This is a genomic window from Ligilactobacillus sp. LYQ139 (assembly GCF_045033025.1).
Lineage (GTDB): Bacteria > Bacillota > Bacilli > Lactobacillales > Lactobacillaceae > Ligilactobacillus.
The window spans coordinates 1-44,784 of the sequence record NZ_JBJFZW010000007.1 but is presented as its reverse complement, the minus strand read 5'-3'; the positions used below and the strand labels follow the sequence as shown (position 1 = coordinate 44,784).

Sequence of the window (44,784 nt, the reverse complement as noted above, 5' to 3'; positions counted from 1 at the left end):
AAGGAAAGAGTGCGGTGATGATGGCCTGAAGGATACACCTGTTCCCATGCCGAACACAGTAGTTAAGCTTCAGCGCGCCGAGAGTAGTTGGGGGACCGCCCCCTGTGAGGGTAGGACGTCGCCGTGCTTTTTATTCCGGCATAGCTCAGTTGGTAGAGCACCTGACTGTTAATCAGGTTGTCGACGGTTCGAGCCCGCCTGCCGGAGTGACATGTTAATGACCCGTTGGTCAAGTGGTTAAGACACCGCCCTTTCACGGCGGTAACATGGGTTCAAATCCCGTACGGGTCATGATGGAGGATTAGCTCAGCTGGGAGAGCATCTGCCCTACAAGCAGGAGGTCACAGGTTCGAGCCCTGTATCCTCCATTTGAACGGGAAGTCGTTCAATGGTATATTTAGTAACAGTATAACTTTTCTATTGTGGCTCGGTAGCTCAGTCGGTAGAGCAACGGATTGAAGCTCCGTGTGTCGGCAGTTCGATTCTGTCCCGCGCCACCATGGAGGGGTAGCGAAGTCTGGCTAAACGCGGCGGACCGTAAATCCGCTCCTTCGGGTTCGGAGGTTCGAATCCTCTCCCCTCCATATATAGGGATATAGTTTAAAGGTAGAACTACGGTCTCCAAAACCGTCGGTGTGGGTTCAATTCCTACTATCCCTGTTATATTGTTATGGCGGTAGTGGCGAAGTGGTTAACGCACCTGGTTGTGGCCCAGGCACGCGTGGGTTCGATTCCCACCTACCGCCCTTGTCACTGGGGTATGGCCAAGTGGTAAGGCAAAGGACTTTGACTCCTTCATGCACTGGTTCGAATCCAGTTACCCCAATTGTGGGGATTGGCCTGGTGACCTGTTCTTAATGGCGGTATAGCCAAGTGGTAAGGCAGAGGTCTGCAAAACCTTTATCACCGGTTCAAATCCGGTTACCGCCTTTAGTTCCTAAAGGTGCTAACTGTATCATATTTATCATGCCGGTGTGGCGGAATTGGCAGACGCGTTGGACTCAAAATCCAATGTCCGTTAGGACGTATCGGTTCGACCCCGATCACCGGTATAAATGAGGTTTTTATATCTCTCTGAAACGCTGTTAAGTCAGCGTTTTTCTTTTTATTCGTTTATATTTCAAACACATAAAACACACAGTAAACACACGGTAAACACACAGCAAACAGAAAATATGATTTCTTTGCCGAATAAAGGAGCAGTTTAGTAAATTATCATTAAGCTGCTCCGTAGTAGTCTTTATAGTGAGTGGGACACGAAAAAAGAACCTAATTGTTAATCGGTAGTTAGGATTCTACGTTGTCTTTTGTCACGTGTCTGGTATATCACATTATTATATGTGGGTTACTCTGAATGGTTAAAAATCAATGTGTATGCACAAAACGTGAACATAAACCGAAATTCTGTGTGCAGGATGTGCACGAAAAATAAAAAAAAACGGAATGAATCCATCCAACTGTTCAGAAACATTTTTGTTCATTCTAAGTGATTAAGTAAAAGAAAACGTAATAGATATCGCTTTTGGAATACGGATGGAGCGCGAAAAATTAACGGTTTTGTAAGATGATAAGTAACAATCAAGGCAATAAGTTCATATACTTGGAAAGTTGGTGATCATTTCATCAACTTTTTTATTGCCTAAATGTTTTCGATGAGTGAAATATTAAGCGAGTAAAACAGCGTTTGATTGTTAATTAGTAATTGATATTTATATTATTTGTTATTACGTATGAATTTCAAAGGCAAGAAAAGAATTCAAAAAAAGTGTTTCTCCATATATTGTATATCCAATCATTGAATGATACTATATGTTGTATAAGGAGTGATGAGAGTGAAGCGCACGATAAAATTATCGCAAGACTTTATTATGAACATTAAAGAAAATGTGCATCCTCATTGGGGTGAATTAGGATGGGTAACTTATAAGCGAACTTATGCTCGTTGGCTACCTCAAAAGCACCGAACTGAGGAATGGATCGAAACGGTGCAACGGGTAGTTGAGGGGAATATTAATTTAGATCCGCGTCTTACTAATCATCCTAGTAAACAAGTGATTAACGAGTTGACTGATGAAGCTAAACAGCTTTTTCGACTTATTTATGGACTATCCGCTACGCCATCAGGACGTAATTTGTGGATATCGGGAACGGATTATCAACAACGGACAGCGGATTCATTAAACAATTGTTGGTTTATTGCTATTCGTCCACAGAAGTATGGTGATAGTCATATCGTACCGTCATATTTACAGAAGGATCAGAGTGCAGTGTCGATGCCGTATTCGTTTATGTTCGATCAATTAATGAAGGGTGGGGGAGTTGGCTTTTCTGTAACTCATGAAAATGTTAAGCAAATTCCGGCTGTTGATTATCCCGTTCAAGTAGAATTTGTTATTGATAAAACAAGTCGTTCTTATGATGATGCGCTTGCCTGCGGTGCACGCGATCGAGATGAATGGGAGCAGCATGACCATGACGGTGATGCTTTAATCTATAAGGTCCCTGATACTCGCGAAGGCTGGGTTTTGGCAAACGCGCAGATGATTGATTTGCATTTTGTTGATACAAATCCAACCAAGCAGCAGCGGTTAATTTTAGATGTAACTGATATTCGAGCTAAAGGAACACGAATTCACGGCTTTGGAGGAACAGCCGCGGGCCCGATGCCACTAATCACAATGATTCATGACATTAATGAATTAATTAATCAACGCGTTGGGCAGCACTTAACGGCCGTTGATTGCACGGATATTGGTAATCTGATTGGAAAAGCGGTTGTTGCTGGTAACGTACGTCGTTCTGCCGAACTAGCATTGGGCTCAAATGATGATCATGATTTTATTACCATGAAACAAGATGCTGAAAAACTGAACCATCATCGCTGGGCTTCCAATAACAGTGTGGCGGTGGATTCGCATTTTATGCAATATCAAACGATTGCCGATTCAATTTTACATAACGGTGAACCGGGAGTTGTTAATTTAGAATTATCACGAAACTATGGCCGAATTGTGGATGGAAATCAATTAGGCATTGATGGGGACGTTGAAGGAACTAATCCTTGCGGTGAAGTTTCATTGGCAAACGGCGAACCATGTAATTTATTTGAGGTTTTTCCAGCAATTGCTGAAGAACAAGGATGGGAGCTCAGTGATGTTTTCCGTCTTGCAATGCGGTATACAAAGCGAATTACGTTTAGTAATTATGATTGGGAAGTTTCCCGGAAAATTATTTCAAAAAATCGGCGTGTGGGGGTATCGATGTCTGGAATTCAAGATTGGATTTTAAAACGCTTTGGGCATCGGATTGTTACGGGGTTCGAGAAGATTACCGATTCTCAAACTGGTATGAAAATTCAAAAACCGATTTATGACCCCAAAATTTGTGCAACCTTTAATCAACTTTATCAAGCGGTTGTTTCAGCAGATCAAGAGTATTCAGCCGTGTTGGGGTGTCAAGAATCGGTTAAACACACAACGGTCAAGCCTTCTGGAACAGTGGCTAAACTGGCAGGGGCTTCTGAGGGAATGCATTTCCATTATGCTGGGTATTTAATCCAGCGAATTCGGTTTCAAGATTCTGATCCGCTTTTACCAGCATTTCGGGCATGTGGTTACCGGATGGAACCAGATGTTTACACGGAGCATACGATTTGTGTCGAGTTCCCAGTGCGTGCTGCTCATGCGGATGCTCCTGAATTTGTATCTTCAGGCAATGTAACAGCGGCTGAACAATTTGCAACGCAGGCTTTTCTCCAAACTTACTGGTCGGATAATGCGGTCAGTTGTACAATTACGTTCCAGCCGAATGAAGCTGATCAGTTAGCGGGACTTTTGACGCAATATCGAAACACGATTAAGTCAACGTCATTGTTACCATACCTTGGTGGCGAATTTAAACAGGCTCCAAAACAGCCAATCACTAAGGACGTTTTTGAACAGCGAAAAGCAATGCTTCATGGTGATGTTCAAGAAGTTTTCCAAAAGCAAAACAAGCAAGATATTAAAGATTTAGAAATTGTTGGACAAAGCGACTGTGAAAGTGGCGCATGTCCGATTAAATAATTTAATTATGTAAGGGGTAATAGATTATGAATCAACTAAAAAAGTGGGTAGTATCGGTTTTAACAGTATTGATGTTGGAATTACCGATTGGTGGTTTGACAACGATAAATGCGCAAAAGACAACAGGAAAAACAGTTACAGTGACCTATGTTTTACAGCGAAATAATAAACAATTTGCACGAAAGAAAGTTCATGTTAAACAAGGAGCAGACGTTCTTACAGGGTTAAAACACGCTTGGCACGTTCGGGTGAAAAAGGGAATGGTAACAGCGATTGATGGTCGAAGTCAGAATACCGCTAAAAAGACGTATTGGATGTATAAAGTTGATGGTAAGGAAGCAACTAAGGGTGTGACCCAAGAGAAGGTTCGAAACCACGATACGGTGACCTTTAATCTTAAACGGGTTAATGAATAATGGACCATCTTAGCACGCATGAAAAGGTTTTACGAATAGCTTTAATTGGGTTGCTAAGTGCACTGTGCGTTATTTTTCGGATTATTCATCTTCCAATCCCTAATGTTCAGCCCGACACAGATTTAATTATGATGATTACATTGATGTTGGGGAATGTAACGGGAATTAGTGTTGCTGCAATTACAATAGTGCTTTCCAATGTCATTTTAGGATTTGGTATTTGGACGTTACCACAAATTGGCGCGTATATTATCTGTGTATTACTGGTTAGTGGAAGTGCTCAGATAATTCCGTTGCGCCGACATGTCGGTTGGCAAATAATTTTAGCGACATTTTTAGGGTTTGTGTATGGTTTCTTTGTGAGTTTAGGAATGATGCTAGTTGGTGGGTTTGGAATAACAGCCTTTTGGGCATATTACTTAAATGGTTTGGTATTTGATTGTTATCATGCAGGTGGTAATCTTATTCTTTATCCGTTATTGTATCGTCCTGTAGTGAACGTTTTAAAAAAGTATCGTTTTATTGAAAAAAAGGAGGAGGAATAACAATCAAGATTTATACACGCGTTGGAGACACGGGGCAAACTAAGCAAATTACAGGACAAATGATAGCGAAGGATGCACCGCAAATTGAACTTCTTGGCGCATTAGATGAATTAGAGTCGTGGTTGGGGTTATGCTGTGCAGTTTGTTCACCAGCTTGCGTAAAAATTCGCACCGAAGTTCTTCAAATTCAAAAACAGTTATACCAACTACAGGCTGATATAACAGTTAACCGGCATCATGAAATTACTGATATAACGGTAACAAAGATGGAGCATAGAATCGATCAGTTACAAACATTAGTTCCGTCAATTAAGGCGTTTATTTTACCTGGAGGTGATCAAACAGGAGCATCTCTTCAATATGCCCGAACATTAGCCCGGCGAGCAGAACGACGATTGGTGACATTGATTCGATTAACAGGACTATCTTTACCGGATGGACAACGATATCTTAATCGCCTCTCAGATTATTTATTTGTATTAGCGCGATATGCGAATGTTTTAGATGATTATCAGGATATCCGGAGCGATGATGAAATCCTAGAGCCAACCACTCATGAGTAATTATGGTTGTAGTGATAACCACAACAATGGGAGGAAAGGCATTTAATTATAATACGTGTCTTAGAAACCATTGCAGACCTTGAAAGAATAAAAAACTACCTGACATAGTCAGGTAGTTAAATTACCGCTAGCTGATTTGCTCTAAATCATATGGATCTACAAAATAGTCATGGTCCGGATGACGGTCAGCTGGGAAGCCGAGGACTTCTGGTTGGTGCTGATCAAGGTGTTTGATATTAACTAGATTAGTTTCGCACTGTGAACAAATGACGTGTAATATGTTGGTTGGCGTCACTAAGAACCAGCTGCGAGGATGAGAAATTATCCGCCGGCATAAATAACACCGTACTGGTGGACGCTCAAAGTCCTTATGGTAGTGATGGTAATCCACGTGCGCCGGGTGATCAGGATGTTCCTTTTCAGTTAATACGTGGTTATCTGGCATTGGAGCTTCGATCCTATGAGGTGGTTGCTGATTAATAGCACTGTTAATAAAAAGCATTAATGTCATTCCTTCCGTCGTATTAATTGTTGTAATTAGTATATCGAAATTGAAGGCGGTTGTGATTGATTAAATGATTTGTTAACAAAAATACTATGGAAGCTTAAAAAAGCCCCGCAATAGCGGGACTTTTCGTTAGGCTTTAAGCCAAATGTTCAAAAGAACCTTGATTTCCTCTAATGATGTGTGAGCTTCGTCAAAACGATGGAGTGTCATAGTAAATTCCTCCTTTAAGTTGATTGATTAACTTTAAAGTAACATGTTGTTGGTGAAAAATGCCGATTATGAGCAAAGTTTTAGGTGGCTGTTAGGGATTGCTTAGGGGTGTCTCACCACGAATGAATCAAAAAGAAAGAAGTGTTCATATGGATACATTACAGCACTTAAAAAACTAATTTGATAAGTTTTCCAATTTGTGTTTACAGCATTGAGGGTTAAGTGCGTACATCTCTTAATATTATTGGTGGATGTGTGTCTTATTATGCAAATCTTGTATACGTGTATAGTTCTTTCGATTAATTTATTTTACTGGTACGTTTTTGGGATGGATGGCGGTTAAAAATCAAATAATTTGTACAATATAATAATTAAATAGAGATTATAAAGTTTATAAGAAGTATGCTTATTTATTAAATTCACGGGGGTTGTAGTTTTTTAGTAGCTTTATTGGGGCAAGCATGGTATCTTACTATCACAGTCAGTTACTCATAGGTTTGAATAAGGAGGATGCCATGACAAATCAGGCGACAACCACTGCGTTGAACCAAATTATTGCCGACATCAGCCAACTAAAGGTTAACGTGCAGCAGTACCACTGGTACATGCGCGGCACCGAGTTTTTCAAACTTCATCCGCTGATGGATGATTATGCCGCTCAATTGGGGAACCAGCTTGATGAGGTGGCGGAACGGCTCATTATCATTGGTGGGGCACCATTATCAACAACTCATGAATTTACGGCGCAAACTAAGTTACCTGATAATAAAATAACGTGGGACCAAGAAACATTGTCCCAGATGATTACCGGGTTAGTCGCCCAGTTTAAGGTCTTACGGGATGATTACAAAGCGGCGATTATCGTAACAGATGATACGAACGATTTGACTACCCAGGACATGTTGAGTGAGTTTAAGGGCGAATGCGAAAAGAATATTTGGATGCTCAATGCGTACTTGGATAAGGATGTTACGGCATAAGTCATTGTTAAAATAAACGGGTGGGGTGGAAGTCCGACTGCCGTTGAATCAACATATGATTCAGGGCCAGCTTCCATCCCGCCCGTTTTTTTTGGTTTGTGTCTTACTCTTTCGGCACAGAATCAGCTTAAAGCTGAATTATTTAAATTCTAAGACATCCTGAACGGCGTACCGTTCCGAGGTGATTTCATGGGCAGCTGGATCAGGTTTTCCAACTGCAATTCCCAGTGCAGGAACGTACCGGTTGGGGTCTAGTCCAAGTGCGGCGGCTGCCTTCTTAGCATCGTAACCGCCGAGTGGATTGGCTTCATATCCGTGGGCCCGAATAGCTAAGAGCAGTTGCATGGCAGCGAGGCTACTGTCGATTAAGGCATCGGCGGTTAAAAATTGCTTGTCTGCGTGCTCGTATAATGGTAAGAATGTTTGAAGAATTTCGTTGAGCCGTTCCTTCGTAATTTGGTGTTCCGTGTACATCCTTTGCCACAGGGCCCGGTATTTCTTGAACGCATCGGTGTCCCCGAAAACCATAATCATTGCGGAACAGGAATCTAACTGGGGAAGGTTAAACTTCATGAAGAAGGACCGCAACTTGTCCTTTCCTTCAGGAGTATCAACGACCACAAAGTGCCAGGCCTGAAGATTGCAAGACGAGGGTGCGGTGATCGCTTCTTGGACCATTTGCTGAAGTTCGTCCCGGGGAATCGTCACTGACGGATCAAAGTGCCGAACAGAGTGTCGGTGGAGCATAATATCTTGAAAATCATTGTTAGTAAATTGCATGAGATAACCTCCTTAAACGTTAACCAATAAGTAACCGTTTCCGCTGATATTATAACATTTTCGCAATAACTTAATCGCAAAATATTTTTATTCCCTTTTGTTTTCTGCTCAAACTAAGTATAATAAGGGAGGCATCAGGGAGATGGAATGACCTATTAATAGGGGATGATAAAGTTGACGAGTTACTTAGCTAGTCAGGATGCCGTTAAGGGATTCCTAGATAATCCGGATATGCGGGAACAAGAAGGCGTTATGTTTGCTTATGCGATGGACGAAGCAACGTTACAACGGTTGGTGCCAGCACCATTACAAGTGATAGCGCCTGTAGTAGCCGGTTACGTTACGCATATGGGGAACCCGTCGTTTGCGCGTTCGTATGATGAAGCGGTGCTGTACACGATGGTAGCTTACCGGGATAAAATGGTTGGGGCGTACCCGTTTGGGTTATTCCTGGCCGGCCCGGGCGCAGAAATGGCGTTAGTTGCTGGACGTGAGGGGGCAAGCATTCCTAAGAAGCTTGCTGATCAGATTCAGATTAAGCACGACGATGCGGAAACTCAGGCCCAGGTCATTCGGCACGGTACTACGTTAATGGACGTTCGCATAACGCCGGGGACACCCAATGATCCCGCTCAGGCCCAGCAATTATTGGGCCCGCAGTTACAGTTAAATCATCCAAATGAAACGGTTAACTTTTTTGTGGACTATCAGTTAGAGCAGCAGAATGACGGAACGAACCGGTTCACGAATACTAGGTTGTTGGCAACCCAGACAACGAACATTACAACTGCTTTTACTCCGGGAAAATTGGCGCTAACGTTGACATCAAGTGCGGATGATCCGGTTGGGGAGCTGGCGGTGCAGCATCTAATTGGTGGGGGAACATATAAGATGGCTTCTGCTAAGATGCATAAAACAATGGTGTTAACTAAGTTGGCTGCTGATAAGGTAGCGCCGTACCTAATTACCGGGCGCTATGATCAAAGTACTTTAAGTAATAATTAGGAGGAACGAGTAATGACTATTGAAAACGTAACGATTGCTGGGGCAGGAACCTTAGGCAGCCAGATTGCATTTCAGTCTGCGCTTTGCGGACACCAGGTGCGAATTTGGAATCCGCACCCGGAGCGAGCAGAACGGCGGCTGGAAGCATTGCGGCCGTTTTATAAACGGGATGTTCACCTTACTGATGAACAGTTTGATGAAGCATTAGCCCGGATTATTTCCATCACGAACGACTGGAAACAGTCGTTTCAGGATTCTGACCTGGTAATTGAAGCCGTTCCGGAAAGTTTGAAGGTGAAGGAGGAATTTTACCATCATTTGGCGGAGGTTCTGCCACCAGCAGCGTTGATTGCTAGCAATTCATCGACGTTTGTTCCAAGTCAGTTAGTTAAGTTTGTTGACCGGCCGGAGAAGTTTTTACACTTGCACTTTGCCAACCATATCTGGCAGTTTAATACCGCTGAAATTGTTGGTAATGCGCAGACAAAACCAGAAGTGATTGATACTGCGGTGGCGTTTGCTAAGAGCATTAAGATGCTCCCAATTGTTTTGCAAAAAGAGCAGCCCGGCTACATTATGAATTCGTTATCGGTTCCGTTTTTAAACGCAGCGCTTGGCCTTTGGGTTAAGGGGGTTGCGGACCCGATTACGATTGATAAGGACTGGATGAACTCAACGGGATCGCCGATGGGACCGTTTATGGCAATGGATATGATCGGTCTCCGGACAGTGTGGGCAATTTATAATGCGCATCCGGATGATCCTGCATCTCAAACAATTGCTGCAAAGATTAAGAAAATGATCGATCAAGGGCATTATGGCATTGAGGCCGGCCAGGGTTTTTACACGTACCCGCATCCGGCGTTTGAGGACCCGAACTTTTTGAAGGGATAAAGAGCAATATGTGAATTACGGGCAGCACCTGATAAGAGGAGTTGCTCGTTTTGACTCTTTAGCGTGAACGTTATGGGTTGGTTAAGGATGAGCAAACTGTTAGTCAAAGTTTAGGGAAGGGTTACCAATAATTGGGGTTAGCAACGCGTTGGTTTATAAAGTGTTATTTATAGGCCACGGTGGATTATTATAAAATGAAGTACTTAAAAAACCTGTTGGCTTTAGTCGAGTTAACTATTACCAGCAGGATTTATTTTACGCTAATTGCTCCCAAATGTAGGGTTAATTAACGTGATAATGACTTTGTGATAAACTACGAAATTCGCGGATAAGAGGGATTAAATCAGTTGATAACTTATCTAAATCGGGTGGATTAATATCTTTTAAAAGTTGAATTAGCGTTAGGGTTGATTTTGGGAAACCCGTAAGTGCCTGGGTAGGTTCATCATTGACTAATTCAGAAATGGAAATATTCATGGCATTACATATTTTGATGATGTTTGTAATGCTAATATTATCCATTTGGCCACGCTCTAGCTTTGAGATAAAGTTAACTGATAAATTACTTAATTCTGCAAATTTTTCCTGTGTTAGTCCTTTTGTAGTACGTAGTCGTCGAATTTGCGTTCCAATATTAAAATGCTCGTACATAAATTTGCTCCTAAGTGTACTTTAATGACTTAAGAGTAAGAAAATGTTAATTATAGTAACACTTAATAAAGTAATTACCTTTCATTTTTCTGTGATTATAATCACAAATATAACGCTTAAAGCGTATTTATTTATGAAATTAACCGAATAAACGCTTAATGAGAGATCACCTTGCCGTAACCATTAAACGTTTATATGGATTATTGGGATTTTGGATACTAACTAATTGACGAAAGGTGACGTTGTCCCGAAGAGAGGCAGTGCGACATTACATATCTTTTGTTCTGTTACGTTTGAGGTGGCTGGTGGTTGTTGCTAATCACTTTAGTTCATTGACATTTGTTGGAATTATTTATTGGTTATCTGCTAGGGGCAGATCATCATCAGTGCTTCTCGTGAAGGGTTAATTCCGGTTAAGTAGCATTCCCAATAAAAATGGGTACAGGAGTTGTATGTATTAATTTGTGTCCTATTTATCTTAAATGTTGGCATCATGCTTGCTATCATCAGATATACTATTGATTATTCCAACCATTATTGATAGAATTGGGGACAATCAGTAGCTAATGGATGCACGGGCGGATTTAAAAATAATAAATAGTTGTCAGCTTTATGCGCGAAATTAGGCTGGTTAGTTGGTTTAATTTTGCGTTTTTATTTTGATGAGTGAGGTGCTTTAAATGAGTAATGGTGTGAATTCAAAGAAAGCAGATCCTCAAATCGGGGTTGCTGAGGCACTTATAATTTTATTAGTTGCATTCGGCGTTTTAGGATATCTAATTATTGGGCTCCACCTTTCACCACAGGTGCCAATTCTAGTAGCCTTAACCCTATTAATGTTTTACGGTTGGATCCGTGGCTTTTCGTGGAATACGATTATGGATGGGATTGAGACAGGAATAAAGCCGGGGATTATCCCATTAATGATTTTTTTGATGATTGGGGCGTTGATCGCATGTTGGATCTTTTCCGGAACAATTCCGACAATTATGTATTTTGGGTTTAATATTATTTCCGCTAAGTTTTTTCTGCCAACGGTTTTTATTGTTTGCTCGTTAGTGGCAATAACCTGCGGCAGCTCGTTTACTACTGTATCAACGATGGGAATTGCGTTCATTGGAATTGGAACGGTGTTAAAGATTAACCCGGGATTAACGGTTGGTGCAATCGTATCGGGGGCCTTTTTTGGTTCCAATATTTCTCCCTTGTCAGGAACGACCAACCTGGCAGCGGGAATTGGAGAGATTGACTTATATAAGCATATAAGGTCGCTGTTAGTGACTGATGGGTTAGCGTTTGTTATTACTGCATGGATCTACTTCATGTGTGGCCTGGGGACTAAGAATATTCGCTTAACCGCTGTAACACTAATAATGCACCAGATTAAAGCTCATTTTTGGGTGTCGCCATGGACGTTAATTCCAGTTGGCTTGTTACTGATTCTTGCGTGGTTAAAAGTCCCCGCAGTTCCATCATTGATTGCCGGTTCTGCAACGGGGTTAATTATTGGGTTTATTCATAATCCCAAAATATCAATCGCAACCCTTGCTAATTACGTGATGAATGGTTATGTTGCACATACCGGTGATAAAATGCTCAATGTGTTATTTTCAAAGGGCGGCATTTCTAGCATGTTATCGTCCGCCGCGTTGATTATTCTTGCACTGGCCCTGGGGGGAACGTTCATCAAGTTTAAGGTGATTGATGCGTTGATAAATGGAATTGCGCGCTTTACTGATTCAGTAGGGAAATTAGTGTTGATGACAGCGATTGGAAGTTTGATTGTGAATTACTTGATTGGGGAGCAGTACCTTTCGGTGATTTTGCCTGGGCAGGCCTTTGAAAAGTCCTACGACCGGTTGGGAATTGATCACAAATACATGACGCGGACCCTGAATGACGCGGGAGCGGCGGTCAATTCGATTGTTCCGTGGGGCGTTAGCGGGACATTTATTGTCGGGACGCTTCAGATAAGTGCACTGAAGTATATTCCGTTTGCTTTTTTCCCAATTTTAGTCCCAATTTTAGCGGTTCTTGCGGGATTCTTTACAAAGCAAAAGAAAATTTCAACAAAATAATATGGACTACTTGACAAGTTACTTGAAATATAGTTGACTATAGTCACACATACAATTAGCACGTGAAGGATGAAGTAGGGAACACTGAACGGCTCAGAGAGCTAATGGCTGCTGCGAATTAGTGCGAAGTGCGACGTGAAATTACGTTCTTTGAGAATGCGTGTTTCGTAAGCTTGCGTTAAAAGTGTGAGAGGCATAGTTATAACTATGTGAATATGGGTGGTACCACGAGAAGTTCGTCCCTGAATGATTAATATCATTCAGGGACTTTTTGTTTTAGTTGAACATGGAGGTGTTTATATGGATATTATTGAAGATTTGAAATGGCGGGGGGCCATTAACCAACAGACTGATGAAGAAGGCTTACGTCAACTTTTAAAGGATAAGAAGATATCGCTGTACTGTGGAACCGATCCGACGGGTGATAGTCTTCATATCGGGCACTTGATTCCGTTTATTGTGTTAAAGCGCTTTGAGCTTGCCGGATACCATCCATACATTTTAATTGGTGGGGGAACCGGGTCCATTGGTGACCCAAGCGGCCGGAAGACTGAACGCCAGCTGCAGACGATGGATAAAGTTCGGCATAATGTTCAGGCTCTAACCGAACAAGTTACCCGGTTGTTTGGTGGTTCGGGACATATTTCATTTGTTAACAACTACGACTGGCTATCCAAGTTAGGCCTATTAGATTTCCTACGGGATTACGGGAAAGAGTTTGGGGTTAACACGATGATTAAAAAGGATGTTGTGGCTAGCCGGCTAGAAAACGGGATTTCGTTTACCGAATTTACGTACCAGATTTTACAATCCGTTGACTTCTTGCATTTGTACAAGAATAACGACATTCAACTGCAGGTTGGTGGCGCCGACCAGTGGGGGAATATCACTGCGGGGGTTGATTTAATCCATAAAAAAGTGGGCCAAGATGCTAAGGTATTCGGATTAACGATTCCGCTGATGTTAAAGGCTGATGGAACTAAGTTTGGGAAAACCGCTGGTGGGGCTGTTTGGCTGGATGCTAAGAAGACGTCGCCGTACGAATTTTACCAGTTTTGGTTGAATCAGGATGACCGGGACGTAGTGAAATACTTGAAGTACTTTACGTTCCTCAGTCATGCTGAAATCGAAGAACTGGCCGCAAAAGTTGCGACGCACCCTGAACGGCGGGAAGCACAGCGGGCTCTTGCACGGGAAGTGACAACCTTTGTTCACGGAAAAACAGCAATGGAAGAGGCAGAAAAAATTTCGCAAATTTTCTTTGGTGGTGATATTAAGCAGCTGACTCCGGGTGAAATCGAGCAGGTCTTTGGCAAAATGCCGTCCGTTAAGGTGAGCGCTGTTAAGGCCAACATTGTGGACTGGTTAGTGCAAACGAAGATTGAACCGTCGAAGCGTCAGGCTCGAGAGGACGTTGCTAACGGTGCCATTACAATCAATGGTGACAAGGTGCGTGACGTTGACTTTGTCCTTGATCCAACGGCTGCCTTTGAGGGAAGGTGCGTCGTTGTCCGGAAGGGAAAGAAGCATTACACGTTGGCACACGTTGAATAAAGAAGTAAATTAATTTAGAATATTGCTATCAGGGACACCCGGAATGTTGGCTAGAAAGCTGTTATTCTGGGTGCTTTCTTGCCTTGATATTAAACATTACTATGAGTTTGAAATTTATGCTAAATAAGGTATAGTAGGGAGGAATAGAAATAGTTAGCCATTTCCACAATAAGGAGGAATTATTGATGAACGGATACTCGGTTGAAAACCAACAACGGGGCTTAAATAAGTTCCTGTCTAAGGTTTACTGGTACATGGCAGGAGCGGTTTTAGTTTCAGCCATTACGGCTCTCGGGACGGTAGTTTTGTTTGGTAATATGGTTGATGAATTACTTGGGCAGCACCCGGTAGTTTACTTTATTTTACTGGCGGTTCAGTTGATTATGGTAGCCAAGATGTCGTTTAGTAAGTCGCGGTCGGCGGTAATGAGTAACGCCATGTTGTTTGGTTTTGCGGCGCTGGAAGGGGTCATCTTTAGTTCGATTCTCCTTGAATTTACGACGGCAGATATTACGTTAGCCTTTGTGGCGGCAGCGGTTGACTTTGCGGTTCTGGCCCTGTATGGAACCCGGACGAAAAAGGATCTTAGTAGCTGGGGACGGCAGGCCCTTGCAGCGTTAATTGCGATTTTGATTATTTCCGTGGTGAACATCTTTCTACGGAGCTCGTTGGTTGAATTCGTAATTTCGATTGCTGGTGTTTTGATTTTTAGCATTCTTTCAATGTGGGACGCTCACCGGATTAAGCAGATTTACCTGCAGATGGGGGAAGCGGCAAATGCGGCCCCAATTGTTGTGAGTGCGGCGTTACAGCTGTACCTGGACTTCATTAATCTGTTTTTGGAATTACTGGAGATCTTTGGTTCAAGTGAGCGCAACTAATAATGGACTTAAAATAAACAGGGAGGTTGGGACATTTGGCCCAACCTCCTTTGTGCTATAAATTATTATTTTTGGCTAACTCAGCTTCAATGGCTTTGCCTACCCCGTCCTGATCGTTTGGAGCAGCAATGTGCTGTGCGAGGTGTTTAACCTCTGCGGATCCATTTTGCATGGCGTAGCTAATACCAGCCACCTTTAGCATAGAAACGTCGTTATTGTTATCGCCGATTGCCATGACGTTATCTAGCGGGATGTTGAGCATATCCGCGTACTTGCTGACGGCAATTCCCTTTTGGGCGTTAATGTGGTTCACCTCAATGTTAGAGGCAGCTGAAGAGGTAATGGCAATGTTATCGTGGGCTTCTAATAGCTCCTGTTTGAGGGGAGCGAGGACGGTTGGCCCCGCTGCAGAAAACGCTACAACCTTGAAGAACGTGGTGTGCGGGTCATCCAGGAGCTCCTGGTAATCGTCGATGTAGTTGATGTTTAATAGTTCAAGACGGGCGGAGGAGCGGATGACTGCTTCTTTAAACGGTAGCCCCGGGTGGATTCTAGTCAGCAGTTCAGCGAAGTTTTGGATTCGTTGGGTTTTATCGTCTGAAAAAACGCCTTTTTCTGTAATAACTTCAATGTATAGCCCCGCCCGGTGGAACCGCGTGATAAGCTGGTCGGCTAGCATACGTGGTAGGGGCGCAGCAAAGATTTCCCGGCCATCCTTATCAAACATGCGCCCCCCATTCATTGTGATCATCGGGCAGTTAATTTGAGCGGCCTCAAGCAGGGGTTTAATTTCAGAATATGCCCTGCCTGATGAAACAATGAAGGGAACGCCCTCACGTTGTGCCTTTTTAATTGCGGCGGCGTTGCGGGGAGAAATTACCATGTTATTGTTAAGCAGTGTTCCGTCCATATCTGAAGCAATCAATTGCACCATTATAAAAACCTCACTCATATGATAGATTCCGCTTACATTTTAGCATGAAAATGGGCGAGGTTCGGACAAAACTATGATAAACTGAAAGTGAGGTGGACGGAATGAAGACGTTAATTCACAATGACTGGCAGGACGTATTGGCGCCTGAATTTGAAAAGGACTATTACCAGCAGCTTCATGCGTTTTTGAAGGATGAGTACCAGCATCACCGGATTTATCCGGATATGTACCATATTTTTCAGGCCTTTGAGTGGACTCCGTTTTCCCAGGTAAAGGTGGTTATCCTGGGCCAGGACCCGTATCACGGTCCGCACCAAGCCCATGGGTTGAGCTTCTCGGTTCAACCCGGAGTGCCTGTTCCACCGTCCCTGCAGAATATTTATAAGGAATTGCAGGATGATCTGGGAATCACGCCGGTGAACCACGGCTACCTGAAGAAGTGGGCGGATCAGGGAGTGCTGCTGCTAAACTCAGTGCTCACCGTTCGTGATGGTCAGGCCTTTTCGCACCAGGGTCACGGCTGGGAGCAACTAACGGACGTTGCTATTCATCAGCTCTCTGAACGGCCGAAACCGGTGGTCTTTATTCTGTGGGGGCGAGCTGCCCAGAATAAAATGACGTTGATTGATCAAACCAGAAATATTGTGATTAAGTCAGCCCATCCCAGCCCGTTGTCAGCCAGCCGAGGTTTTTTCGGTTCGCGACCGTTTTCAAAGACCAACGCTGCACTGACCGCAATGGGGGAGGAGCCGATTGACTGGCAGTTGCCGGCCGATCCGACTGCAGAATAAACATAGGGGGAAATGTAAATGGATATTTTTGCAAGTTTAACCGCGAAGATTAAGGGAAAAGAACCAACGATTGTATTTCCTGAGGGGACCGAACCCCGAATCTTAACAGCAGCATTGCGTTTAGCAAACGAACAACTCGTGCGACCACTTTTGCTGGGAGATGAGCAGGCGGTGAAGACTGCTGCCGCAACGGCAGACTTGGAATGGAACGATGCGGTAACGGTGATTGATCCGCAGACGTATCCGGGAGAAAAGTACGCTGCCATGGTGCAGGCCTTCGTTGACCGGCGGAAGGGAAAGAACACGGCAGAGGAAGCCGAGAAGATGCTGCGGGATGAAAACTACTTTGGCACGATGCTGGTATATATGGGATTGGCTGACGGGCTAGTTTCCGGGGCGGTTCATCCAACCGGTGATACGGTGCGACCGGCTCTCCAGATTATTAAAACTAAGCCGGGGGTTCACCGGACAAGCGGGGCCTTTATTATGGTTCGGAATGGTGGTGAAGAACGCTATGTCTTTGCCGATTGCGCAATTAATATTAATCCAGATGCGCCGACTTTGGCTGAAATTGCCCAGGAAAGTATTAAGACAGCCCGGCTGTTTGATATCGAGCCCCGAGTAGCAATGTTGAGCTTCTCAACAAAGGGTTCAGCCAAAGCGGACGAGGTTACTAAGGTGGCGGAAGCAACCCAGTTAGCGCAAAAGCAAGCGCCTGATGAACAGATTGACGGCGAACTTCAGTTTGATGCTGCATTTGTGCCAACAGTAGCGGCGCAAAAATCACCACAATCATCAGTTGCGGGACGGGCAACAGTTTTTGTCTTTCCGGAACTTGAAGCGGGGAATATTGGTTATAAGATTGCCCAGCGATTAGGTGGTTTTGAGGCGGTTGGTCCGGTTTTACAGGGGCTGAACAAACCGGTGTCTGATTTGTCCCGGGGGTGCAATGCTGAGGATGTCTACAAGGTTACAATCATTACCGCCGCACAGGCCGTTGCGGTAGACTAGGGGGAAAAAGGACGGATGAAAATAACGGTAACAGACGCACGGCAGACAATTCGAGTAGGGGAGCAGTTAGCGCCGCTTCTTAAGCCGCAGGATGTTTTACTGCTTGATGGGGAGCTCGGCGCGGGGAAGACTACCTTTACTAAGGGCGTAGCCCAAGGATTAGGCATTCACCGGCGGGTGAAGAGCCCAACGTTTACCCTTGTACACGAATACCATGGTGGGCGGTTACCGTTATATCATATGGACGTGTACCGCTTGGAGGATGCCGCTCCAGGTGACTTAGGAATTGCGGAATACTTTGATGGTGATGGGGTTAGTGTGGTGGAATGGTCCCAGTTTATTAAGGATGAACTCCCCCCGACTTACCTGATTGTTCACTTTATTAAGGACGAGCGCAATGATTGTTTACGGAGCTTGCAATTTGAACCTCACGGTAAACGTGCAGAGGAACTTATGAATCAGTTAGCTTCACGGTTAAATAATTAAAGAAGGTTGAGACGTATGTCTCAACCTTCTTTAATTTTATCGTTCATTATTATTTATTTTGCCGGCTGGTGAGCGTTTTGCGGAAATAACGGATGGGGGGCGTAATGATGGTGATGCGTCGATGTTGTTGCAAATTGCTGCTCGTAACGCTTATGGGTTGCCATGATTGCGTCAGTCGGGATATGACCGTTAATAATGTCAAGGATAATCGTGTATGATTCACAGGCATTCAGGGCAACGCCATAGTTAAACCCCGTTACGTTTTCAAGGACAACCGTTGGGTGCCGTTGAGCGTTCATGCTAATTGCTAACTGCTGGTCCCGTTGAAACGACTTGTGAGCCAGCTTAGAATTACGATCATCCTTAAAGAACTCCCAATCAAGCCCCGCTTGCTCAGCTGCCTGATGAACAATGGCCAACGAATATGGTTGGTGGCTGATTAAGAGAAGCTGTTGAAGTGCAAAGAGAAATTTTCGCCCCCGCCGCTTCCCCTGAAAGCGGGCTGCTTCGTAATCGAGTGAAACCTGATAAACCTCGTTGGTCACTGCATGGCGAATCTGCATGTTGTCCGTTTGAAGGTGTCGCCGGCTGATAATCCCTGACACGGTATCCAATGTTACAAGGGGGTTAATCTGGAAATTAACCTTTTCAGTGGTCTGATGGATCACGGAGAGGATGTTTTGCTCAGCATCAAAGCACTGGTTCCCAAGCGGATTGATAAATAAGTAGACGTCAAGCACAGTGCACACCTCCGTTGTTAGTTAGTTGCTAGTTTCATTCTACAAGAAATGGACGGGAATTCAATGAATCTGCTTTTAGCGGTTCCTGTAATTTTAGGGTGGGTATGGTAAACTTGAGGTGGATTTTAGTGCGAAAAGGGGCGAGCGGATTGGATCCGGATGAATGGGAATCGTTTTTAACGCCGTATCACCAGGCAGTGGGGGAGTTAAAGCTTAAGTTCCGGGAACTGCGGAATCAGATGCTTGCAACGGCCAAGCACGTGCCAATTGAGTTCGTTACCGGTCGGGTAAAACCAATAGAAAGTATCAAGGAAAAAATGGTGCGCCGGCACGTAACGGTGGATCGGTTAGCAGAGGGCATGGAAGACATCGCCGGATTGCGGATTATGTGCCAGTTTGTTGAGGATATTTATCAGGTGGTTGCTCTTATTAAGCAGCGGCATGATCTAACGGTGGTCCAGGAACGGGACTATATTCAAAGCGCTAAAGCGAGCGGGTACCGTTCGTATCATGTGATTTGTATGTACCCGTTACAGTGTTATGACGGGGAGAAAAACGTACAGGTCGAAATCCAGGTGCGCACGTTAGCGATGAATTTCTGGGCAACGATTGAGCATTCGTTAAAGTATAAGTACCGGGGAAACCTCCCGGTTGAAATTAAGCAGCGACTGCAACGGGCGGCCGAAGCGGCGTTTTTACTTGATAATGAAATGTCGAGTATTCGGGAGGATATTCAAGAAGCCCAGCATGTGTTTGAACACCGGCAAGACAGGAGGTAAGTCGTGAAGATTGGAATTTATGCAAATTCGGGGCGGGCGTCCCGCACAGTTGCGGCGGAACTCCGGCAAAAGTTTGCTGAACGGCGCTTTGAATTAGACGACAAGCATCCCGACGTCGTGATTAGCATTGGGGGCGACGGAACGTTGCTGTCTGCATTTCATCATTATGATAACCAGTTGGCGACTGTTCGGTTTATCGGGGTGCATACCGGCCACCTGGGTTTTTATACCGACTGGCGGAGTGATGAGCTCGATGACTTGGTGATTAGTTTGCAAAACGAAAACCAGCAAGCGGTGAGTTACCCGTTACTAGATATGCGGGTGAAATTTGTCGGCGACTCGCATCCGCATGACTACTTGGCGTTAAATGAAGCGACGATCCGTCGTTTAACTGCCACGATGATGACGGACGTGTATGTCGGAGGTGAATTTTTTGAGCGCTTCCGAGGAGATGGATTATGTGTGTCGACGCCAACTGGCTCTACGGGATATAATAAATCGCTAGGTGGTGCCATTGTCCACCCTAATCTGGATGTTTTACAGATGTCCGAAATTAGCTCGATTAATAACCGCGTTTTCCGGACGCTCAGTGCGCCAATGATCATTGCTCCCAATGATTGGATTACGCTGATTCCTTCAAAGGAAGGGGCGGTTATTATGACCGTTGATTCGGATTATTATCACGATCAGCAGATTGAACGGATGCGGTTCCGAATTGCTAAGCAGCGAATTTACTTTGCTAAATCCCGGCATACGCGCTTCTGGCAGCGAGTTCAGGATTCATTTATTGGGTCAGACTATGAAGATTAAGTGGCAAGTTGATGCGCCGGAGCGGAAGTTACGCACGTTTTTGCGCCAACAAGGAGTTTCCCGACGGCTACTAGCCCATGTCCGCAATGCGGGCGGGGCTTTGGTGGTTAACGGGGATAATGGGCGGCTGATTGATCGCGTTGTGCCGGGGGATCAGGTTACATTGGTATTACCGCCAGAAGAAAACCGGAAGACGCCGGTAATTCCGTCGTATGTGCCGGTGGACGTTCTTTATGAGGATGATGATTTTCTGGTGGTAAATAAACCACCGTTTGTGGCTGCGATTCCGTCGCCGTTGCACCGGGATGATTCCCTAGTTAGCCGGGTGACGGGGTACTACCGGATTCGTCACTACGATGATATTATCCCACACCTCGTAACCCGGTTGGATCGCGATACATCAGGTGCAGTTTTATTTGCTAAGCACCGTTATGCCCACGCATTAATTGACCAGGAATTACAAGCCGGGCGGATTCATAAGGAATACTGCGCGGTTATTGGAACGCCAATCTGGTGGCACCACCGGATAATTACCGCACCGATTGGTCGGCAACCCGGAAGTACAATGAAGCGGATGGTTCGGAACGATGGTAAGCGGGCGGTGACTGAAGTACAAGTTGAGCACCGGTTTATCCGGGCAACTCAGTTGAAGGTTCGGTTATGGACGGGCCGGACGCATCAAATCAGGGTGCACTGTGCTACGCTTGGTTATCCGTTAATTGGTGATGAAATGTACGGCGGGACAATGCTTGACGGAATGGAGCGGCAGGCCCTGCATTGTCGGCGGTTGCGTTTTTGGCAAGTGAGGACGCGCCGGTGGGTTACTGTTACGGCGCCGGTTCCGGAGGATATGCGCCGGCTATTACGATTGAAATGAAAAAGTAGTGTCGTGTAGGTAATTATTAATGGCAGATGCGGGAGAAAAGCCCGCGCATCAATCCCCAGGGGTTATTACCTTACTTTTCAGTGATAAACGGGATAATTTGTTGGGTACCGTACTGTTTAATTTGTGCTAAAAGAATTTGGGCGCACGCTACGCAGTCGTCCAGGGCATTGTGGTGGTGTTCTAGGGGAACGTGGAGTGCCGCACTAACCGTGTTGAGTTTGTGATTGGTGAGGGTGGGCATTAGTTGCCGGCTCGTTTTAACCGTATCAATTGCGAGAAAGTGTGGGGAAGTAATCCCGTAGTGTGCGAGGGTGTGTTGCAAAACGCTGCAGTCAAACGGGGCGTTATGGGCAACAATAATTTGTTCGGGGCCAAATAAAGCAGCAATGTGGGGCCAAAGCTCGGCAAAGGTGGGTGCATCGGCAACATCGGCGGCTGTAAGTCCGTGGATTTGGGTATTACGGACAGCAAACGACATCTGGGGATTAATTAATGAATAGAACCGGTCAGTAATAACGTTGTTTCTAACAACCGTTAGGGCTAACGAACATGCGCTTGCCCGTTTAGCGTTGGCTGTTTCAAAGTCGATGGCGGTAAAGTCCATGAAAAGTCCCTCCTTTAAGCTGTTTTTTATTTTACCTCAATTAAACTTCGAGTGCGCGGTTTCGGTGAAAAATGGTAGAATGGAGTCATGAATTTTGACAGAGGAGGCGGACGACGATGCTTGATCAAGTAGCGGTAACGGCCATTGTAACTAACCAGTTACGGGGAATCGAGGCACATCAAGACGAGCCACTTTCCCATTTTACTAATACCCGGACTGGGGGGCCGGCCGACTGGATTCTTTTTCCAAAGACGCCGTCAGAGGCCCGCAAGGTTGTGATGACAGCACACGAAAGTGATATTCCGCTCACTGTTTTGGGGAATGCCAGCAACCTTATTGTCAGTGATAATGGAATTCGGGGAATTGTATTAATTCTAACGAAGATGAATGAAGTGGTTGTCCGGGGAAATCGGGTGATTGCGCAGGCTGGGGCAACCATGATTGCGACAACGGAAGCGGCGTACCATGCTGGGCTAACGGGATTGGAGTTTGCTTCGGGAATTCCGGGGAGTGTCGGCGGCGCCGTCTTTATGAATGCTGGCGCATACGGCGGTGAAATGAAGATGGTTGTGGAACAGGTAACAGCTCTTACCCGGACTGGTGCACTCCGGGTGTATTCGAATCGACGGATGGATTTCGGGTACCGGCATAGTCGGGTTCAGGATGCAGATGAGATTGTCTTAGATGCTACCTTTACGTTAACGAGTGGTGAATCAGAGGAAATTCGGGCCAAACGAGATCACCTTAACTTTTTGCGGGCAGCTAAGCAGCCCTTGGAGTACCCGTCGTGTGGGAGTGTTTTTAAGCGTCCGGAAGGCCATTATACCGGGAAGTTAGTGCACGATGCCGGGTTGCAGGGCTACCGTGTGGGGGGCGCTGAGGTCTCAACCAAACACGCGGGATTTATCGTGAACGTTGGTAATGCAACGGCTGCTGATTACGTGGCAGTGATTCGCCATGTTCAGCAGGTAGTTAAGGAAAAGTTTGACGTGGAGCTTGAGACGGAAGTTAGAATTATCGGGGATTAAAGAAAAGTGCGGAGTTGCCGCATATAAAATAAGCAGGTCTCTTATAGGGGACCTGCTTATTTGTATGAATTATTCTGAAGGTGTTGTAAGGGCCATCTTAGTAATCATAATTGCGCCCCAGATGATTAATTGCAGAATGGTCATTAAAAGCACAAAGGTAACCATCCGAAGATTCCACATTGTTATTAGTTCACTAACAACCCACCCGGGGCTCACAAAGAGGTAGGCAGTGTGCAGCCGGATGAACCGTCCTACAAACACGCCAATCGAGGTAAGAAGGGTCAGGCCAACAATTATTACGCTATGGGCAATGGCCCCGCGCCAGCACCACCGTCGTTGAAAGGCGGTGGCCATGAATTCTAGGCTCCACGTTCCAATGATGGCGAACCCGATAACCCCAGAAACGAGGGTGAAAAATGCAAGCCACAGGTGAAGGTCAAAGCGCATTAGCATGGTAACGCTGTTGTATGGATTAAACTTCGCGAGGTGAAACAGGTCGGTTAGTAAGTATGGTGTGTTAGGATAAAAAATCAACCATAAAAACGCTAACGGGTAAAACTGCCATGCCCGTTGACGGGTAGGGTGAATGTGAAATGCACATTCAATTGGAATATATGCGAGGAAACTATTTAATGTTAGAAAGGCTAGCGCGGTGGAATGAATGCCCGTCTTTAAGTAGACGTATCCAAGATACAGTAGTACTGCGCTTCGAATTAGCCAACGAAGTTTTTGGGGCATAGTGTTTCCTCCTAATAGTGATAATTGTTACCCTTAGTTTCCCACAGAAGGCGAAGTAGTGTAAAGGTTCGTGATATAATCATTACCGAGAATTTAATAAAGGAGGGTTGGCCATGACTTTTGCGTGGAGCGACATCATCACCTGGCAGCATTTTATTAATTTGCTGGACATCGTGGTGGTGTGGTACGCAATCTATAAGCTGATGATGCTGATTCGCGGGACCAAAGCGGTGCAACTGCTAAAGGGAATCGTGGTCATTGTCGCAATTAAGCTGGTTAGTTGGTATCTGGGATTGGAAACCATCTCGTGGATTATGGACCAGGTCATTAACTGGGGAATAATCGCCATCATCATCATCTTCCAGCCGGAAATCCGGCGTGGCCTTGAACATCTTGGGCGTGGCCTTGTTTATAAACGACAGGATGAGGATCGCGAAAAGATGATTCATGAGCTTGATAAGGCAATTCAGTACATGTCCAAACGGCGCATTGGGGCGCTGATTTCGATTGAGATGAACACCGGACTTGAAGATTATATCGAAACCGGAATTAAAATGGACGCAGACATTACGGGGGAGTTGTTGATTAACACTTTCATTCCAAATACGCCGTTACATGATGGTGCGGTTATCATCAAGGATAACCGGATTGCTGTCGCTGCTGCGTACCTTCCCTTATCCGATAGTAACTTAATCCCCAAGTCACTTGGAACCCGCCACCGGGCAGCGGTTGGAATTAGTGAGGTGACCGATGCCTTGACGGTTGTTATTTCCGAGGAGACCGGGGGTGTTACGATTACGCAGAATAATGAATTAATGCGGGACCTAACACGGGAAGATTACTTAAAAATTCTGCGGAATGAGCTTCTTCCTCAGGCGGATTCCAAGTACCGGTTATTTGGGCGGAGCGGAATCAAACATCGGGCATGTATTGTTCACCGGCGGAAAGGAGGGCGGCACGTTAAATGAAGCTTTCAAAGTTCTTTAATAGTAAGACGTTCTACCGGTTAATTTCATTGGTTTTTGCCCTCATGCTGTTCTTGTACGTTAATTCAATGAAACTTAATACGACCAGGTTTGTCCAGAACGGTGACGTGGGCGTGGGTTTTATGAATAAGTCAACGACACTGCGGGTTCCGGTTCGGATTTTAGCGAGCCAAAACGGATATTTCGTAACGGGGTATCCTAACATGGTTAAGGTACGGGTTACCGGGCCAAGTTCGCTGGTGACTGCCGTCCGTAATACGCATAGTTTGCAGGTTACTGCTGACTGTACGCACCTTGGGCTGGGTAACCATACCGTTAAACTGCAGCCCCGTGGGTTTAACCATGATCTTAACGTTCAAGTTGAACCTAGCCGGGTGAACCTAACTGTTAGTCGACGCGAAACGGCTGATTTCCCTGTTCAGGTTCGGTTTAATAGCCGCCAGATTGCTAAGGGGTACGCTGCTGGGCGCCCAACAGTAAACGTTAACGTGGTATCGGCAACGGGACCAACTAAGGATATTAACCGGATTGATTGCATTGTTGCTCGAGTAAGGCTAAATAAGAATACCCAAGAAACGGTTCACCAGCAGGTTGCCTTACAGGCGGTTGATGCAAACGGGCAACCATTAAGTGATGTTATTTTGTCGTATAAGATGGCGCGGGTTACCGTTCCGATCTTTTCGGCGAAATCAACCAAAAGTGTCAACGTTCAACTCGTAAAGTCTGGTAAGGGTGTTGCAGGTAATCACTATAGTTTTACGACGGATACTAAAAACGTGACGGTCCATGGTGCCAAACAGGCGCTGGATAAACTGACAACTTTAAAGGTTCCGGTTGCCGTTGCGGGAATTGATGGTACAATGGACAAGATAATTGCCCTGAGTCCTAACCAGTATGGGATTACGGGGATTGACCCGGCAACCATCAAGGTGCACATTACGGTCACAAAAAATTAGAAATTAATGATTGCGAACGAAAGGATTGAACAAAGAATGAAGTATTTCGGAACGGACGGTGTGCGGGGAATTGCGAACCAGACCTTAACACCAGAATTGGCTTTTAAGCTTGGTCGGTGTGGGGGATATATCCTCACTAAGCACGCTGAGAACAACCATACACCACGGGTATTGGTTGCCCGTGATACTCGGATTTCAGGGCAGATGCTTGCTGAGGCCATTACGGCCGGGTTGCTTTCAGTTGGAATCGAGGTGTTCTCGCTGGGCGTAATGACGACGCCTGGGGTGGCCTACCTCGTGCGGTTACAGGGGGCTGATGCGGGAATTCAAATTTCGGCATCCCATAATCCGGTTCAGGATAACGGCATTAAGTTCTTTGGCGGGGATGGTTATAAGTTATCAGACGAAAAAGAAGAGGAAATTGAAGCACTCTTAGAACAAGAAAAAGATAGCCTTCCCCGGCCAAGTGCTGCGGGCCTAGGGACTTTAAGTGATTACCGCGAAGGGGTTCAAAAGTACACTCAGTTTTTAGAGCAAACAATTCCGGACAACCTCGAAGGGCTTCACATTGCCGTTGACGGGGCTAACGGGGCAACGAGTGACATTGTATCACGTCTTTTTGCTGACCTAGGAGTGGAATTTGATACCATGGCAACCACGCCAAACGGATTAAACATTAACGATGGAGTCGGTTCAACGCACCCGGAAGCTCTCAGTAAGTTTGTGGTGGAAAAAGGCGCGCAGGCAGGAGTGGCCTTTGATGGCGATGGTGACCGGTGCATTGCGGTAGATGAAGACGGCCAGATTGTTGACGGAGATAAGATCATGTATATCTGCGGAAAGTACATGAGTGACCGGGGAAGGCTAAAGAAGGATACGATTGTCACGACTGTGATGAGTAACCTTGGATTATATAAGGCGATGGCAGCAGACGGCCTCCACTCGGTCAAGACGCAAGTGGGCGACCGGTACGTCGTTGAAGAAATGCTGAAGAGTGGGTATAACCTTGGAGGTGAGCAGTCCGGCCATATTGTGTTCTTAGATTTTAACACGACGGGTGATGGGATGCTAACAGCCCTGCAGCTTCTGAATATTATGAAACAGACGGGGAAAAAGCTTTCCGAATTAGCGGCAGAAGTAACGACTTATCCGCAAGAGTTAGTTAATGTTAAGGTTCAAGATAAGAAGAAGGCTCTTGAAAACCAGGCGATCAAGGATGTAATTGCTAAGGTTGAAGAAAAAATGGCTGGCGAAGGCCGGGTTCTGGTTCGACCAAGTGGGACCGAAGACCTTCTTCGGGTTATGGCGGAAGCAAAAACGCCAGAGCTGGTTCACCAGTACGTAATGGAAATCGTTGAGGTTGTGAAAGACCAGGTTGGCGTTGAGGATTAAGGATAAAAGATAACCCCGGATGGTTGAATAACCACCCGGGGTTATTTGTATGGGAAATTAGCGCCGTACGATATAGGAAATAATGCGAAAGATTAAGTATACTGCTCCTGTGTACATCAAAAGAAGCATTAGTAAGAAAAGACCACCCTGCAACCACATTTTGTACGAGAAGAGAAGGGCGACCACGTTAAAAAAGTCGCCGTGGCGGACGTACGAGTACCCAAGGGTGAAAAAGATAATTAATAGCCCGCAGATAAAACTAGTCTTCATTTGACGTTTATTAATCACGGTTTTTCCTCCAATAAGTTTATGATAAGTCATCCTCATTATAGTAAACCTGGCGAGAAAAAGATACGAAAAAACCGCTAAAACGCGAATGAAAGGGTTGACATTAATTAATGTAACCGTTATCCTAAAAACGTAAGGTATTTGAAAATTACCTTTTAATCAATTCTCTTTCTCTCTTATGCCAACCACTGCGAATTGCTGTTGCAGTGGTTTTCGTTTACCATAAGCTTGGATGGAGGAACTAATAATGAAGAGTCATGAAACGTTAACCTTGATTGAACAAATTACCCGCAACGATGGTTCATCGTACTATGAAATTGCGAATATGGTACAGAATGGACGGGCGGAAAAGGCGGTAATGAAGGGGTTAATTAAAGACGTGCGAATTATTCAACTGAATATTCCGCGATCGTCGAGTGTTATTAAGTACGAACAATACGTTAATGAGCATTTTACGATGCCTGGTGAAGATTTTGATGAATTTCCGGAATGGACTAAGCCTTCGGAGATTCAAAAAGTTGTTGACCAAATTTTACACGAAAATCACGTTGCGTAGTGAAGTGAGTGGTCGCTAAAATTAGGAAAATCCGCCTAGCACTGATGAAAAAGTGTGGTAGAATGAACACGTACTCACAAGAGAGTAACTTTTTTTAGGAGGCTGTTTTAATGTCAGTATTTGTAAATGGTAACGCAATTTACAACGCCGCCCGGGAAGGCCACTATGCTGTTGGTGCATTCAACACGAACAACCTTGAATGGACGCGTTCAATCCTGCGGGCTGCCCAGGAAACCAAGACCCCTGTTTTGATCCAGGTTTCAATGGGTGCTGCTAAATACATGGGGGACTACCGGCTGGTTAAGAACCTCGTGGAAAACGAAATGCGGGTAATGAACATCACTGTTCCGGTTATTATGCACCTTGACCACGGGAACTACGAAGCTGCTAAGGAATGCATCAAGGAAGGCTACTCATCAGTTATGTTTGATGGCCACGACCTTCCATTTGAAGAAAACCTTGAAAAAACAAAGGAAATCGTTCGGCTTGCTCACGAACGGGGCATTTCCGTTGAAGCTGAAGTTGGCTCAATTGGTGGAACGGAAGACGGTATTACCGGTGAAGGTGAACTGGCAAGCGTTGAAGAAGCTAAGACAATGGCTGCTACCGGGGTTGACTACTTGGCTTGTGGAATTGGTAACATTCACGGCAAGTACCCTGAAAACTGGAAGGGGTTAAACTTCGACCGGCTTCAGGAAATCGCTGATGCTGTTGACACGCCACTTGTACTTCATGGTGGTTCAGGAATTCCGCAGGAACAGATTGAAAAGGCAATCTCAATGGGAATTTCGAAGGTTAACATCAACACCGAAAATCAGCTGGCATTTGCAGCCGCAACACGGAAGTACATTGAGGCCGGTAAGGACCAAGAAGGTAAGGGTTATGACCCACGGAAGTTGCTGGCACCAGGAACTGAAGCAATCGTTGATACCGTTAAGGAAATCATCGGTTGGTTAGGAACGCCATCGGTTAATGACTAATTGATCTGAATTTTCCATTAAAGGAACCGCCCAGTGCGGTTCCTTTTTTATAGTTTTAGGAATCGCTAAATTTGCAGCCCCTCCTTGTTATAAAAACGCTTTCATGATAGATTAAGTTTTGAAAGCTGATTTGGAGGGGGATAACAACAATGGTTAATAAAAAGAATTGTCAGGAGATTTTACCCGCTTTGCGGCGTGAAGGAAAAGTGTTAAACGCCTTAGCCGATCAGAAACGGCAGTACATCTTAACGTTACTTTGTCATCACCGGCAGGGAATGACTGTTAGTGCGATTACAAAACAGATGGCGATTACTCAACCGGCAGTTTCACATCATTTGCGGATTTTACGTGATGCCCAGCTGGTAGCGTACCGGAAACAGGGACTCGAAAGTGAGTATTACCTTACGTGGAACGTCTCGTTTCGGACTTTAGTTAGCGATTTACAGGAGTTGGAAAGTCTTAGGTAGGAGTTTCTTTTTAGCAGCGTTCGCGGTAAAATCAAGCGGTGACTATGCAAGGGGGCGAGTGTCATCGCAAAGAAGGTTTATGCGGTTTTACGTGGAAAGGTTCCAGGAATTTATGGAACCTGGGAGGAATGTGCTTGGCAGGTAAAGGGGTATAAGGGGGCCCAGTATAAGAGTTTTTCGTCAGTTCAAGCGGCCCAAGCATGGCTTCGGGCCGAAATGACCGGGAGAAGTACGAGTCATCCGCAGCATTCCGGTTACTGTCCTAAACAGGAAATGACGCCAAATTCGGTAACAGGGGTGGTTTTTTATTCTGACGGGGGAACCCGGAATCACGGTAACTACCGGGGCGGACACGTTCGGACAACGGATGTAGCAGCGTGGGCGTACCTGGTTACAGCGCCGGATTACCAAAATAGTGCGAGTGCCGGTGAATTTGGAAGCACTAATAATCGGATGGAACTATTAGGGATGATTAACGCGTTGGAGGACCTTAAGAACCAAGGATTAAACCGGCAACCAGTTACGGGCGTTCTTGATTCACAGTATGTGCTAAACGGAATCAACAAGCACTGGTTACAGGGATGGCAACGGCGGGGATGGAGAACAGCAAGTGGAACGGTGGTAGCCAACAAAGAGCTATGGCAGCGGATTGCTCACTTGTTGCCAGCATTTCCCAAGTTAACTTTAACGTGGACGAAAGGGCACGCTAAAAATGCGGGGAATAATTTCGTGGATCGCTTGTTGAACAAAACCATGGACCGAATGCAGGGGAAGTAAAACGCTGTTGGAGCGGGGGAAACCATGATATAATGAAAGTAGTTGAACGGGGATGTTTAGGATTCGACAGGTGTAGGTCGAGCTTAGGCTGCGCTTGGTAGGTTGCGGCTACCATAAAACGCTCAGTTAAATTATAACTGCAAAAAATAATAACAATTCATACGCTCTGGCTGCCTAATCGCACCATTGCGTGATCCACACGGCATCGTCCACGTGGCGCTGTTGGGTCTTACCAATTAGTGGACTTACGCTTTATGCCGCCACCTGAGGGGTAAAGAAGAGATTATCAGGTTAGCTATTAGTGGGGGCCAAGTTATTCGGCGGAGCTGATAGTGAAGATTAAATAGAATAACTATGAACGTAGACGCTTGAGTGGCGATACGCTTGGACGCGGGTTCGACTCCCGCCATCTCCATTTGAATGAATCATATGTTATCACGAAGTCCTGTAAAACGTTAATTTTACGGGATTTCGTTTTTTAATGAATCATATGTTTTCGTATGTTTTTGAAATTTTGTTGCACATTGGTTGCATAAAGTGCATCAAGACATCCTTCGACCATCAGTTCGAATTTTGTATTCGTCGGTTAAGGCGGTTGAAAGCAGAATGGAATTGATTGGCAAATCCCATATCGTGTTCACTCAGTTCAAAAGTACAGTGATTAGCTGGTGGTTATCACGGATAAATTGCTTGATACTTTCGTTTTTGGCGTTTTTGACTGTTAAGCTAAGTCATACTACGCTTTGTTAATACTTATGGTTTTCGGGTTAATATGTCTTAGGTTAATATTTGTAATCACCCTAATGCGTGCTAGTTATAGTGATTAGAATATAAGGCCAATACGAATTATGAGTAAGGCAAAATATTTGGGAGTATAGACATTAATTATGAAAAAATAGTGAAGTAATTTATAAAGAATGTTTAAGAACGATGGGAAAAGGGAGACAATACTTGGTTCTTAGTCGTACCCTAAGAAGGTTAATGAAGAAAGCTATGTGCAAGGGAGAGTAATTTTATGAACCATTTTTCTAAAATTGCGCGGATTGCCAGTGCAACGTTATTGTTGTTGGGAACAATGACGATGGCGAGCGGGGCAATTCAAGCGCAGACGGTCTCATCTTCTTCCCAGCCAGCGAACGTAAGTTCGTCCCGGGGGGGGGGGTACAGTCCAGTACTGACAAATTCAGCGCGGTAGCAAGTGTAGCGTCGTCGTCAAGTTCAATGGTGGCTTCTTCATCGTCAAGTTCAATGACAGCTCCAACGCGAGCTGCGCGAGCGGTAGATGATAATATTAATACTGATGGTCTCATTGGAAAGTATCAGGTAACGACGCATACACAGTATGGTAATGATGTTGCAAGTTTACCAGAAGGAACTGGAATTTATCCGCATTTTGATGTGAATGATGATATTGGAAAGTGTTATTGTTACGACTGGGACATGAAAGCCCCTGATCAGCCTGGTCAAAATTATAACGGGTACCAGTTCTATGATGGAATGAAGGTGGCTGCTAATAAGCAAAAGGCTGATGAAGTAGCGGCCGCATTGATGGGCGGATACCATTTAAACAAAGATACAAACCAGTGGGAAATGTCACCGGCTTTTCAGGCAGAAGCGCAAAAGGGGTATGACACCTTAATGCAGCAGTATAAAAATGGTGATTACGAGGCGGATCCGGGAAATTCTGGAGATCTTAATGGCGCTGAATTAGAGCTAAGCCCTAATTACACGTTAGCAGATTATGAGCAAGATGTTACTCAATCCGTCATTTGGAAGATTGGTGGTGCTACGGATGGTAGTGCTGACTTAGCTAATAAGACACCATTAGGGCGTGACTTATATAATTATGCGATGAGCCATCCGTTGGACGATACAACGGCGCAGGCGAACAACGTGGCTGTAACTAAAGGAAGTACAGCCAGCGATCCCCTGACAATTGATCCGACGACGCTTAAAAGTCAAACGTTTCAAGTAACCGGTTATCACGGTGATGTAAGTGTCGCCAACCTTGACCCGAATATTGAGGTTATTGATGCACAAACTGGTAAGGTGGTAACGGCACTTGAAGGCGGCCATTCCTATTACTTACAGGCTAAGAAATTGAGTGATGCAACGATAAAGGGGCAATTTAACGTTAACTATGAGAAGGTTGCTGATTCACATTACTTCTCGGTTGAAGATTTAAACGCATCCTCAACGGAAGCTAATAATAAGTACCAAAACATGGTTAACCTTGCGACGAAAACGACTAATTTATCAATTAATTACGTTTTCCTTCAGCAAACATCAAGTTCGAGCTCTTCAAGTAGTAGTTCATCAAGTTCTAGTTCATCTAGTAGCTCAGTTAAGAGCTCAAGCTCATCTAGCAGCAGCTCATCCAGTAGCGCCGTTAAGAGTTCAAGCTCATCTAGCAGTAGCTCATCCAGTAGCGCCGTTAAGAGCTCAAGTTCATCCAGCAGCGCTGCTAAGAGCTCAAGCTCATCTAGCAGCAGCTCATCCAGTAGCGCCGTTAAGAGTTCAAGCTCATCTAGCAGTAGCTCATCCAGTAGCGCCGTTAAGAGCTCAAGTTCATCCAGCAGCGCTGCTAAGAGCTCGAGCTCATCTAGTGCGGTTAGCTCAACGGTGACGTCATCAACTGTCAACGCTAGTCAACAAGCAGCCGTTAAGTCTGGTGCTGGTCGCGGACATGGTCACGGATTACCGGACACAGGAAATGCCAATGCGGCTGCGTTGGTTGTTGCTGGTCTTACAATGCTTGGCATTGGGGCAGCACTTGGTAGTGTGAACTTTTTTAAGCAGAATTAAACGATAACAATAGCTTTTCTTTGTTAATGTGTGTAAATGATATTAGACGGTTTAGGAGTAAAGTCCTGGGCCGTTTTGTTTTGGGTGAAATAAAGGGCGTTGCGTTAGTACGGAAAAAGTATGGTAAAATGAGAACCGTAAAGAGGACGAAAATTATATATAAAAGTATCTTGATTAGTGGCGCGATTGGGTTGTTAGCACCAATGTTATTAACGACATCCGCAAATACAGCGGCATCTGTTCAAGGGGGGAGTACAACGAGCATCTTCTTCACAAGTTACTGCTAATAGTACTCAATCCAGTCAGGTCGTTTATGTCGGTAAGAGCACGAGCAAGGTAGCAGGGAATGCGAGTATTGTCAATGTAAGTAACGGAAAAGCAGAACGCGCGCAAGATGTTGCTAATACGTTTGATCCCCTCTATGCAAATGATAATGGGGCGGGGACTAGCGCAGCCGGCCAGGTGCCATACCCTGTTTATCAAGATCAAGAAGATCTGGTAACTGCATTAACTCATCGTGGTCTTCCATTAGCACAAATTAATTCCGTAGTTGCAGCAATGTTACTTGCAGATAATGGAACGTACAGGGGAGATTTCACCTTGATTCCAGGGGCTTCAAGTGATAAACAAGCAAACATTTACAACGCCCAGGTTCAAATCAGCAAATTACTAAGCTGCAACTTAATTTGCAAAACAATGAAACACCGCGGTTTGAGTTAAATCCTCATTACTTAGGTGCGCCGGTAAATGTTAATCAGGTAGTGCCGTCTGGTTATCAGGTAATTGACAATGCCACTGGGCAGCCGGCGTCTGAATTGCAGCCGGGACATGTTTACTATGTTAAGGCAACTCATCCTACTAACCAAGCGACGGTTGCGCTGGATTATGATAAAGATTCATTTAATTACTTTTCTACGAACAGTAAACTACCGTTGGTTTTTGATGAAGCAATTGGAGATGGCCCGATTGGTGCTGGCTCAGTTGGTGGTGTAAGTCCAAGTTTAAATTCAAGTTCAAACTCAAATACGAATCAGAAAACCGTCCAGGTTTACTACGATGATAATGGTAATTACGTAGGCCCTCTTCAAAGTACTAATGGGAGGCCAATAATTCATATTCTCGATGATGCGGGATTAAATAATATTGTTGCTGCACAACACATGTATGATCAAAATAATGCAATCAGGGTGCCTAATGGTTACTATGAGGGGTTAATGTCGAGTACCCCGATGCTGCAAGATTTAACTTTATTGGTGTTTGCAAATATGGAACCGGTGCAGTCTAGTTCTAGTAATATCGCCGTTTAACCGCAACGGGTCTCTTCTGTTTTAGGAAAGAAAGTTCCTTTAATTCTTAGCGGAATGGCATCAGGAAGGAGCGGGGCTGTAACCTTTACCAGTAAAAAAGAAATAATTAATGGTAGTAATTTGGTAAGGATTGGTGGTATGGCTGCATCGAAAAATGACGGTACCACATTTAGCAGATTAAGTCCACGGCATAATAGTCAATTGTCGGATACTGGTGATGGTAATGGGGTTGTATTAGTGTTTGGTGGCTTGATTATATTAACGGTTGCGGTAGCAGTTGGAATTTAATCTAAGCCTGATTAATGATAAAAAATAACTTTTCCCTATAGGTTGATAATTAATTTTAAACGGTCTAGGAGTATTCCTAGACCGTTTTCATGTATTGTTCATTTATGTTTTTTTCAGGGGCTATTTAAGACTGGTGCTATAAAATTTATTGCTGAATTAAGTCTAGGTATATCAGCATCATAGGTGTTTATTGTTTTCAATTGGGCGAAAGAGGGGGCTTTTTATGGTTATCGTAATTGACCGCAGATATGCACATTTAACCAGTGACAAGGTTCGATTTTAAGACATTATGCTACAATAATGGCGATAGGTAGAGTTCACGCGCATAATTGATTGAAAAGCGGGAGTTCTAGTGAATAGCTGGGAAGTAGAGGAGCAGCGGAAATGAAAATATTAATGATAGAAGATAATCGTTCAGTTTCAGAAATGATGTCCCTCTTTTTTCAAAAGGAGGAGTGGGATGCCGATTACGCGTACAACGGAATTAACGCCGTTAAGATGTTTACAGAGCATTCAGATGAGTACGATATTGTAATCCTTGACCTTAACCTGCCCGGAATGGATGGAATTCAGGTAAATAGTGAGATTCGGGCGGTCTCCCCAACAATTCCGATAATCATTGTTACGGCCCGGGATAGTGAGAGTGACGAGGTTTTGGGGTTTAAAGCGGGCGCAGATGATTATGTGACCAAACCTTTTTCTCCACTTGTCTTAATTCAACGAATTAAAGCGATGGTGCGGCGGGCACAGCTAGCTCGTTCACAAAGACCCAATCCTAAGGATAACTTTGATGTGGTTGTTGGATCACATTTTAGGTTAAACAGTGTTACTCATGAAGTGCGGTGGGACGATACGCCCATTGCGGATCTTACGCGGAAAGAGTTTGAGGTATTAAAGGTAATGGCGGAGAATCCTGAGCAGGTTTTTACCCGGACGCAGCTTTTGCAGCAAGTCTGGGGGTACGAATTTGTTGGGGACGAACGAACCGTGGATTCTCACATTCGGAAAATTCGGCGAAAATTAGCGATTGCCCACCAACAGCTTATTCATACTGTTTGGGGCGTTGGTTATAAGTTTAGTGTGAAGGACGACGAGTAATGAAGCTGGTATTTAGGCAATTTCTAAGTTCATTAATCGTGATGCTGGTTTTGATTGTCAGCATGGGAGCGTTCTTTATGGGGTTTACTAAGCGGGTTGTATATACCAATACGTGGAACCACCTTGAAGGATACGCTGATAGCCTCAAAAAACAGGCTTTGGTTACCCGAAAAGTGAATGGACAACAGCAGTTGGGGATTAACATTAATCGGTTGCACTCAAGTGAAGAGCTTTTAAGTAGTCAGGATGTGCGGGTGGTTATTTTTACGGCGCCTGATAAGATTGTTTATCCTGAGCATGGGTATCAGGCTCGGATTTCATCGAATGACTGGGCAAAGTTAAAGGCAGGAAAGACGCTTCGCGAAAAATTAGATGAACCGGCGCAATTGTTTGCCGGCCGTAAAAGGAGCGTATATTCGAAGAATACGACCGATATTTTTTCACCGTGCTTTGATAATAATGGCAACATGGTGGCAGTGATTTCGATTGGGGCAACGGTTTCGAGTATGAAAAAAACAATCCAAGGAACGTATGCAATCTTAGGGTTATCAACTCTCCTTGCGGTTTTACTAACGCTAATAATCAGTTATGTCTTGGCCCACTATATGACTAAGCGAACGTTACGGCTAAAACGGGCTGTTGAAGAAGTCGCTCAGGGCGATTACGGCCAAGTTATTCCGGTTAAAATGCATGATGAACTTGGGCAATTAATTAGTAGCTTTAACCGGATGAGTATGTCGCTTAAGGACTCAGCCGCGAAGATTGATAAGCAAAACCGAATGCAACGGCAATTCTTCTCTAACGCAGCTCACGAGATGCGAACGCCGTTAACAACAATAAATGGGTTAATTGAAGGATTGATGTATGATGCAATCCCTGCTGATAGTCGGATGAAGAGTTTGGAACTAATGCGGAACGAAACGGAACGGTTAATTCGAATTGTTAATAATAACCTGGATTACGAGAAGATTCGGACAGGTCAGATTGTTCTCAATCTGAAGGAGTTTGACGTAACCCCGGTGTTACGTCAATTGCGGACTAACTTCCAGGACAAAGCCGCGGACCAAGGGGATGTGCTGGTGCTCCATGTTCCTACTAAGTTAATGGTATATGCGGACCATGACCGGTTTATTCAGATTGTCATCAATATTATCCAAAACGCCATTCAGTTCACGAAGAACGGGACGATTACGGTTACAGCGCAACCAAACACTGATAATAATCAGGTAATAATTAAAGTTGCTGATACTGGAATCGGGATGTCTGCCGAAGAACAAGAAGGGATTTGGGATCGATATTACAAGGCGGATCCGTCACGGAAAAATACGAAGTATGGTGAATCAGGCTTGGGATTGTCGATCGTTCGTCAATTGGTGCACCTACACCACGGAACAATTACCGTCAAAAGTGCGCCGAATGAAGGTGCAACGTTTACCGTTACCCTGCCAGCTAAGCCAGGAAAGTAATCAATAAAACGCTCCTAGTCTTGGACAATAACGTCTAAGACTAGGAGCATTGTTTATTTAATTTTTGAATAACTAGCTTTTTTGAAGAACTTTTTGGATTCGCACAGCAACTCGTTCGTCCATAATAACGTCCGTAAATGCGTTTGCTCGAAGCGTCCCGACCGCCGCATTTGTCTTGAACTTATTTTGAATAACCGCAATTCGATGAGGAACGGCAAGCACTTGCTCTAATGGGATTCCAAAGGCTTTGTCGACGGTGGGACGCAACCAATGACCATTAAGGGATACCGGGCGACCGTAAACAATCCCCGCGATTTTGTCGGGATTAATTCCTGCAAAGATTTGCCGAAAGTTATTTTTCCACGTGTCAATGGCTTGAATCGCAGTGATGGTTCCAATGCCGCAAATGATTGTATCCATTTTTCGGGCAAGGTCAACGGTGGGGGCGATTGAGGGCTCAGCTAACATGGCCGCCCGCGCGGAATCGTTGAGGATATAGAGGGGGCCTGAAATGGTGTGGTAGGTCGTATCGTATTTTTCAGCTGCCTTTTGAACCATCCGCATCGAACCAGCATATGAATTATAGCGCATGTTTTCACCGATAAACTGGGTAAAGGTTAAGTCTGAGCGGCTTATGGAGTTAAAGTGGTTAATTAGCTTGTAGACCGTATCGCCCCAGGTTAACCCAACAATATGACTGGTACGGATTACCTGTTGCACAATCTTTGCGGCAAAACTAAAAAAAACATTATCCGCTTGGGCAGGGTTATCGCCGCTTTTAAGGACGTAGATATGGTTAACGGGGAAGGCTGTTTGCAATTGTTCTTCTAATTCTGTATTTTGTTCCGCGGTTGAGTGGATTGTAATTGTTACCAGGTGCTCTTTAAGGGCTTGATCCAGATACTTTGAAATGTAGTACCGGCTAATATCGTATTTTTTGGCTAATTCGCTGACAGATTTTTTGCCAAGATAGAAATCTCGTGCAATATCGCTTAATAGTTCGCGCTGCCCACTTGATGACATTGTAATCCCTCCAAGTAAAACGGTTTCTAAGTTCATTTTATCACGAAATCATTGGGGAGAAGAGTTTGTTTGGAAAAGGAGTTCAGTGGGAAGCCGTTTTACCGGAGGACTTATTTCTTTTAGTTCAAATTAAACTTTGTTATAATTAGCTGTGAGTTGAGATGTAATGTCTCATCTTTGATTTGGAATAAATACCGAATCAATTATCTTTATTTGGAGGTCTATATAATGACTGTTACAAAGCGTAAGATTGCCCTCGTTGGTGTCGGAAGCGTTGGGATGGGGTGCGCATACTCAATCCTGAACCAGGGATTAACTGATGAGTTGGCTCTGATCGACGTTGCCGGTGACAAAGCCGATGGTGAAGCACGGGACTTAATGGATGGTGTTACGTTTGCACCGGAAAACTGCAAGGTTTACCATGGTGACTACTCCGACTGCAAGGACGCTCAGATGGTAGTTATTACCGCTGGTGTTGCTCAGAAGCCTGGTCAGACGCGGCTTGAACTTGTGGGCGTTAACTCCAAGATTATGCGGACGATCGTTAAGGACGTTATGGCTTCTGGCTTTGATGGTAACCTCGTGATCGTTTCAAACCCAGTTGATGTTTTGACATACGTTGCTTGGGAAGAATCAGGATTACCAAAGAACCGGGTTATCGGTACCGGGACGTCCCTTGACTCTACGCGGTTACGTATGCAGTTATCAAACAAGACCGGGGTTGACCCGCACGACATTTCTGCTTACATCGTTGGTGAACACGGTGACTCAGAACAGCCATTATGGTCACAGGCTACGATTGGTGGCAAGCCATTAATGGACTGGATTGCTGATGGTGACGAAGGCGTTATCAAGCAAGACGACCTTGAAGACATTCGGAAGAATGTACGGGACGCTGCTTACTACATCATTGACCGGAAGAAGATGACTAACTGGGGAATTGGTTTGAGTACTGCGCGGGTTGTTCGTGCTATCCTGGAAGATGAGCACGCAATCTTACCAGTTTCAGCATACTTCAACGGTGAATATGGCCTGAACGATATCTTCACTGGAATTCCAACAATCGTTGGTGAAAATGGTGTTGAGCGGATCGTTGAGATGCACATTACGGATGAAGAGAAGGCTGGGCTGCACAAGTCAGCTGCTGAACTGAAGGAAGTTCTTGACTCAGTGCGGAACAACTAAACTAATTATTGGTAATTGATTAACCGGTAGGCTTGTATAAGCCTACCGGTTTTTTGTGTGTTTAGGCGCACATTAAAATTGGTATAGACATATACCAATTTTAATAATATGATTGACAATTACTAAAAGTGGCTATATATTATTGCCTGTACTCAATATTACCTAGTTAATATTGATATATACCAATTTGATAAGGATGATAATGATATGTGTGGAATTGTGGGTTATACCGGCACAGATGATGCCGTTGAGACGTTATTAAATGGGCTAGAAAAGCTAGAGTATCGGGGATATGATTCCGCTGGAATTTATGTTAACGACCAGCACGGTAATGAGTACCTTAAGAAGGTTAAGGGACGGATTTCTAAGCTTCGCGAAGAACTTGGTGATGACGTTCACGGAGCAACGGGAATTGCGCACACCCGGTGGGCAACGCATGGGAATCCCACCGTTGCTAATGCACACCCGCACGTTGCAGCAGATGGCCGGTTTTACCTGGTACACAACGGGGTAATTGATAACTACGTTGAATTGAAGCGGGACTACCTTAGCGGGGTGCACTTTGCTTCTGAAACGGATTCAGAGGTAATTGTTCAGCTCGTTGGGAAGTTCGCTGACGAGGGGATGGCGCCGAAGGACGCGCTGAAAAAAGCGTTAAGCTTAATCGATGAAAATTCGTCATATTCAGTACTGATGATTGATAACCAGCACCCGGACACGTTATACGTAGCCAAAAACAAGTCCCCACTGCTGATTGCTACGGGGGATGGTTTTAATGCGGTTTGCTCTGATGCCATGGCAATGCTGGCAAAAACGCACGATTTCACCGAATTAAATGATGGGGATATTGCGATGATCACACCAACCCGGGTGACAATCGAGAATCAGGATGGTCAAGTAGTTGATCGCAAGCATTTTCACGTGGATGAAGATGCCAGCGCATCCGAAAAGGGGCCATATGATTATTACATGTTAAAAGAAATTGACGAGCAGCCGGCCGTAATGCGGAAATTAAGTCAGGAATACTTTAATGAAGACGGAAGCATCAAGATGGATGCGCAACTAATCGACCGCATGAAGCAGGCAGATCACCTGTACATTGTAGCTGCCGGGACGAGTTACCATGCTGGGTTAGTTGGTCGGGAGCTTTTTGAGCAGCTAACGGGGATTCCAACGGAGGTCTTTGTGGCTTCTGAGGCTAGTTACCACATGCCGTTACTAACAGAGCATCCGTTTTTCATTTTTCTGACGCAGAGTGGGGAAACGGCAGACAGCCGGGAAGTGCTGGTTAAGGTTAATGAAATGAATTACCCGAGTTTGACGATTACTAACGTGGCCAATTCAACGTTAGACCGGGAAGCGACGTACACGTTGTTGCTATATGCCGGGCCGGAAATTGCAGTTGCTTCTACGAAGGCTTATACTTCTCAGATTGCGGTTGAAGCAATCTTAGCAAAGCGGTTAGGAATGGAACTGGGGAAAACGGTGGCGGCGGACTTTCCACTTCAACAGGAATTAACGAAGGTTGCTAACGGAATGCAGGAGCTCGTTGATGAAAAGGAGCGGATTGAAGAGTTATCGACGGAAGTACTAAGCAAGACCCGGAATGCCTTTTATCTTGGCCGGTGGATTGACTACGATGTTGCCCTTGAAGCTGCTCTTAAGTTAAAGGAAGTTTCCTACGTTCAAACAGAAGGATTTGCTTCTGGTGAATTAAAGCACGGGACAATTTCCTTGATTGAAGAAGGGACGCCGGTTATCTCAATCATGACGGATAAGGTGACAGCGACCCACGCGCGAAGCAATGTTCAGGAAGTAATTGCTCGTGGTGCGAACGTGATTACTATTGTCAGCGAGGAATTAGCGTCGCTGGCAGAAGGACATGTTGTGAAAGTGCCAAACGTGCACTCGCTTTTGACGCCGCTTGTTACCGTTGTTCCGGCGCAACTCTTGGCATACTACACGAGTCTGCACCGGGGGTACGATGTTGATAAGCCACGGAACCTGGCAAAGAGTGTTACTGTTGAGTAGTAATATAAGTACTGGTAATTAAAAAGAGCTTTCGTGAGTTAATCACGAAAGCTCTTTTTAACTTGGTTACTAATTGCTTTGTTTTAATTTTGCCTTAAAGGCGGTTAAAATAGCCGGAAGAAGCGAAATAACAATAATCCCGATGACAATCAGGGAGAAATGTTGTTTAACCACTGGGAAATTCCCAAAAAAATATCCGCTACAACAGCACAAAATTACCCAGCTAACGGCGCCAATTACATTGTATTTTAAGAATGTTTTGTAGACAACGCCGCTGGCCCCCGAAACAAACGGCGACATTGTTCGAATAATTGGCATAAACCGGGCCAGGGAGATTGCGATTCCCCCGTGTTTTTCGAAGAAGGCTTCTGTTTTACGTAGATTTTCCTCCTTAATGAACCGCCCCCAAAACGGGCTTTGGCTAACCGAGCGGCCGACTCTACTCCCAATGAAAAAGTTAAGGGAGTCGCCGGATAAACATGCCGCCAAAAAAAGAAACGCAAATAACCAGAAATTTAAATGATACTCGGGGTTTGCTGCAAGCGCACAGGCGGCAAAAAGTAGTGAATCACCTGGTAAGAACGGTATGATCACGGCTCCAGTTTCGATGAAAATTACCGCAAACAAAATGAGGTAGGTCCAGTCCCCAAAGAGGTGAACAATCGAAACAAGGTGATTGTTGATATGCAAAATAAAGTCAATAATAAAGCTGATAATATGCACAAGAGTACTCCTTTACGTGTCAGTTATCACATACGGTATCATCTTCGGTGGATCCTTGTAAAGGATTATTGGTTATTTTGAGCAGCCTGAAAATTTTTAATTAGTTGCGTACTATGAACTGGCTGCCGTTTTTCCGGATAAATTGTCTGGAGGGCGGCATTAACGGCAATTGGTGCTTCGCCCATTCCAATGGCGATAAGTCCTTGTTTCCCTTGATAGCTAGCAACATCACCGATTGCGTAAACGCGGGGCATGGACGTTTCCATTGTACGGTTAACTGCGATGTTTCCGTCTTCGGCGAGAGTAAGTCCCCACGAGGTAAGCTGTTTATTGTTAGAAACAAAGCCATAGTTAACAATTAGGTCGTCAACGGTTAGGGTTTGTTTCTCAGTTGCGCGGGCCCGTTGCAAGGTGACGGTAATCCGGTCGTCATCGGTTTTATGAAGGGCGCTGATTAGGTATGGCGTAATAAAATCAGTCGAAGTTTTCCGAAGTTGAGCGACGCTTCCTTCAAGCGCGCGGAACTGGTCACGCCGGTGAATAATATGAACCTGGCGGGCGATTCCGTTAAGGGCAAGGGCCCAGTCAACAGCGGAATCGCCCCCACCAGCTACGGCAACGTCCTTATTCTGGAATCGGGTGAGGTCGGGGATGAAGTAGTGAAGGTGTTGACCTTCTAGTTCTATAGCGTTAGCAACCTGAAGCCGGCGGGGTTCGAAGGAGCCGATGCCGGTTGCGATGATGATGGCACGGGAATATGTTGTTCCGGTCGTTGTGTGAATGACAAATCCTTCGTTGGTCTGTTCAAAAGAAGTAACGGTTTCGTTTAGTCGGATTACTGGGCCAAACTGGTGAGCTTGCTCTTGAAGGTTAGTAATGAGCTCGCTCCCAGTGATTGAAGGGTAGCCAGGGATATCGTACATTTGTTTGCTGGCGAAGAGGGCGTTCACTTGTCCTCCAAGTTCTCCCATGCTTTCGATAATCTGTGTTTTTGCAAGCTTCATTCGCGCGTATGTTGCCGCAAAAAGGCCGATGGGTCCGCCGCCGATGATTGTTAAATCGTAATATTCCATGATTTTTCTCTCCCCATTAGTAATAATCTTCCCCCTTATCATAGCGGTTTCACGGGGCGGAGACAAATTGCGGAACGGGAGGATGATTGTTATTATTAAGAGCGAAAATAAAACAGTGCGGCAAGGAGGAAGTTAGATGTATCCGCAGCTAGAATTAGGACGGGTTAATGGGCCGACAGCGGTAATTAGCACAAACTACGGTGACATTACCGTGCAATTATTTCCTAAACAAGCGCCCAAAACGGTTGAGAATTTCGTGACGCTTGCACGACAAGGATATTATAACGACGTGATTTTCCACCGGGTAATCGCTGATTTCATGATTCAAAGTGGTGATCCGACGGGAACAGGGACTGGGGGTGAAAGCGCCTTTGGTAAACCTTTTGCTGATGAGTTTTCTAAGGAGCTGTTTAATTTTCGGGGAGCCCTGTCAATGGCAAATGCTGGTCCAAATACGAACGGTAGTCAGTTTTTTATCGTTCAAAATCAACATCTTTCGCCAGAAATGAATGTGCAAATGGAAGTTGCCGGTTATCCTCAAGAGGTTATTACGGCTTATGATAACGGAGGGGCACCATGGCTTGATTTTCACCATACTGTTTTTGGACAGGTGGTTACAGGAATGGACGTTGTTGATCAAATTGCAGCCTGTGTAACTGATGTGCATAATAGGCCTCAGCAGGACGTAACGATTCTGACGGTCAAGGTAACGGATTGGGGGCGATCAGAATGAATTATCGAACCGGAATGGTGCTTGAAGGAAAAGTAACTGGAATTCAATCTTATGGGGCCTTTGTAGCATTGGATGATGATACGCAAGGATTGATTCATATTTCTGAGTGCCACAACGGGTATGTCGATGATATTCATCATTACTTAAAAGTTGGACAAAAAATAAAAGTGATGATTATTGATATTGACGAATTTACCGGGAAAATTAGTTTGTCGGTACGTTGCCTGGAACAACAATTTGATTTTGAACGACATGGCCAGACTAATAATCAACGAAAGCATTACTGGACAACCCGTAAAGTGACAACGGGGTTTACGCCGATTGCAGAGCGATTGGCCGGATGGGTTGATGAAGCTTTGGACAATATTAAGCAGGGAAAGTAGCGTTGTTCATGATTATGCACTAAATTTAATTCTTGATTAAAAAGTGCTTGACAGTGATTTGCTGTTTTAGTAAGATAATAATCGCTGTTGGTTAACAGCAATTCGGATAGATCTTTGAAAACTGAACACAGTATCGACGAATTAAATGTGTAGGGCTCTTTTGAGCAATATAATTTAACGAAGTCAAACTTCGCTAGTAATAAATAATGAGTCACGAATTCAAAATGAGAGTTTGATCCTGGCTCAGGACGAACGCTGGCGGCGTGCCTAATACATGCAAGTCGAACGCGAAACCTTTACACCGAGTGCTTGCACTCACCGTAAAGGATTC

The 44,784-nt window shown here is 44.8% G+C and carries 46 protein-coding genes, 10 tRNA genes, 2 rRNA genes, 1 other RNA gene and 1 pseudogene; 49 read left to right on the top strand and 11 right to left on the bottom strand.

The features are described 5' to 3' along the window. Nucleotides 1-10 precede the first annotated feature (10 nt). The 15 genes from rrf to ACI3E1_RS06860 all read left to right on the top strand — a co-directional run bounded on the left by rrf (nucleotide 11) and on the right by ACI3E1_RS06860 (nucleotide 5,588). Nucleotides 11-127: ribosomal RNA gene (gene rrf / locus ACI3E1_RS06930) — 5S ribosomal RNA — on the top strand. A 7-nt stretch (nucleotides 128-134) separates the two neighbouring features. Beyond that, nucleotides 135-207 (top strand) — tRNA-Asn (locus ACI3E1_RS06925). Between the two features lie 12 nt (nucleotides 208-219). Next, nucleotides 220-291 (top strand) — tRNA-Glu (locus tag ACI3E1_RS06920). A gap of 4 nt (nucleotides 292-295) precedes the next feature. Beyond that, nucleotides 296-368, top strand: a tRNA-Val gene (locus ACI3E1_RS06915). Between the two features lie 56 nt (nucleotides 369-424). Beyond that, nucleotides 425-500, top strand: a tRNA-Phe gene (locus tag ACI3E1_RS06910). Between the two features lies 1 nt (nucleotide 501). After that, a tRNA-Tyr gene (locus tag ACI3E1_RS06905) sits at nucleotides 502-584 on the top strand. Between the two features lie 5 nt (nucleotides 585-589). Continuing rightward, nucleotides 590-660: transfer RNA gene (locus ACI3E1_RS06900), tRNA-Trp, on the top strand. A gap of 13 nt (nucleotides 661-673) precedes the next feature. Further along, nucleotides 674-746: transfer RNA gene (locus ACI3E1_RS06895), tRNA-His, on the top strand. Between the two features lie 8 nt (nucleotides 747-754). Beyond that, nucleotides 755-826: transfer RNA gene (locus ACI3E1_RS06890), tRNA-Gln, on the top strand. 33 nt (nucleotides 827-859) lie between these two features. Continuing rightward, nucleotides 860-930: transfer RNA gene (locus ACI3E1_RS06885), tRNA-Cys, on the top strand. Nucleotides 931-968: 38 nt separating this feature from the next. After that, nucleotides 969-1,052, top strand: a tRNA-Leu gene (locus ACI3E1_RS06880). 780 nt (nucleotides 1,053-1,832) lie between these two features. After that, nucleotides 1,833-4,064 (top strand): ribonucleoside-triphosphate reductase, adenosylcobalamin-dependent, encoded by a 2,232-nt coding sequence (gene nrdJ / locus ACI3E1_RS06875; protein ID WP_405024923.1) that lies wholly within the window; start codon nucleotides 1,833-1,835, stop codon nucleotides 4,062-4,064. Nucleotides 4,065-4,090: 26 nt separating this feature from the next. Continuing rightward, nucleotides 4,091-4,480, top strand: coding sequence for a DUF4430 domain-containing protein (locus tag ACI3E1_RS06870; protein ID WP_405024922.1), 390 nt, complete (start codon nucleotides 4,091-4,093; stop codon nucleotides 4,478-4,480). Beyond that, nucleotides 4,480-5,025, top strand: a complete 546-nt coding sequence (locus tag ACI3E1_RS06865) for an ECF transporter S component (protein WP_405024921.1) — start codon at nucleotides 4,480-4,482, stop codon at nucleotides 5,023-5,025. The genes ACI3E1_RS06870 and ACI3E1_RS06865 overlap by 1 nt, the downstream gene beginning before the upstream one ends. Continuing rightward, complete coding sequence (locus ACI3E1_RS06860; protein ID WP_405024925.1) at nucleotides 5,022-5,588, top strand: cob(I)yrinic acid a,c-diamide adenosyltransferase; 567 nt, start codon at nucleotides 5,022-5,024, stop codon at nucleotides 5,586-5,588. The genes ACI3E1_RS06865 and ACI3E1_RS06860 overlap by 4 nt, the downstream gene beginning before the upstream one ends. Before the next feature lie 127 nt (nucleotides 5,589-5,715). Here the strand turns inward: ACI3E1_RS06860 and ACI3E1_RS06855 are convergent, their stop codons facing one another. Beyond that, nucleotides 5,716-6,033 carry a hypothetical protein gene (locus ACI3E1_RS06855; RefSeq protein ID WP_405024920.1) on the bottom strand — a complete coding sequence of 106 codons (318 nt, stop codon included), beginning with the start codon at nucleotides 6,031-6,033 and terminating at the stop codon, nucleotides 5,716-5,718. A gap of 788 nt (nucleotides 6,034-6,821) precedes the next feature. Between ACI3E1_RS06855 and ACI3E1_RS06850 the strand changes: the two genes are divergently transcribed. Next, a complete protein-coding gene (locus ACI3E1_RS06850) occupies nucleotides 6,822-7,286 on the top strand; it encodes a DNA starvation/stationary phase protection protein (RefSeq protein WP_405024919.1) in 465 nt (154 codons plus the stop codon). A 138-nt stretch (nucleotides 7,287-7,424) separates the two neighbouring features. On the opposite strand, the gene ACI3E1_RS06845 is transcribed toward ACI3E1_RS06850, so the two are convergent. Further along, the gene (locus tag ACI3E1_RS06845) at nucleotides 7,425-8,066 is read right to left on the bottom strand and encodes a nitroreductase family protein (RefSeq protein ID WP_405024918.1); all 642 of its coding nucleotides are present in this window, start codon (nucleotides 8,064-8,066) and stop codon (nucleotides 7,425-7,427) included. Between the two features lie 174 nt (nucleotides 8,067-8,240). On the opposite strand from ACI3E1_RS06845, the gene ACI3E1_RS06840 reads away from it, so the two are divergent. Next, the gene (locus ACI3E1_RS06840) at nucleotides 8,241-9,071 is read left to right on the top strand and encodes an acetoacetate decarboxylase family protein (protein WP_405024917.1); all 831 of its coding nucleotides are present in this window, start codon (nucleotides 8,241-8,243) and stop codon (nucleotides 9,069-9,071) included. Between the two features lie 12 nt (nucleotides 9,072-9,083). Then, the gene (locus ACI3E1_RS06835; RefSeq protein ID WP_405024916.1) at nucleotides 9,084-9,965 is read left to right on the top strand and encodes a 3-hydroxyacyl-CoA dehydrogenase; all 882 of its coding nucleotides are present in this window, start codon (nucleotides 9,084-9,086) and stop codon (nucleotides 9,963-9,965) included. A 282-nt stretch (nucleotides 9,966-10,247) separates the two neighbouring features. On the opposite strand, the gene ACI3E1_RS06830 is transcribed toward ACI3E1_RS06835, so the two are convergent. Continuing rightward, on the bottom strand, nucleotides 10,248-10,616 hold the full coding sequence (locus ACI3E1_RS06830; RefSeq protein ID WP_405024915.1) for a helix-turn-helix domain-containing protein: 369 nt from the start codon (nucleotides 10,614-10,616) through the stop codon (nucleotides 10,248-10,250). A 680-nt stretch (nucleotides 10,617-11,296) separates the two neighbouring features. Here ACI3E1_RS06830 and ACI3E1_RS06825 point away from each other — a divergent pair. The 3 genes from ACI3E1_RS06825 to ACI3E1_RS06815 all read left to right on the top strand — a co-directional run bounded on the left by ACI3E1_RS06825 (nucleotide 11,297) and on the right by ACI3E1_RS06815 (nucleotide 15,129). Then, nucleotides 11,297-12,694: a Na+/H+ antiporter NhaC family protein gene (locus ACI3E1_RS06825; protein WP_405024914.1), complete on the top strand. Its 1,398-nt coding sequence runs from the start codon at nucleotides 11,297-11,299 to the stop codon at nucleotides 12,692-12,694. A gap of 300 nt (nucleotides 12,695-12,994) precedes the next feature. Further along, the gene (gene tyrS / locus ACI3E1_RS06820; RefSeq protein ID WP_405024913.1) at nucleotides 12,995-14,248 is read left to right on the top strand and encodes a tyrosine--tRNA ligase; all 1,254 of its coding nucleotides are present in this window, start codon (nucleotides 12,995-12,997) and stop codon (nucleotides 14,246-14,248) included. 185 nt (nucleotides 14,249-14,433) lie between these two features. After that, nucleotides 14,434-15,129, top strand: a complete 696-nt coding sequence (locus tag ACI3E1_RS06815; RefSeq protein WP_405024912.1) for a Bax inhibitor-1/YccA family protein — start codon at nucleotides 14,434-14,436, stop codon at nucleotides 15,127-15,129. Nucleotides 15,130-15,184: 55 nt separating this feature from the next. Here ACI3E1_RS06815 and ACI3E1_RS06810 read toward each other — a convergent pair whose 3' ends face one another. After that, nucleotides 15,185-16,063, bottom strand: a complete 879-nt coding sequence (locus ACI3E1_RS06810; protein ID WP_405024911.1) for a Cof-type HAD-IIB family hydrolase — start codon at nucleotides 16,061-16,063, stop codon at nucleotides 15,185-15,187. 101 nt (nucleotides 16,064-16,164) lie between these two features. Between ACI3E1_RS06810 and ACI3E1_RS06805 the strand changes: the two genes are divergently transcribed. From ACI3E1_RS06805 to tsaE, 3 genes are read left to right on the top strand one after another with little or no spacing between them, the layout of a single operon-like run. Further along, nucleotides 16,165-16,854: a uracil-DNA glycosylase gene (locus ACI3E1_RS06805; protein WP_405024910.1), complete on the top strand. Its 690-nt coding sequence runs from the start codon at nucleotides 16,165-16,167 to the stop codon at nucleotides 16,852-16,854. An 18-nt stretch (nucleotides 16,855-16,872) separates the two neighbouring features. Beyond that, entirely contained in the window at nucleotides 16,873-17,865 is a 993-nt protein-coding gene (pta, locus tag ACI3E1_RS06800; RefSeq protein WP_405024909.1) for a phosphate acetyltransferase, read from the top strand. Nucleotides 17,866-17,880: 15 nt separating this feature from the next. Then, complete coding sequence (gene tsaE, locus ACI3E1_RS06795; protein WP_405024908.1) at nucleotides 17,881-18,351, top strand: tRNA (adenosine(37)-N6)-threonylcarbamoyltransferase complex ATPase subunit type 1 TsaE; 471 nt, start codon at nucleotides 17,881-17,883, stop codon at nucleotides 18,349-18,351. 53 nt (nucleotides 18,352-18,404) lie between these two features. Here tsaE and ACI3E1_RS06790 read toward each other — a convergent pair whose 3' ends face one another. Beyond that, nucleotides 18,405-19,091 (bottom strand): DsbA family protein, encoded by a 687-nt coding sequence (locus ACI3E1_RS06790; RefSeq protein WP_405024907.1) that lies wholly within the window; start codon nucleotides 19,089-19,091, stop codon nucleotides 18,405-18,407. 128 nt (nucleotides 19,092-19,219) lie between these two features. On the opposite strand from ACI3E1_RS06790, the gene ACI3E1_RS06785 reads away from it, so the two are divergent. From ACI3E1_RS06785 to ACI3E1_RS06775, 3 genes are read left to right on the top strand one after another with little or no spacing between them, the layout of a single operon-like run. Beyond that, nucleotides 19,220-19,870 carry a GTP pyrophosphokinase family protein gene (locus tag ACI3E1_RS06785; protein WP_405024906.1) on the top strand — a complete coding sequence of 217 codons (651 nt, stop codon included), beginning with the start codon at nucleotides 19,220-19,222 and terminating at the stop codon, nucleotides 19,868-19,870. Nucleotides 19,871-19,873: 3 nt separating this feature from the next. Beyond that, nucleotides 19,874-20,680 (top strand): NAD kinase, encoded by an 807-nt coding sequence (locus tag ACI3E1_RS06780; RefSeq protein WP_405024905.1) that lies wholly within the window; start codon nucleotides 19,874-19,876, stop codon nucleotides 20,678-20,680. Then, a complete protein-coding gene (locus tag ACI3E1_RS06775; protein ID WP_405024904.1) occupies nucleotides 20,670-21,557 on the top strand; it encodes an RluA family pseudouridine synthase in 888 nt (295 codons plus the stop codon). The genes ACI3E1_RS06780 and ACI3E1_RS06775 overlap by 11 nt, the downstream gene beginning before the upstream one ends. 79 nt (nucleotides 21,558-21,636) lie before the next feature. On the opposite strand, the gene ACI3E1_RS06770 is transcribed toward ACI3E1_RS06775, so the two are convergent. Then, entirely contained in the window at nucleotides 21,637-22,170 is a 534-nt protein-coding gene (locus ACI3E1_RS06770) for a 3'-5' exonuclease (protein ID WP_405024903.1), read from the bottom strand. 116 nt (nucleotides 22,171-22,286) lie between these two features. On the opposite strand from ACI3E1_RS06770, the gene murB reads away from it, so the two are divergent. After that, nucleotides 22,287-23,198 carry a UDP-N-acetylmuramate dehydrogenase gene (gene murB, locus ACI3E1_RS06765; RefSeq protein ID WP_405024902.1) on the top strand — a complete coding sequence of 304 codons (912 nt, stop codon included), beginning with the start codon at nucleotides 22,287-22,289 and terminating at the stop codon, nucleotides 23,196-23,198. Nucleotides 23,199-23,267: 69 nt separating this feature from the next. On the opposite strand, the gene ACI3E1_RS06760 is transcribed toward murB, so the two are convergent. Then, complete coding sequence (locus tag ACI3E1_RS06760) at nucleotides 23,268-23,936, bottom strand: DUF1361 domain-containing protein (RefSeq protein ID WP_405024901.1); 669 nt, start codon at nucleotides 23,934-23,936, stop codon at nucleotides 23,268-23,270. Nucleotides 23,937-24,049: 113 nt separating this feature from the next. On the opposite strand from ACI3E1_RS06760, the gene cdaA reads away from it, so the two are divergent. From cdaA to glmM, 3 genes are read left to right on the top strand one after another with little or no spacing between them, the layout of a single operon-like run. Then, nucleotides 24,050-24,904, top strand: a complete 855-nt coding sequence (gene cdaA / locus ACI3E1_RS06755) for a diadenylate cyclase CdaA (protein ID WP_405024900.1) — start codon at nucleotides 24,050-24,052, stop codon at nucleotides 24,902-24,904. Further along, complete coding sequence (locus ACI3E1_RS06750) at nucleotides 24,901-25,878, top strand: YbbR-like domain-containing protein (RefSeq protein WP_405024899.1); 978 nt, start codon at nucleotides 24,901-24,903, stop codon at nucleotides 25,876-25,878. The genes cdaA and ACI3E1_RS06750 overlap by 4 nt, the downstream gene beginning before the upstream one ends. 36 nt (nucleotides 25,879-25,914) lie before the next feature. After that, a complete protein-coding gene (gene glmM, locus ACI3E1_RS06745) occupies nucleotides 25,915-27,270 on the top strand; it encodes a phosphoglucosamine mutase (protein WP_405024898.1) in 1,356 nt (451 codons plus the stop codon). Between the two features lie 57 nt (nucleotides 27,271-27,327). On the opposite strand, the gene ACI3E1_RS06740 is transcribed toward glmM, so the two are convergent. Further along, on the bottom strand, nucleotides 27,328-27,558 hold the full coding sequence (locus ACI3E1_RS06740) for a hypothetical protein (RefSeq protein WP_405024897.1): 231 nt from the start codon (nucleotides 27,556-27,558) through the stop codon (nucleotides 27,328-27,330). A 247-nt stretch (nucleotides 27,559-27,805) separates the two neighbouring features. Between ACI3E1_RS06740 and ACI3E1_RS06735 the strand changes: the two genes are divergently transcribed. The 13 genes and pseudogenes from ACI3E1_RS06735 (at nucleotide 27,806) to ACI3E1_RS06675 (ending at nucleotide 37,302) form a co-directional block, all read left to right on the top strand. Next, nucleotides 27,806-28,114, top strand: coding sequence for a hypothetical protein (locus ACI3E1_RS06735; protein ID WP_405024896.1), 309 nt, complete (start codon nucleotides 27,806-27,808; stop codon nucleotides 28,112-28,114). A 110-nt stretch (nucleotides 28,115-28,224) separates the two neighbouring features. After that, complete coding sequence (gene fba / locus ACI3E1_RS06730) at nucleotides 28,225-29,094, top strand: class II fructose-1,6-bisphosphate aldolase (protein WP_405024895.1); 870 nt, start codon at nucleotides 28,225-28,227, stop codon at nucleotides 29,092-29,094. Nucleotides 29,095-29,243: 149 nt separating this feature from the next. Continuing rightward, nucleotides 29,244-29,561 carry an ArsR/SmtB family transcription factor gene (locus tag ACI3E1_RS06725; protein ID WP_405024894.1) on the top strand — a complete coding sequence of 106 codons (318 nt, stop codon included), beginning with the start codon at nucleotides 29,244-29,246 and terminating at the stop codon, nucleotides 29,559-29,561. 63 nt (nucleotides 29,562-29,624) lie between these two features. Then, nucleotides 29,625-29,753, top strand: a pseudogene (locus ACI3E1_RS06720) (viroplasmin family protein); the annotation flags it as partial. Nucleotides 29,754-29,777: 24 nt separating this feature from the next. Beyond that, nucleotides 29,778-30,338: a ribonuclease H gene (locus ACI3E1_RS06715; protein WP_405024893.1), complete on the top strand. Its 561-nt coding sequence runs from the start codon at nucleotides 29,778-29,780 to the stop codon at nucleotides 30,336-30,338. Nucleotides 30,339-30,386: 48 nt separating this feature from the next. Next, nucleotides 30,387-30,756: a transfer-messenger RNA gene (ssrA, locus tag ACI3E1_RS06710) on the top strand. Nucleotides 30,757-31,353: 597 nt separating this feature from the next. Next, the gene (locus ACI3E1_RS06705) at nucleotides 31,354-31,533 is read left to right on the top strand and encodes a hypothetical protein (protein ID WP_405024892.1); all 180 of its coding nucleotides are present in this window, start codon (nucleotides 31,354-31,356) and stop codon (nucleotides 31,531-31,533) included. Nucleotides 31,534-31,586: 53 nt separating this feature from the next. Continuing rightward, nucleotides 31,587-33,143, top strand: a complete 1,557-nt coding sequence (locus ACI3E1_RS06700; protein ID WP_405024891.1) for an LPXTG cell wall anchor domain-containing protein — start codon at nucleotides 31,587-31,589, stop codon at nucleotides 33,141-33,143. 462 nt (nucleotides 33,144-33,605) lie between these two features. Beyond that, nucleotides 33,606-33,863: a hypothetical protein gene (locus ACI3E1_RS06695; protein WP_405024890.1), complete on the top strand. Its 258-nt coding sequence runs from the start codon at nucleotides 33,606-33,608 to the stop codon at nucleotides 33,861-33,863. Continuing rightward, nucleotides 33,830-34,450: a hypothetical protein gene (locus ACI3E1_RS06690; RefSeq protein WP_405024889.1), complete on the top strand. Its 621-nt coding sequence runs from the start codon at nucleotides 33,830-33,832 to the stop codon at nucleotides 34,448-34,450. The genes ACI3E1_RS06695 and ACI3E1_RS06690 overlap by 34 nt, the downstream gene beginning before the upstream one ends. Before the next feature lie 138 nt (nucleotides 34,451-34,588). After that, the gene (locus tag ACI3E1_RS06685) at nucleotides 34,589-34,738 is read left to right on the top strand and encodes a hypothetical protein (protein ID WP_405024888.1); all 150 of its coding nucleotides are present in this window, start codon (nucleotides 34,589-34,591) and stop codon (nucleotides 34,736-34,738) included. Between the two features lie 384 nt (nucleotides 34,739-35,122). After that, on the top strand, nucleotides 35,123-35,836 hold the full coding sequence (locus tag ACI3E1_RS06680; protein WP_405024887.1) for a winged helix-turn-helix domain-containing protein: 714 nt from the start codon (nucleotides 35,123-35,125) through the stop codon (nucleotides 35,834-35,836). After that, complete coding sequence (locus ACI3E1_RS06675) at nucleotides 35,836-37,302, top strand: ATP-binding protein (protein ID WP_405024886.1); 1,467 nt, start codon at nucleotides 35,836-35,838, stop codon at nucleotides 37,300-37,302. The genes ACI3E1_RS06680 and ACI3E1_RS06675 overlap by 1 nt, the downstream gene beginning before the upstream one ends. Nucleotides 37,303-37,374: 72 nt before the next feature. On the opposite strand, the gene ACI3E1_RS06670 is transcribed toward ACI3E1_RS06675, so the two are convergent. Further along, complete coding sequence (locus tag ACI3E1_RS06670; RefSeq protein WP_405024885.1) at nucleotides 37,375-38,325, bottom strand: sugar-binding transcriptional regulator; 951 nt, start codon at nucleotides 38,323-38,325, stop codon at nucleotides 37,375-37,377. A gap of 228 nt (nucleotides 38,326-38,553) precedes the next feature. On the opposite strand from ACI3E1_RS06670, the gene ACI3E1_RS06665 reads away from it, so the two are divergent. Together ACI3E1_RS06665 and glmS are read left to right on the top strand one after the other, a co-directional pair. After that, complete coding sequence (locus tag ACI3E1_RS06665) at nucleotides 38,554-39,510, top strand: L-lactate dehydrogenase (protein WP_405024884.1); 957 nt, start codon at nucleotides 38,554-38,556, stop codon at nucleotides 39,508-39,510. Nucleotides 39,511-39,717: 207 nt separating this feature from the next. Then, nucleotides 39,718-41,541 carry a glutamine--fructose-6-phosphate transaminase (isomerizing) gene (glmS, locus tag ACI3E1_RS06660; RefSeq protein ID WP_405024883.1) on the top strand — a complete coding sequence of 608 codons (1,824 nt, stop codon included), beginning with the start codon at nucleotides 39,718-39,720 and terminating at the stop codon, nucleotides 41,539-41,541. A gap of 69 nt (nucleotides 41,542-41,610) precedes the next feature. Here the strand turns inward: glmS and ACI3E1_RS06655 are convergent, their stop codons facing one another. After that, nucleotides 41,611-42,255 (bottom strand): VTT domain-containing protein, encoded by a 645-nt coding sequence (locus ACI3E1_RS06655; protein WP_405024924.1) that lies wholly within the window; start codon nucleotides 42,253-42,255, stop codon nucleotides 41,611-41,613. 74 nt (nucleotides 42,256-42,329) lie between these two features. Beyond that, complete coding sequence (locus tag ACI3E1_RS06650) at nucleotides 42,330-43,337, bottom strand: NAD(P)/FAD-dependent oxidoreductase (RefSeq protein WP_405024882.1); 1,008 nt, start codon at nucleotides 43,335-43,337, stop codon at nucleotides 42,330-42,332. Between the two features lie 136 nt (nucleotides 43,338-43,473). On the opposite strand from ACI3E1_RS06650, the gene ACI3E1_RS06645 reads away from it, so the two are divergent. The 3 genes from ACI3E1_RS06645 to ACI3E1_RS06635 all read left to right on the top strand — a co-directional run. Then, nucleotides 43,474-44,070 carry a peptidylprolyl isomerase gene (locus ACI3E1_RS06645; protein ID WP_405024881.1) on the top strand — a complete coding sequence of 199 codons (597 nt, stop codon included), beginning with the start codon at nucleotides 43,474-43,476 and terminating at the stop codon, nucleotides 44,068-44,070. Continuing rightward, a complete protein-coding gene (locus tag ACI3E1_RS06640; RefSeq protein ID WP_405024880.1) occupies nucleotides 44,067-44,453 on the top strand; it encodes a CvfD/Ygs/GSP13 family RNA-binding post-transcriptional regulator in 387 nt (128 codons plus the stop codon). Before ACI3E1_RS06645 ends, ACI3E1_RS06640 begins: the two co-directional genes overlap by 4 nt. 220 nt (nucleotides 44,454-44,673) lie before the next feature. Continuing rightward, a 16S ribosomal RNA gene (locus ACI3E1_RS06635) occupies nucleotides 44,674-44,784 on the top strand; the annotation flags it as partial.

Bases quoted from the DNA above. Each gene is read 5' to 3' on its own strand.
- ACI3E1_RS06670 (WP_405024885.1), bottom strand. From the start codon at position 38,325: ATGTCATCAAGTGGGCAGCGCGAACTATTAAGCGATATTGCACGAGAT.
- ACI3E1_RS06845 (WP_405024918.1), bottom strand. From the start codon at position 8,066: ATGCAATTTACTAACAATGATTTTCAAGATATTATGCTCCACCGACAC.
- ACI3E1_RS06830 (WP_405024915.1), bottom strand. From the start codon at position 10,616: ATGTACGAGCATTTTAATATTGGAACGCAAATTCGACGACTACGTACT.
- ACI3E1_RS06645 (WP_405024881.1), top strand. From the start codon at position 43,474: ATGTATCCGCAGCTAGAATTAGGACGGGTTAATGGGCCGACAGCGGTA.
- cdaA (WP_405024900.1), top strand. From the start codon at position 24,050: ATGACTTTTGCGTGGAGCGACATCATCACCTGGCAGCATTTTATTAAT.
- murB (WP_405024902.1), top strand. From the start codon at position 22,287: ATGCTTGATCAAGTAGCGGTAACGGCCATTGTAACTAACCAGTTACGG.
- ACI3E1_RS06715 (WP_405024893.1), top strand. From the start codon at position 29,778: ATGACCGGGAGAAGTACGAGTCATCCGCAGCATTCCGGTTACTGTCCT.
- ACI3E1_RS06855 (WP_405024920.1), bottom strand. From the start codon at position 6,033: ATGCCAGATAACCACGTATTAACTGAAAAGGAACATCCTGATCACCCG.
- ACI3E1_RS06675 (WP_405024886.1), top strand. From the start codon at position 35,836: ATGAAGCTGGTATTTAGGCAATTTCTAAGTTCATTAATCGTGATGCTG.
- ACI3E1_RS06685 (WP_405024888.1), top strand. From the start codon at position 34,589: ATGGCTGCATCGAAAAATGACGGTACCACATTTAGCAGATTAAGTCCA.
- ACI3E1_RS06825 (WP_405024914.1), top strand. From the start codon at position 11,297: ATGAGTAATGGTGTGAATTCAAAGAAAGCAGATCCTCAAATCGGGGTT.
- ACI3E1_RS06680 (WP_405024887.1), top strand. From the start codon at position 35,123: ATGAAAATATTAATGATAGAAGATAATCGTTCAGTTTCAGAAATGATG.
- ACI3E1_RS06725 (WP_405024894.1), top strand. From the start codon at position 29,244: ATGGTTAATAAAAAGAATTGTCAGGAGATTTTACCCGCTTTGCGGCGT.
- pta (WP_405024909.1), top strand. From the start codon at position 16,873: ATGGATATTTTTGCAAGTTTAACCGCGAAGATTAAGGGAAAAGAACCA.
- ACI3E1_RS06805 (WP_405024910.1), top strand. From the start codon at position 16,165: ATGAAGACGTTAATTCACAATGACTGGCAGGACGTATTGGCGCCTGAA.
- ACI3E1_RS06810 (WP_405024911.1), bottom strand. From the start codon at position 16,063: ATGGTGCAATTGATTGCTTCAGATATGGACGGAACACTGCTTAACAAT.
- fba (WP_405024895.1), top strand. From the start codon at position 28,225: ATGTCAGTATTTGTAAATGGTAACGCAATTTACAACGCCGCCCGGGAA.
- tsaE (WP_405024908.1), top strand. From the start codon at position 17,881: ATGAAAATAACGGTAACAGACGCACGGCAGACAATTCGAGTAGGGGAG.
- ACI3E1_RS06850 (WP_405024919.1), top strand. From the start codon at position 6,822: ATGACAAATCAGGCGACAACCACTGCGTTGAACCAAATTATTGCCGAC.
- ACI3E1_RS06735 (WP_405024896.1), top strand. From the start codon at position 27,806: ATGAAGAGTCATGAAACGTTAACCTTGATTGAACAAATTACCCGCAAC.
- ACI3E1_RS06865 (WP_405024921.1), top strand. From the start codon at position 4,480: ATGGACCATCTTAGCACGCATGAAAAGGTTTTACGAATAGCTTTAATT.
- ACI3E1_RS06770 (WP_405024903.1), bottom strand. From the start codon at position 22,170: ATGGACTTTACCGCCATCGACTTTGAAACAGCCAACGCTAAACGGGCA.
- ACI3E1_RS06700 (WP_405024891.1), top strand. From the start codon at position 31,587: ATGACAGCTCCAACGCGAGCTGCGCGAGCGGTAGATGATAATATTAAT.
- ACI3E1_RS06870 (WP_405024922.1), top strand. From the start codon at position 4,091: ATGAATCAACTAAAAAAGTGGGTAGTATCGGTTTTAACAGTATTGATG.
- ACI3E1_RS06750 (WP_405024899.1), top strand. From the start codon at position 24,901: ATGAAGCTTTCAAAGTTCTTTAATAGTAAGACGTTCTACCGGTTAATT.
- ACI3E1_RS06650 (WP_405024882.1), bottom strand. From the start codon at position 43,337: ATGGAATATTACGATTTAACAATCATCGGCGGCGGACCCATCGGCCTT.
- ACI3E1_RS06775 (WP_405024904.1), top strand. From the start codon at position 20,670: ATGAAGATTAAGTGGCAAGTTGATGCGCCGGAGCGGAAGTTACGCACG.
- glmS (WP_405024883.1), top strand. From the start codon at position 39,718: ATGTGTGGAATTGTGGGTTATACCGGCACAGATGATGCCGTTGAGACG.
- ACI3E1_RS06760 (WP_405024901.1), bottom strand. From the start codon at position 23,936: ATGCCCCAAAAACTTCGTTGGCTAATTCGAAGCGCAGTACTACTGTAT.
- ACI3E1_RS06665 (WP_405024884.1), top strand. From the start codon at position 38,554: ATGACTGTTACAAAGCGTAAGATTGCCCTCGTTGGTGTCGGAAGCGTT.
- glmM (WP_405024898.1), top strand. From the start codon at position 25,915: ATGAAGTATTTCGGAACGGACGGTGTGCGGGGAATTGCGAACCAGACC.
- tyrS (WP_405024913.1), top strand. From the start codon at position 12,995: ATGGATATTATTGAAGATTTGAAATGGCGGGGGGCCATTAACCAACAG.
- ACI3E1_RS06705 (WP_405024892.1), top strand. From the start codon at position 31,354: ATGAACCATTTTTCTAAAATTGCGCGGATTGCCAGTGCAACGTTATTG.
- ACI3E1_RS06815 (WP_405024912.1), top strand. From the start codon at position 14,434: ATGAACGGATACTCGGTTGAAAACCAACAACGGGGCTTAAATAAGTTC.
- ACI3E1_RS06835 (WP_405024916.1), top strand. From the start codon at position 9,084: ATGACTATTGAAAACGTAACGATTGCTGGGGCAGGAACCTTAGGCAGC.
- ACI3E1_RS06640 (WP_405024880.1), top strand. From the start codon at position 44,067: ATGAATTATCGAACCGGAATGGTGCTTGAAGGAAAAGTAACTGGAATT.